The organism is Pseudoalteromonas sp. R3 (assembly GCF_004014715.1).
GTDB lineage: Bacteria > Pseudomonadota > Gammaproteobacteria > Enterobacterales > Alteromonadaceae > Pseudoalteromonas.
Map to the genome: position 1 here is coordinate 865,073 of NZ_CP034834.1, position 57,671 is coordinate 922,743.

23 protein-coding genes (2 of these 23 running past the window's edge) are annotated in these 57,671 nt (G+C 51.4%); 19 read left to right on the forward strand and 4 right to left on the reverse strand.

The window, feature by feature from the left end:
- The 6 genes from ELR70_RS03190 to ELR70_RS03210 form a co-directional block, all read left to right on the forward strand.
- Nucleotides 1-11,931, forward strand: partial view of a non-ribosomal peptide synthetase gene (locus ELR70_RS03190; protein ID WP_164881422.1) — the 3' portion only. The gene continues 1,077 nt to the left of window position 1, outside the view; only the last 11,931 of its 13,008 coding nucleotides appear in the window; its start codon lies beyond the left edge, outside the window; its stop codon occupies nucleotides 11,929-11,931.
- Entirely contained in the window at nucleotides 11,931-13,757 is a 1,827-nt protein-coding gene (locus ELR70_RS25660) for a condensation domain-containing protein (RefSeq protein ID WP_277749854.1), read from the forward strand. The genes ELR70_RS03190 and ELR70_RS25660 overlap by 1 nt, the downstream gene beginning before the upstream one ends.
- Nucleotides 13,754-15,454 (forward strand): non-ribosomal peptide synthetase, encoded by a 1,701-nt coding sequence (locus tag ELR70_RS25665; RefSeq protein WP_277749855.1) that lies wholly within the window; start codon nucleotides 13,754-13,756, stop codon nucleotides 15,452-15,454. Before ELR70_RS25660 ends, ELR70_RS25665 begins: the two co-directional genes overlap by 4 nt.
- Nucleotides 15,454-25,461: a non-ribosomal peptide synthetase gene (locus tag ELR70_RS03200; protein ID WP_054017714.1), complete on the forward strand. Its 10,008-nt coding sequence runs from the start codon at nucleotides 15,454-15,456 to the stop codon at nucleotides 25,459-25,461. Before ELR70_RS25665 ends, ELR70_RS03200 begins: the two co-directional genes overlap by 1 nt.
- Nucleotides 25,461-35,429 (forward strand): non-ribosomal peptide synthetase, encoded by a 9,969-nt coding sequence (locus ELR70_RS03205; protein WP_128064458.1) that lies wholly within the window; start codon nucleotides 25,461-25,463, stop codon nucleotides 35,427-35,429. The genes ELR70_RS03200 and ELR70_RS03205 overlap by 1 nt, the downstream gene beginning before the upstream one ends.
- A gap of 457 nt (nucleotides 35,430-35,886) precedes the next feature.
- A complete protein-coding gene (locus tag ELR70_RS03210; RefSeq protein WP_054013698.1) occupies nucleotides 35,887-36,558 on the forward strand; it encodes a hypothetical protein in 672 nt (223 codons plus the stop codon).
- A gap of 60 nt (nucleotides 36,559-36,618) precedes the next feature.
- Here the strand turns inward: ELR70_RS03210 and ELR70_RS03215 are convergent, their stop codons facing one another.
- Both ELR70_RS03215 and ELR70_RS03220 read right to left on the reverse strand, forming a co-directional pair.
- Nucleotides 36,619-37,074: a DoxX family protein gene (locus tag ELR70_RS03215; RefSeq protein ID WP_054013697.1), complete on the reverse strand. Its 456-nt coding sequence runs from the start codon at nucleotides 37,072-37,074 to the stop codon at nucleotides 36,619-36,621.
- Between the two features lie 149 nt (nucleotides 37,075-37,223).
- Nucleotides 37,224-38,123, reverse strand: coding sequence for a LysR family transcriptional regulator (locus ELR70_RS03220; protein WP_054013696.1), 900 nt, complete (start codon nucleotides 38,121-38,123; stop codon nucleotides 37,224-37,226).
- A gap of 99 nt (nucleotides 38,124-38,222) precedes the next feature.
- On the opposite strand from ELR70_RS03220, the gene ELR70_RS03225 reads away from it, so the two are divergent.
- Nucleotides 38,223-39,077, forward strand: coding sequence for an SDR family oxidoreductase (locus tag ELR70_RS03225; RefSeq protein ID WP_054013722.1), 855 nt, complete (start codon nucleotides 38,223-38,225; stop codon nucleotides 39,075-39,077).
- A gap of 8 nt (nucleotides 39,078-39,085) precedes the next feature.
- On the opposite strand, the gene ELR70_RS03230 is transcribed toward ELR70_RS03225, so the two are convergent.
- Complete coding sequence (locus ELR70_RS03230) at nucleotides 39,086-40,279, reverse strand: GGDEF domain-containing protein (protein WP_054013695.1); 1,194 nt, start codon at nucleotides 40,277-40,279, stop codon at nucleotides 39,086-39,088.
- A 332-nt stretch (nucleotides 40,280-40,611) separates the two neighbouring features.
- Between ELR70_RS03230 and ELR70_RS03235 the strand changes: the two genes are divergently transcribed.
- From ELR70_RS03235 to ELR70_RS03285, 12 genes are all read left to right on the forward strand, one after another.
- Complete coding sequence (locus ELR70_RS03235; RefSeq protein WP_128064459.1) at nucleotides 40,612-41,343, forward strand: hypothetical protein; 732 nt, start codon at nucleotides 40,612-40,614, stop codon at nucleotides 41,341-41,343.
- Nucleotides 41,344-41,453: 110 nt separating this feature from the next.
- The gene (locus ELR70_RS03240) at nucleotides 41,454-42,446 is read left to right on the forward strand and encodes a phosphatidylinositol transfer protein (protein ID WP_054013693.1); all 993 of its coding nucleotides are present in this window, start codon (nucleotides 41,454-41,456) and stop codon (nucleotides 42,444-42,446) included.
- A 206-nt stretch (nucleotides 42,447-42,652) separates the two neighbouring features.
- Nucleotides 42,653-43,354, forward strand: a complete 702-nt coding sequence (locus ELR70_RS03245; RefSeq protein WP_128064460.1) for a hypothetical protein — start codon at nucleotides 42,653-42,655, stop codon at nucleotides 43,352-43,354.
- Between the two features lie 202 nt (nucleotides 43,355-43,556).
- Entirely contained in the window at nucleotides 43,557-44,237 is a 681-nt protein-coding gene (locus ELR70_RS03250; protein WP_054013691.1) for a hypothetical protein, read from the forward strand.
- A 200-nt stretch (nucleotides 44,238-44,437) separates the two neighbouring features.
- Entirely contained in the window at nucleotides 44,438-45,115 is a 678-nt protein-coding gene (locus ELR70_RS03255; protein ID WP_054013690.1) for a porin, read from the forward strand.
- A 145-nt stretch (nucleotides 45,116-45,260) separates the two neighbouring features.
- Nucleotides 45,261-45,515 (forward strand): hypothetical protein, encoded by a 255-nt coding sequence (locus ELR70_RS03260; RefSeq protein ID WP_054013689.1) that lies wholly within the window; start codon nucleotides 45,261-45,263, stop codon nucleotides 45,513-45,515.
- A gap of 9 nt (nucleotides 45,516-45,524) precedes the next feature.
- Nucleotides 45,525-45,701, forward strand: coding sequence for a hypothetical protein (locus tag ELR70_RS24745; protein WP_164881423.1), 177 nt, complete (start codon nucleotides 45,525-45,527; stop codon nucleotides 45,699-45,701).
- An 8-nt stretch (nucleotides 45,702-45,709) separates the two neighbouring features.
- Entirely contained in the window at nucleotides 45,710-46,030 is a 321-nt protein-coding gene (locus tag ELR70_RS03265) for a hypothetical protein (protein ID WP_128064461.1), read from the forward strand.
- Nucleotides 46,031-46,548: 518 nt separating this feature from the next.
- Nucleotides 46,549-48,609: a M13 family metallopeptidase gene (locus tag ELR70_RS03270; RefSeq protein ID WP_054013687.1), complete on the forward strand. Its 2,061-nt coding sequence runs from the start codon at nucleotides 46,549-46,551 to the stop codon at nucleotides 48,607-48,609.
- A gap of 220 nt (nucleotides 48,610-48,829) precedes the next feature.
- Nucleotides 48,830-49,846: a pentapeptide repeat-containing protein gene (locus tag ELR70_RS03275; RefSeq protein ID WP_128064462.1), complete on the forward strand. Its 1,017-nt coding sequence runs from the start codon at nucleotides 48,830-48,832 to the stop codon at nucleotides 49,844-49,846.
- 608 nt (nucleotides 49,847-50,454) lie between these two features.
- Nucleotides 50,455-52,515, forward strand: coding sequence for a M13 family metallopeptidase (locus tag ELR70_RS03280; protein ID WP_054013684.1), 2,061 nt, complete (start codon nucleotides 50,455-50,457; stop codon nucleotides 52,513-52,515).
- A 227-nt stretch (nucleotides 52,516-52,742) separates the two neighbouring features.
- A complete protein-coding gene (locus ELR70_RS03285) occupies nucleotides 52,743-54,176 on the forward strand; it encodes a hypothetical protein (RefSeq protein ID WP_054013683.1) in 1,434 nt (477 codons plus the stop codon).
- A gap of 81 nt (nucleotides 54,177-54,257) precedes the next feature.
- On the opposite strand, the gene ELR70_RS03290 is transcribed toward ELR70_RS03285, so the two are convergent.
- Nucleotides 54,258-57,671 carry the final stretch of a non-ribosomal peptide synthetase gene (locus tag ELR70_RS03290; protein ID WP_054013682.1) on the reverse strand. Its footprint extends 11,901 nt past the window's final position, so the window shows 3,414 of its 15,315 coding nt (coding positions 11,902-15,315); its start codon lies beyond the right edge, outside the window; its stop codon occupies nucleotides 54,258-54,260.

A 57,671-nucleotide genomic window follows, 5' to 3' on the forward strand; every position in this document is an offset into this window, starting at 1 on the left:
ACCCAGTTTGGCGAAGTGTCTAGTTACAAGGCGGTGCTGAACAGTGGCTTTAGCTCATACCCTTTGTCTATTTATGTGCGCAGCCATGATAATATTAATAATGTCCATGTTGAATTTAACTTTGACCGAAACTTCTTCAACGAGGATGAGATAGATGGCCATGTCAGCCGTCTGACGACCATGATTGCCGATGTGGTAACCAACCCAACCATGCTGATTGGCGATTACACGTTAGCCACTGAGCAGGAAATCGAGCAGCAGCTGTTCGACTGGAACGGTAACCAGGTTGACTATGCGTCTCAGTTAACGATACAGCAAGTGTTTGAACAGCAAGTTGCTGCCACGCCCAATCACTGCGCTCTGGTGTTTGGTGAGACGTCTCTGAGCTACCAGGCACTGAATGAACGGGCCAATCAGCTGGCTCACTATTTAGCGCAACAAGGGGTTATGCCGGGCAGCTATGTGGGCGTGTGTATCAACCGCTCCATCGAAATGATGATAGCCATCCTGGCGACCCTCAAAGCGGGTGGTGTTTACGTGCCCCTGGATCCCAATTACCCGGCGGAGCGCCTTGCTTACATGATGGAAGACTCCGCAGTCAGTGTGATCCTGACCAATGAGCGGTGTCGTGAGTCGCTGGCATTTGCCGCTGACAAAGTGATTTCGCTGGACACCCAGGCAGGACAATGGGCTCAGTGTGGCCTGGACAACCTCAGCACAGAGATACAGCAACACAGCGATGAGCTGGCTTATCTGATTTATACGTCGGGGTCGACGGGCAAACCTAAGGGCGTGATGTGTACCCACCGTGGTATTGTCAATCTGGCGCAGAATCAGCAAGCCCGGTTTGCCATCACGCCACAAAGCCGGGTATTACATTACGCGTCAATCAGCTTTGATGCAGGCACCTGGGACTGGGTGATGGCGCTGCTGAACGGCGCAACTCTAGTGATCAGCAGCGATGAAGCACGTCTTGAACCGGCCAAAGTGGCCGATTTATTTGTCCAGCAGCAGATCACTCATGTGACCTTGCCTCCGGCGTTTTTGGCGACCATGGAATATCGCGAAGACTATGCATTGCAATGTCTGATTGTGGCGGGTGAGGCCTGCGAGCAAGAACTGATGGACTTATGGTCCTCACGTTATGGTTTTTTTAATGCCTACGGTCCGTCTGAGGCATCGGTGTGTGCCACTGTATGTCAATTGATGCCGGGTAATGCGGTTCGCATCGGTAAGGCGCTCGATAATGTGTCTTTGTTTGTCCTGGATGAATATCAAAAAATGCTGCCGGTTGGCTCTATTGGTGAGTTGTATATCGGTGGTGCCGGATTGGCGCAAGGCTATCTGAATCGCCCTGAGTTAAGCGAAGAGAAGTTTGTCGCTAATCCCTTTTATCAGCAAAACCCGCAAACCGGAGCGCGTCTGTATCGCAGTGGCGACCTGGTTCGTTATTTGCCGGATGGTGAGCTGGAGTTTGTCGGGCGAGCTGACGATCAGGTTAAAGTGCGCGGGTTTCGCGTCGAGCTGGGTGAGATTGAGCACGGCCTGAATAAACTCTCGGCCGTGCATTCATGTGTGGTACTGGCAAAGCGCCAGGGTGGCACCAATCAGTTACTGGCCTGCGTGATCCCGGAGCAGCCGGTGACAGAGTCGGAGCAGGCTGAGTTTGTCTTTGCGCTGCAACGAGAGCTTGAGCAGGAGTTGCCTGCACATATGGTGCCTGGGCATTTCACTTTGCTGACTCAGTGGCCACTGACCCCGAACGGTAAAATTGATAAGAAAGCCCTGCTGGCGTGCACAACCATTGCATTGCAGGGAGAATATCTTGCACCACAAACGGATACCGAAATGACATTGGCGGCCTTATGGTCTGAGTTACTCAAAGTCGATGATGTGAGCGCGACCGCCAACTTCTTCCAGCTGGGTGGTCATTCCCTGTTGCTGATGCAACTGGCCAGTCAGCTGCAAAACCTGGGCTGGCAAGCGCGGGTTCACGATCTGTTTGCTACCGCGTCGTTGCGGGAAATGGCAGAACTGCTGGACAGGCAGGGTAAAGATGGCAGCACGTTTGAAGTGCCTAAAAATGGCATCCCGGCTGACTGTCACTATGTGACGCCCGAGATGCTGGATCTGGTTGAGTTGAGCCAGCATGAAATTGATGAAATTGCCGCAAAAATACCGGGGGCGCACCGTAATATTGCCGATATATACCCACTGGCACCCCTTCAGGAAGGTGTGTTATTCGTGCATACCTTAAATACTCAGGCTGACCCTTATGTCACCACGGCGGCGTTCGAGTTTACCAGCCCGGCACAGCTGGCTAATTTCCAGCAGGCGCTACAGCGTATGCTGACAACCCACGATGTGCTGCGCACAGCTGTGATGTGGCGCGAGCGCGAAACCGCGGTACAGGTGGTGATGCGTGAAGCAAAACTAAGCGTATCGCATCTGGTGTTTGATACTGAGCAACCGATCAAAGCTGCATTTGAAGCCTATGTGGCTGAGCATCAGCACACTCTGGACCTTGAACAAGCACCGCTTATCAAGCTGGCTGTTACAGAAGCCTGTGACGAGGGTAAATGCTATGCATTATTGACTTTCCATCACCTCACGACGGATCACGTTTCACTGGATATCCTGGTATCCCAGTTACAACAGCTATGTGATGACCCTGATTGCGCATTGCCCACGCCATTACCTTATCGTGCCTTTATCGCGCATACGCTTGAACACAATCGAGGGCTTGACGTAGCCGGATTCTTCTCGGCGCAATTGGGTGATATAGAAACCCCCACACTGCCTTTTGGTCTGAGTGAGGTGACAGGCAGTGGTGAGACTATCGTTGATCACCATGACATATTACCGATTGAGTTGAGTGACGCAATCCGCACCCTGGCACGGCGTGAAAGACTGAGTCCGGCAGCCCTGTTTCATCTGGCCTGGGCGCAGGTGATAGCCGCCTGTTGTGGGTCGCAGGAGGTGGTATTTGGCAGTGTGATGTCTGGCCGGATGAATGGCATGGCGGGCATTGAGACCATGATGGGAATGATGATCAACACCCTGCCATTGCGTGTTTCACTGGATGAGGCTCCTGTGCTGACTCAGCTTAAGCGGGTCGATCAGAGCCTCAAAGCCTTGTTGCCCTACGAGCAGGTATCGCTGGCCGAAGCACAAAAATACAGTGGCCTGGCCAGCGGCGCCACCCTGTTCAGCGCCATGCTGAACTATCGTCACTCTGCTGCGCATGACGATATAACTGCGCTGCACGACAGCAATGCTGCCTGGACTTTACTGAGTGCCAAAGAGCGCACCAATTATCCGTTTGGCCTGTCGGTAAATGATTTAGGACAAGGCTTCTCGCTGGAGTATCAGATTGACCAACAGGTTGATGTAAAGCAGGTAGCGGCTTATCTGACCAATGCGCTGGCAAACCTGGTGACAGCATTAAATGAGACACCGGAGCAACCTGTTTCTTACAGTATACTACCTGATCAGGCACAGCAGCATCAGTTGGTGCAGTGGCAGGCGGATGCGCCCTGGTATCGCAGTGACCTGCAGATCCAACAGGTGTTTGAAGCACAAGCCGCAAAGACGCCAGACGCCATTGCACTGCAACTTAATGAGCAGACACTCAGTTATGGCGAGCTCAACGCGCAGGCTAACCAGTTGGCGCATTACTTACGTGAGCAACATAGCGTGACTGATGGTACTTTGGTAGGTTTATGCATTGGCCGCTCCATTCAGATGGTGGTAGCCACATTGGCGATTGTGAAAGCCGGCGGTGCCTACTTGCCATTAGAGCCCAATTATCCGCAGTCCCGCCTGGAGTATATGCTGGCTGACAGCGGTGCGCAGGTGATATTGACTGAACAAGCGCTTTGCGAGCGGCTCTCGTTCAGTGGTGCAGAGTTAGTGTCCGTGGATAGCCACAACAGCCGGTTTGCTAAGTACGGTACGGATAATCCGCTGTGCAATGACGCGCAGTCACCGCAGTCTCTGGCGTATGTGATTTATACTTCGGGCTCAACCGGAAACCCTAAAGGGGTCATGACGCCGCATCGTGCGGTGGTACGTCTGGTAGATAGTCCTGACTTTATTGAGCTGGGGAGTGACACGGCGTTTTTGCAATGTGCCAATATCGCCTTTGATGCAGCAACCATAGAGATCTGGGGACCTTTGCTCAATGGCGGTCGTTGTGTGCTGTTCCCCGATGAATATATGACGGTAACACGTCTGGACGAGGTGATCCGCGAACAGCAGATCACAGCCATGTTCCTGACGACCGGCCTCTTTGATGAGTGGAGCCGCACCGGGGTAACTCAGAATTCATTGCGTTGCGTGTTGTCCGGTGGTGAATCCGCGCGTCTGAACAGCTGGGAAAAAGCGCTGGCCAGTAACCCAAACTGTCAGTTTGTTCATGTATATGGACCCACAGAGAATACTACCTTTTCCACCTGGTATGTGGTCAATACTGACGATATTGCCCGTGGCGTGCTGCCGATTGGCACCGGGATTTGCGGTGATCGTTGCTATATTTTGTCTGCACAGCAGCAGTTGTTGCCGGTGGGCGCTGTCGGTGAGCTTTATCTGGGGGGAGCCGGATTAGCTCTGGGATACCTGAATCGCCCTGAACTTAATGCTGAGCGTTTTATTGATAATCCCTTTGTGAATTTACCCGGACAGTCTCAGTATCTTTATCGTTCTGGCGATCTGGTGCGCTACGACGAGCAAGGCCAGATTGTGTATGTTGGTCGGGTAGACGACCAGATTAAGATCCGGGGTTTTCGCGTCGAGTTAGGTGAGATTGAGCACAAACTCAATGCGCTGGAGCAGGTTGAGCAGGCCTTAGTCGTGGCTCGTAAAGACCTCAGTAATAACGCCATGATAGTGGCCTATGTGGAACCTGCGGTTCAGCTGCCTGAGGACCAGACACTGGGTCACTGGTTAAGTGAGGCACTGGGCGATAGTTTACCGACCTACATGGTGCCAGGTGCGTTTGTAGCAATGACGCAGTGGCCACTCAATGCCAATGGCAAAATTGATAAACGCGCGCTGCCAGAACCCGATATGGCAGCAGGGCAGGGGCATTATGAAGCGCCCGAAACGGATACGGAAATTCTGCTCAGTGACATCTGGTCACAATTACTCGGGATTGAAGCAAGCAATATTAGCCGCACGGCGAACTTCTTTGAACTGGGCGGACACTCACTGCTGGTGATGAAGATCCATGCCCGGCTTAAGCAAGCCGGGTTTACGGCAGAAGCGGCGGCTATTTTTAAGGCCCAGACCCTGGCTGAGATGGCCACCACTGTGACTAAGCTGGACGAAGAAGCGCTGAGCTGGCAAGTGCCCGCGAATGGGATAACGGCTGATGCTACTGTTATCACGCCACAAATGCTGCCATTGATTGCGCTGACCCAAAATGAAATCGATTCAGTCTGTGCGCAGATCCCCGGTGGTGTGCAGAACATTCAGGATATTTATCCGCTGGCGCCACTGCAAGAAGGCATTTTATTTGCGCACTCTCTACAGCAGGAATTCGACCCCTATGTGATTTCTGCGGCACTGACCTTTGCTGATGACGATAAGTTTGGACGCTTCGTTACTGCATTGGAGCAGGTTGTCGCGCGCCATGATATCTTGCGTAGCGTGATCCTCTGGCGCGGCCGGGACAAAGCGATTCAGGTGGTGCAAAGAGAGGTAGGCAGTCTGGTTGAGTGGCTGGACTTTGGTGCTGAGCAAGATGTACTGGCCGCATTTAATGACTTTGTTGAACACGGCAATCATAAAATTGATGTCGAGCAGGCCCCGCTGGTACGCATGCAGGTTGTTCGGGACGAGGCCAGTGGCAAAGTCCATGCTTTGTTTAAGCATCATCACCTGATCACCGACCATGTGTCGGTTGAATTGATCCTGGAAGAACTCGCCATGTGTGTGGCGGGTGAGCAGGAAAGCTTGCCACCTCAGGTGCCTTATCGCGAGTTTGTTGCCAAATCACAGCACATTGCCAAAACCCTCGACAGCGCAGCATTTTTCTCAGCCCGTCTGGGGGAAGTCGATACGCCAACTCTACCTTTTGGCCTGGCAGATACGCTGGGTGACGGGTCGAATTCGCAGGAGCTTAGCTATGCACTGGCACCTGAGCTGGGTGAGCGTATTCGTCAGTTGTCGCGGCAGTTACAAATGGGTCCGGCGGTGCTGTTCCATGCCGCCTGGGCACAGGTGCTGAGCCACTGCTGTAATATGCAGGATGTGGTGTTTGGTACTGTCCTCTCCGGACGCATGAGTGCTGAGGCTGGTGTAGATCGTATGCTGGGTATGCTGATCAATACCCTGCCGGTGCGTGTCCAGCTGGCCAATGTGGATGCCAGAACCTTGCTGACTCAGGTGCACGAGCAGCTGCAAGGTTTGATCCCTTACGAGCAGGTGGCACTGGCCGAGGCCCAGCGTCATTCGCAGGTGGATCCCAGTTCGCCATTGTTTAGTACCACGCTGAACTTCCGTCACTCTGAAAACCTTGATGAGCAACAAAGCAGCCTGTACGACATTGCAGCAGTGCGTGAGCGCAGTAACTATCCATTGGACCTGTCAGTCAATGATTTTGGTGATGCGTTCACCCTCGACTTTCAGGCTGATGCGCGTGTGCCGCTGGCGCTGGTGGCAGATCTGATGAATACCGCCATCGACAACTTGTTACATCATGCCATGCGCGATTCCGAGGAATCACCGGCTCAGTGGACAGCCTATTCTGCCGAGCAGCGTCAGGCATTACTGAGTGCGCAGCAGGGGCCGGTTGTGGCCTTAGCGCAAGCCTCGGTACATCAGTTGTTTGAGCAGCAGGCCGTTAAAACGATGGACAGAGTGGCCGTCAGCTATGGCGATGACATCCTGACCTACCACTTACTCAACGAGCGCGCCAACCAGCTGGCGCATTATTTACGTGCTGAACATCAGGTGGGCCCGAATACCTTGGTCGGCCTGTGTGTCGGTCGCTCGCTGGAAATGATGGTGGCGGTGCTGGCCATCCTCAAAGCCGGTGGTGCCTATGTGCCGCTGGATCCGGATTACCCGCAGGAACGTCTGGCGTATATGGTCGAGGACACCGGTCTGTCTGTGGTGCTGACCCAGCAAAAAGTGGCTGCCATGCTGAGCGATTTTAACGTCACACCAGTGCTGCTGGATGATGCCAGCCAGTTCGCAGGCTACCCAATCAGTAACCCGGATGTGGCGCTAAGCCCTGAGAGCCTGGCCTATGTGATGTACACCTCGGGCTCAACCGGTAACCCCAAGGGCGTGATGATAAGCCATCACAACCTTATCAATTTTGCCGCGAACTGTGAGCAGCGCTACGAAATCACCGAAGCCGACAACGTGTTGCAGTTCTCGACCATGAACTTCGATATTTTCGTCGAAGAATGGCTGGCGACGCTGACTCAGGGCGCCACTTTGGTGCTGCGCGATGAAGAGGTGTCGCTGAGCCGCGAGGCCTTCATCGCCTTCTGTGACAGCCATGCTATCAGTGTGGCCAGCTTACCAACGGCATTCTGGCATATGCTGGCGCTGAGCGACGCGGAGCTTGAGTCTCTGGCGCTGCGACTGGTGATTGTCGGCGGTGAGGCGCTGGATAAACAGTCGGTGGCCGCGCTTAAACCGGGTTTTGTGCTACTGAATACCTATGGTCCGACCGAGACTACCGTCACGGCATCGGGCTATGCCATCAGCGGCGGGTACGATGCGCCCCGCGCTGTGCCCATAGGTCGTGCCAACGTGAATACCGCGACCCTGGTGCTCAGCGAGCAGCTGACCTTATGCCCGCCGAGTGTGGTGGGAGAGTTGTATATCAGTGGTCAGTGTCTGGCCAGTGGCTACTTACATCAAAGCGAACTCACCGCCGAGCGCTTTATTGACAATCCTTACTTTGACCCGGCCAACCCTGCGCTGAGCGCCCGTTTATACAAAACCGGCGACCTGGTACGCATGGGCGCAGACGGCGAAATCGAGTTTGTCGGACGCAGCGATGATCAGGTCAAGATCCGTGGTTTCCGGGTCGAGCTGGGGGAGATAGAAAGCCAGCTGATGAGCCATGAGCTGGTGGAGTCGGCGGTGGTACTGGCCGAATCTGGCGCTCTTGATGGTACGAACAGGGGCGGCAAGGTGCTGCGTGCTTTCATTCAAAGTGCGCAAGACAGCAGCCTGATTGATGCACTGCAACAGCACCTGAGCGGTAATCTGCCGGATTACATGGTGCCCTCGGCCTACAGCTTTGTGGACCAGTGGCCGCTGACCGCCAATGGCAAGCTGGACAAGCGCGCATTGCTGGCCCTGCCGACTAAAACAGTAGAGCAGCCTTATCTGGCACCACACACCGACGCCGAAAAAATGGTGGTCGAGATTGTCGCCTCCCTGTTGTCGCTCGACGCCGATAAGGTGGGTGTCCACGCTAATTTCTTCGCGCTCGGCGGCCACTCCTTGCTGATTATGCAGCTGGTCAGTCAGCTGCGCGCACGTCAGTATCAGGCTGATGTGCAGGCCCTGTTCAGGGCACACACGCTACAGGACATGGCACGCCAGGTTCGGGCACTTGGGAATGAGGAATCAAGCTGTGTGCCCGCCAATTTAATTCCGGCGGACTGTAGCAAAATCACCCCGGAGATGGTGACGCTCACTGAGCTGGATGAACAACAGTTGGCCGATATTGCGGCAACCATCTCCGGTGGCATGGCCAATATTCAGGACATCTACCCGCTGGCACCGCTGCAAGAAGGCGTGCTGTTTGTGCACACCATGAGTGAAGGGCAGGACCCGTATGTTACCAGCACCACCTTTGAATTCGACAGCCACGAGTCGCTCGAACGCTTTAAGTGGGCACTCAATGCCCTCATTGCCCGCCACGATGTACTGCGCACCGCCATTTTATGGCGCAACCGCACTACCGCACTTCAGGTGGTACAGCGCGAGGTAACGTTGCCTGTAACTGAGCTGGACTTCAGTGAGGCAAACGATGTCTGGAGCGCGTTCAGTGCTTATGTGGCCGGGCAGCCGCTGTGGATTGAGCTTGAAAACGCGCCGCTTTTACAACTGAGCGTGTGTGAAGACGCCGCGCAGGGCAAGCACTATGCGCTGCTGTGCGAGCATCACCTGATCTCAGATCACGTGTCACTGGAAATTCTGGTCCATGAATTAACGGCGCTGCTGAATGGCAATGAAACCAGCCTGGGTGAGCCGGTACCTTATCGTGAATTTGTCGGTCGCACCCTGGCACGTACCGCGAGCCTGGACACCGAAGCCTTCTTCACGAAGATGCTGGGGGATGTCAGCGAACCCACCTTGCCTTATGGTCTGACCGATGTGCTCAATGACGGCTCAGGCATTGAAACCGTGCATGTCACCCTGGATGAGGCACAGGCGCAGCGTATTCGCCGCCTGACCCGCCAGTATCACAGCAGTCCGGCGGCGTTGTTCCATCTGGTGTGGGCCAAAGTGCTGGGCGTATGCAGCGGCCAGTCGGAGGTGGTATTTGGTACTGTGTTATCGGGCCGAATGAGCGACGATGGCCTGAGCAGCCAGCTGATGGGGATGATGATCAATACCCTGCCGCTGCGCGTGTCGCTGAGCGGGCAGGATGCGATGAGCCTGCTGGCGCAAATCAATGATGACCTGCGTGCCCTGATGCCGTACGAGCAGGTGTCACTGGCCGAGGCGCAGCGCTGTAGCGGCGTGAGTGGCCAGCTGCCCCTGTTCAGCGCGATGCTAAACTACCGTCACTCTGCAACGGAGGAGTCGCTGCTGGAACAGGAGGCCGGATTCAAGGTGATTGCCAGTGAAGAGCGCACCAACTATCCGTTTAATCTGTCGGTGGATGATTTCGGCGATGGCTTTGGGTTTGAGCTGCAGGTAGATAAACGTGCCCCGGCGGCGCGCATAGCACAGTACCTGCAAGTGACCCTGACTCAGGTGCTGGATTTACTGGACAGCCAGAGCCATACAGCGGTGCAAAGCCTGTGTGTACTGGACGAGGCGGAGCGCCAGCAACAATTGCATAGCTGGAATGACACAGCGCTGGATTATCCGCGTGAGCTGTGTATCCACGAGCTGTTTGAGCACCAGGCGGCGGCCACGCCGGAGCAGATTGCGCTGCGCTTTGGTGAGCAGACCCTGAGTTATGGCGAACTCAATGCCAGAGCCAACCAATTGGCCCATTATCTGCGCGCAGAGCACAAGGTCGGGCCGGATTCGTTAGTGGGCTTATGTGTTGAGCGCTCGCTGGACATGGTGATCGGCATTTGGGGTATTCTCAAAGCCGGTGGCGCTTATGTGCCGCTGGATCCCAACTACCCACAATCGCGCCTGGCCTACCTGATTGAGGATGCCAGTCTAAATGTTGTATTAAGTCAACAGAATGTTGCAGAAGAGGTAACGCTGGGGTATGCTAACGTCGTTTTACTGGACGCACCAGAGTCTCATAATCACGACATATTTTCTGCTTATCCTGCACACGATTTGACGCGAGCAGAAACGGGTGTGTGTGCCCAGAGCTTGGCTTATCTGATCTACACCTCAGGGTCGACGGGTAAACCAAAAGGCGTGATGATTGAGCATTGCAATACTGTGGCTATGTTGCAGTGGGCGAAACAAGCCTACAGCGATGCTGAGCTGGATAAAGTGCTGGCATCGACGTCACTGAACTTTGATTTGTCGATTTATGAGCTGTTCTTGCCGCTGTGCTTTGGTTATCAAAGCGTGATAGTAAACAATGCCATGGCACTGGCCGAGCAGCAGCTTGATATCAGCATGATCAATACCGTGCCGTCGGCAATGAAAGCCTTACTGGAAGTGGGTGCGGTGCCGCAAGGGGTTAAAGTGATTAACCTGGCGGGTGAGCCACTGACAGCGCAACAGGTGAATCAGATATTAGAAGCGTGTCCGGGGGTTGCCGTATGCAACCTCTATGGTCCGTCGGAAGATACTACTTATTCGACGGCGGCGCGTTTTACGTCTGCCTTGAGCCAGGTGCCGGATATTGGTCGGGTGATTGCAAACAGTCAGGCGTATGTGCTTGGCAGCGCACAAGAGCTGTTACCGACGGGCAGTGTGGGTGAGCTTTATCTGGGTGGTGCCGGTGTCGCGCGGGGGTATTTGAACCGTCCTGAATTGACGGCCGAGCGCTTTATCGACAACCCTTACTATGAAGCGGCGGGAGTTAATAACAGCAGGCGTTTGTATCGCACCGGCGATTTGGTCCGTTATTGCGAAGATGGCCGTATAGAATTCATTGGCCGGATAGATGATCAGGTCAAGATCCGGGGCTTCCGGATTGAGTTGGGTGAAATTGAACACCGACTTAATAACCATCCTGACGTGGTGACGTCTTTAGTGATGGCCCGGGAGCACACAGGTGGCGGACAATATTTGGTCGCGTATCTGCAACCTTGTATCACGCGTGATACAAAAGAGGAAACACAGCAACAAGCCTGGTTGAGTGATGTTAAGCATGCGCTGGAAGGTGAATTACCGGCACATATGATCCCGGGCCAGTTCGTGTTGATAGACGAATGGCCTCTGACGCCAAACGGAAAAATAGATAAAAAAGCCCTGCCGGCGCCGCAAGGTATGTTGGCAGGACAAGAGTACATTGCACCACAAAACGATACAGAACATGCCCTGGTGGCAATTTGGAGTGAGTTGCTTGGACTGGAATCTGAGCAGATCAGTACCTGCGCTAACTTCTTCGAGTTGGGCGGCCATTCCCTGTATCTAATCAAGCTGGCCGGTGCGATTAAAACCCAGTTCGAAATCGAGCTGACATTACGGGAAATTTACGACGCTGCAGAATTAGCGGTCCTTTCACAGGTAATTGAGAGCAAGCAGGCCCAAAAATATCTCGAAGACAAAAAAGCCAATGAATCGGTAATGATGAGTGGAACACTATAATGATTGCACAATTAGTTAAATCGGCAGCAGACCAAGGCGTTTATCTGTATGCCAAAGAGGGCGCGTTACATTTTGACCTGACGGTGGCCGAATTTCCGGCCACGCTGAAGCAGGACATCATAGCAAACAAGGCCGAAATCATCGCATTTCTGTCTCATGCACAAAGCGCAGACAGCGAGTCGCAAAGGCCGCAACCCGGACACTATCCGGATGGCTGCGTCCTCTCTTATACTCAGCAGCGCTTCTGGCTGCTGGAGCAAATGCAATCAGGTCAAAGTCAATACAATATGCCTGTTGCGCTGAATGTTGAAGGCGCACTGGAACTGACTTTGGTTGAAAAGGTGCTCAGCACTATCGTGGCACGCCATCAGATCCTGCGCACCGTTTATCGTGAGCAGGATGATGAAGTGCGTCAGCATGTTTTGCAAAACAGTGATGTTACTCTGAGCTTTGTCGATCTCAGTGACTGTGAAGGTGAGCAACAGCAGGCGCAGCTGTCTCAGTGTCTGCTTGAAGAGGCGCAGCGTCCATTTGATTTGACCCAACAACTTTCGATCCGCGGTCAGTATCTCAAGCTTCAGGGAACCGGCCATACTCAGCAAGGCGTGTTGTTGCTGACGCTGCACCACATTGCTTCTGACGGCTGGTCTATGGATGTATTGATCAATGAGTTTGTGACTCTGTATCGGGCCTATTCAGCTGAGCAGGTAAACCCGTTACCTGAACTGGCACTGCAATACGCCGACTTTGCCGTGTGGCAAAGAGACAAAATGCAGGGCGGCGAATTTGAGAAGCAACTGACATACTGGCAGCAGGCGCTGGAAGATGCACCGCTGGCACACAGCCTGCCGACCCAGCATCATCGCCCGGAAGTAAAACAAACACAGGGGGCACATGTCACTGCCACCTTGCCTGCGTATGTAGCACAGCAACTGGGCGAGGTAGCCAGACAGGCTCATCTGAGCCCGTTTATGTTGATGCACGCTGTTTTGGGTGTGGTACTTAGCCGTCACAGCAACCAGTCAGATATTGTCATTGGCACGCCGGTAGCAAACCGCGCCGATGAGGCTCTGAGCCCGTTGATTGGTTGTTTTGTCAATACCCTGGCACTGCGCCTGAACACCTGTCACAGCACTCTGGCCGAGTACTTTGCTCATGTTCGTCAGGTGCATATGAACGCCCAGGTCAATCAGGACGTGCCTTTTGAGCAGCTCATTGATGCCTTGAATCTGCCACGTACTTCGTCTTATACGCCTTTGGTGCAGATCATGCTGACCACCAATGACAAGTTTACCGACGGCGCCGATGAATCATCTTTACTGAATCTGCCAGACTTGAGCCTGTCTCCGCTTCAGGGCAGTCATCCGGCCATCAAATTCGATATGGAAATTGCGCTGAATATCAGCGATAAGCAGATTGAGACCATCTGGAACTACGACGTGGCCTTGTTCGACGCTGAATTTGTAGAGCAGCTAAGTGAACACTTTAACAATGCCCTGATAGCTCTGGCAGATATGTCTGCTCAGACACGTAGCACCTTGCCTTTGAATCGTCTGTCTATTCTGGGTGACAAGCTCGAATCCTATCTGATCGATGGTCTGAATAACAATGCTGCTGATTATCCTCTCGAGCAGTGTATTCATGAGATATTTGAGCAGCAGGCGATGCAGACGCCTGATCAGATTGCCGTTAAGTTTGGCAGTAAACAGCTGACCTATCGTGAGCTTAATGAGCGTGCCAACCAGCTCGCCCATTTCCTGACTCGTGAATATCAGGTTACCCGGATACCTTTATTGGCTTGTGTGTTGAGCGCTCGCTGGAAATGATCATAGGTACTCTGGCTATCCTCAAAGCCGGTGCGGCATACGTACCACTGGATCCGGCCTATCCGCGTCAGCGTGTCACCTATATGATGGAAAATTCCGGTGTTAAAATCATCCTTTCAACGCACTTTATTATCGAACAACTGGATTTAACCGATTACCACAGCATTTGTATTGACGGACTTGGTAATGCACAAGTGGTTCAGACCTTTGTTGATTACCCCACCTATAATCCAAGTGAGTTGGTAAAGGGGCTGACGTCGTCAAATCTGGCCTATGCCATTTACACCTCGGGCTCGACGGGTAAGCCGAAGGGCGTGCTGCTTGAGCATAAGGGGATAGTGAATATTGCGTTTAACCACCGTCACTACCTGAAAGTAGATGAGCAAAGCAAGGTCTTACATTTTGCTTCTATGAGCTTTGATGCAGGGACCTGGGAATATGTGATGGCGTTGTTGAGTGGCGCCACTTTGGTCATTGCTGACAGTGTTCAGCGTTTGTCTCCGGAGAGTATTACTCAGTTACTTCACAGCGAAGCCATTACCCATGTGCTGTTGCCTCCGGCATTTCTGGCCATGATGGAGTTTCGTGATGACTTAGCACTTAAAGCGCTGGCTGTGGGTGGAGAAGCCTGTGATCAGGAAGTGGTTGAGCAGTGGGGGGGCTCCTACCGGATGGTCAATGCCTACGGCCCGACTGAGATCTCTATCTGTGCAACCTGGGCTGAATTGCGTCCCGGGCAGAAAGTCACCATAGGTAAGCCCCTGAAAAATACCAGTGCCTTTGTGCTGGACAGTAATCAGGCCTTGTTGTCACCGGGGGTAGTCGGTGAGCTGTACATCAGTGGTGTTGGTCTGGCGCGGGGTTATCACCAGTTACCTGAGCAAACCGCTGAGCGATTTGTGCCGAATCCTTATTTCGATGGCCACAATAAATGTGTAACCGAAACCTTGTATAAAACAGGGGACCTGGTCCGATATTTACCCGATGGCGAGCTGGAATATCTGGGGCGTATCGACCAGCAGGTCAAGATCCGGGGCTTCAGAATCGAAATCAGTGAAATAGAAGGTTTACTGAGTGAGTGTCTTGATGTGGATGCCGCGGTGGTCACTGTTGTGACCAGTGCAACGGGAGCCAAACACTTAGTGGCCTATGTGCAGCTTAGCAACCAAATCGCTGTTAATACGGCCTCTGGCCATGAAAATATTAATGACAGTCAGGCTGCAATCCAGCGGATCAAAACAGAACTGGCAGACAGACTCCCTGATTACATGGTACCCGGGATGTTTGTGCCAGTATCACAGTGGCCTTTGACCAGTAATGGCAAGATTGATAAGCGCGCACTGCCTGAGCCGGACATGACCGCGATTGAAGGGGAGTACATAGCGCCCGAAACCAGCAGCGAAAAGCGTTTGGTGGTTATCTGGGCGCAGTTACTGCATTTGCAGGAAAGTGAAATCAGTACCTCAGCCAATTTCTTTGCGCTGGGTGGTCACTCCCTGCTGGTTAGTAAGCTGGTCAGAGCTATCACGTCGGACCCGGAATTACAGCTACAACAGATAGACATGCAGGACATTTTTACGGCGCAGTCGCTGGCCCAGCTGGCCCAGCACATTGACTTGCTGCGAATGCAACAGCTCAATGCGCAGGCGGCAGACAGTATCTGCGATCAGGATTTAGTTGAGGATGGTGAGATTTAATGAATGTACATCAGGCTTTCGAGTTAGCGATATCACAGGGCGTTCATCTGTATGTCGAGCAGGGCAAACTCAAGTTTAAAGCAGCAAAAGGCAGTATGACTGATGAGCTGAGAAGCGCACTCAAGGAAAACAAAACTCAGCTTATTGAGCTGTTGAGCCAGCAGGCAGAAAAAGCAACTGTGTTAACTCAGTCTACAGGCAATATTCCTGCTCTGGGGCTAACACACAGCGTGTTGTCTTTTTCACAGCAGCGCCTGTGGTTCTTAGAGCAACTACGAGGGCCTTCAGCCGAGTATAATATCCCCCTTGCACTGGATGTGCAGGGTCGAGTGGATTTAGCGGCTGTGGAAGATGCATTCAACGACATAATGGCGCGCCACACTATTTTGCGCTCCGGTTACTATGACTCTGAAGATGGACCAAGACAGACGATACGCGAGGATGTGGCGCTTAATATCCACCAAATTGATTTGAGTAATAGCGACGAGCAGGCGACAGAGCTGGCTGCACACATAGAGCGCGATACCCTCAAGCCGTTTGATTTGACTAAAGATGTGCTGTTCAGAGTGACCTACCTGTGTACTCACCAGTACAATGATGGCACCCAGCAGGGCGTGTTACTGCTCAATATGCATCATATTGTATCGGATGGCTGGTCGATGGAAATTCTGACCGGTGAGTTCATTCAGGCGTATCAGGCCAGAGTCAGCGGACAGCTTCCCAGCTGGACGCCATTGCCGCTGCAATATGCGGATTACGCACACTGGCAGCGTGAGACCCTGACCCAGCAAGCGCTTGCTGAGCAGCTGTCATACTGGCAGCAAAGTTTAGCCGACGCACCTGCGGTACACGGGATCATACCGGACTTTGAACGACCTGCCACTAAGCAACTGCACGGTGATCTGGTGCGTAGTGAGCTGGGAGCCACTGAAGCACAAGCGCTGCAAAACTTAGCCCGACAGCACCAGTTAACGCCCTTTATGCTCATCCACAGTGCACTGGCCTATGTATTATCACGGCACAGCAACAGCAATGATATTGTCATCGGCACCCCGATCGCCAACCGGGGACACGCAGAGTTAGAGGGCTTGATTGGTTACTTTGCTAATACCCTGGTGCTGCGAGTCAATACCGGGCAGTCCAGTATTGGCGATTATTTTGCTCATGTTAAATCGGTGCATCTGGGCGCTCAGGCCAATCAGGATGTGCCTTTTGAGCAGCTGGTCGAAAAGCTTAACGTTCCTCGCAGCGGCGCCCATGCGCCGCTGTTTCAGATCATGCTGACCACCAATTCTGATTATGGTGTCAGAGATCAGCAATTGGCACTGGATGGTTTACAAATCGCGCAGCGCCCTGCCAGCAGTGTGACGACTAAGTTTGATTTGGAAATTGAAGTCTCGCTAAACGAGCAGGGCGTGGCGATAGAAATCACCTATGATACAGCCTTGTATCGTGCACACCGTGTGGCCGCCATCGCCCAGCACCTGAGTACGGTGTTGACACAGCTGGCCAGGCTGACACCAGCTGACGTGTCTGGAAAGCTAAGCGCATTATCATTGCTGTCTGACGCCGAACGTAAGCAGCAACTTGCTGACTGGAATGATACACAGCGTGCCTACCCTCGCCAGTTGTGTGTCCATGAATTATTTGAACAGCAAGCCAAAGCCACGCCGGATGCTATCGCCTTGCGTTTTGACGGACTTACCATGAGCTATGAGTCACTCAATACCAAAGCGAATCAGCTGGCGCATTATCTGCGTACTGAGCATAACATCGGCCCTGATACTCTGGTTGGCTTGTGCACCGAGCGCTCATTTGAGATGGTGATTGGCATCTGGGGCATTCTCAAGGCTGGCGGTGCGTATGTGCCACTGGACCCTGAATTGCCATCTGGTCGGCTGAATTATTTGATTGAAGATGCCAGCGCTAATGTGGTGTTAAGTACACAAGAGGTGATTGAGCGGGTATCGCTCGGCGATGCGACGGTCATTGCACTGGACGGCTTCGACTTTGCTGCATACTCGGGTTCGAATATTGCGGTGAGCGACATCGGCCTGACAGCCAATCATCTTGCCTATGCCATTTATACCTCGGGCTCCACCGGTCAACCCAAGGGCGTGTTGCTGGAACATCAGGCGCTGCATAACCGCATCGACTGGATGGACAATGAATACGGGTGTGAGCCACAGGATAAAATCTTACAAAAAACGCCCTACAGTTTTGATGTTTCGGTATGGGAATTCGTCTGGCCTATGCTCAAAGGGGCCGAGCTGGTTATCGCTAAACCGGGCGGACACAAAGACCCCGCTTATCTGAGCGAGCTGATTGAGAAAACGGGTGTAACTAAATTGCACTTTGTTCCCTCTATGCTGGGTGTGATGCTGGAGCATGGCGACCTGGCCAGGTGCAGTACTATCAGGCAGGTGTTCTGTAGTGGAGAGGCCCTGCAGGTAAGCCATGTAGAGCAGTTTAAAGTCCGGCTGCCTGAGGCGCAGCTGCACAACCTCTATGGTCCGACGGAAGCAGCCATCGATGTCAGCTACTGGGATTGTGCTTTGCCCCACGGCAGCAGCATTCCTATCGGTAAGCCCATCCAGAATATTCAGCTATACATACTGGACGATGGGCTTAATCTATTGCCACAAGGCGCCTGCGGCGAGTTACACATTGGTGGTGATGGCCTGGCAAGGGGCTATCATAACCGCCCTGAGTTGACCGAAGAGCGCTTTATCGCCAATCCATTTTATCCGCAAAGCCCCGGTAAACGTCTGTATAAAACCGGCGACCTGGTGCGTTTTCGTGAAGACGGCAACATTGAATATATGGGGCGGCTGGACCATCAGGTCAAGATCCGGGGTCAGCGCATTGAGCTGGGTGAAATCGAATACCACATTGGTGAGCACGCACAGGTCGATTCAGCCCTGGTCCTGGCAATGAAGGATGATAAAGGTAATCAGAGACTGGTTGCCTACGTTAAGCCGTCTGCTGAATTGACTGAAGAGACACAGCAGGCGCTGATTGCCTCTGTACAGGAACAGCTGGGTGAGTCGCTGGCCGATTATATGATCCCGGCAAATTTCGTATTGTTAAACGAGTGGCCACAAACGCCCAACGGTAAAATTGATCGTAAAGCGCTGCCAGTGCCGCAAAGTCTCGGCTATGAAGTGGCATATGTGGCCCCAATCACCGAGCAGGAAAAGGTGTTGGCCGAGTTATGTGCTGAGCTGTTAACCCTTGAGCTTGACGAAGTCAGCATGGCCGCCAACTTCTTTGAGTTAGGCGGGCATTCACTGATGGTGATGGAGTTGGTCAGCCGGTTGAAAAAGCAAGGCTGGAGCACCTCGGTACAGGCGCTGTTTAATGCCCGGGTGTTGGGCGAAATGGCCAAAACCATCACTGATGGCTCACCGCAGAGCGCCCCTGAACTGCCGCAAAATGGCATCCCGGCGCAATGTACACGGATCACCCCGGACATGGTAACGCTGGCCTCGATGACTCAGAGCGAGCTGGATTCGCTGGCACAGCGCATTCCCGGCGGGGCTGCAAACATCGCGGATATCTATCCGCTGGCTCCTTTGCAGGAGAGTATTTTCCTGGTTCATAGTGCAACGGAAAAAACCGACCCTTATGTGACTACCATCACACTGGAGTTTGGCTGCAAAGATGAAATTGACCGGTTTGTCACACGTTTCAATCAGATCATTGCACGCTATGATGTGCTGCGTACATTGGTCGCGTGGCGCGAGCGTCAAGCCCCTTTACAGCTGGTGTTGCGCCATTGTGAATTGCTGCCAACCTGGTTGTCTTTCTCTGGTCAGCAAGATGCCAGACAAAAACTAGACGCTTACGTGGCACAAGGCATACATCGTATGGATCTGGAGCTGGCGCCTTTGGTGCAACTGGAGCTGGCCCACGACCCCGTCACAGATAAATACTGTGGCGTGCTTAAAGAGCACCACATTTTGCTCGATCATATCTCAGTTGAAATGATTATGACTGAGCTGGCAATGGATGAGCAAGCCTTCCGGCAATTGCCAGAACCTCTGGCGTATCGACAATTTATTGCTCAAACACTGCACAATGCCGAGCACCTGAATACCCGTGACTATTTTACCGAGCAACTGGGTGATATCGACACGCCCTGCCATCCGTTTGGGCTGGACAGCACCCAAGCCGATGAGCTGCATTGTAACGATTTGCATGTTGAGCTGACTCTGGAGCAATCGCAACAGATCCGCACCCAGATGCAACAGCGAGGCATGAGCCCGGCGGCATTTTTCCACCTGGCCTGGGCCATGGTAGTGTCGGCCTGTAGTCAGAGCCGGGATGTGGTATTTGGTACTGTGTTGTCGGGCAGAATGAGTGGCCAGCAGGGTATTGAGCAGATGATGGGGATGATGATCAATACCCTGCCTCTGCGTGTTAATCTGGCTGATAAACCGGCAGCAGTGCTGTTAGAGCAGGTCGACAAGTCTCTGCTCGGGTTAATGCCTTACGAGCAGGCATCGCTGACTGAAGCGCAGGCATGCAGTGGTGTCAGCACACAAACACCGTTATTCAGCGCCATTTTCAATTATCGTCACTCCCGTCTGGCTGAAGCGTCAGCGCAAGACGGCGCACAGGCCACAGCCGCCAGAGAGCGCACTAACTATCCATTTAACTTATGTGTAGATGACTGGGGTGAGGGTTTTTCTTTCAACCTGCAGGTTGAGCGCTCTGTTGATATTAACGCGGTGTGTGACTATGTTGCTTGCGCCATCGAACAGTTACTGAGTGCACTGAATAAAGAGTCAGACACACCTGTGGCACAGCTGGCGGTACTGACTGAGGCACAGCAGGATGCCCTGATGCTGGCGAATGTCGGCGAAGTGGTAAGCATAGATAGCGTGAGCAGTATTCAGGCCCGATTCGAGCGTCAGGTGGCCAGAGTTGGCGAGCGCACTGCACTGGTGTACCAACAAGAGTCGCTGACCTATCATGAACTGAACGCGCGGGCGAACGCACTGGCACACTACCTGATTGACGCACACGATATCCGCTCGGATACTCTGGTAGGCCTGTGTGTGGGTCGCGGCGTTAATATGATTGTGGGCATACTGGCAATACTTAAAGCCGGTGGTGCTTATGTGCCGCTTGATCCAAATTACCCGCAAGAGCGTCTCGATTTTATCTGTCAGGATGCTGGTGTGGTACTGGTGCTGAGTGAAGATCAGGTAGCTGATGCGTTAGCGATACAAGACACGCCTGTTATCGACCTTAATCAGCTGCCACTAACCGGCTACAGCACCGATAATGTGCAGCTGGCAGCGCATACATCAGACAACCTGGCTTATGTCATTTACACCTCAGGCTCCACGGGCAAACCAAAAGGGGTGCTGCAAACCCACCGTAATGTGGGCCGTTTGTTTGATGTGACTCAGCCCGATTTTAACTTCAGTGAAGACGATTGCTGGTGTGTGTTCCACTCCTTTGCCTTCGATTTCAGTGTCTGGGAGATCTGGGGCGCCTTGTTGTTTGGCGGCAAACTGCTGATGCCGAGCCTGGATGAAGTCAAAGACAGTCAGTTGTTTGTAGAACTGTGTCAGCGCAACGCACTGACCATTCTTAACCAGACGCCGAGTGCCTTTAAACAGCTCACCGAATATCTGGTTGCGACCCGGCAGGCGCTGCCCTCATTGCGTAGCATCGTATTTGGTGGGGAAGGGCTTACGCCAAGTCACGTTACCCAATGGTGGACGCACTTTGCGAGTCAGCCAACTGAGCTGATTAATATGTACGGGATCACAGAAACCACAGTACATGTGACCTATAAACGCATTGAGCCGGGTGCGCAAATCAATATCGGCAGACCGCTGCGCGACCAGCATATTGTATTGCTGGACGACGCGTTAAAGCTGGTACCTAAAGGGTGTGCGGGCGAAATCTATGTCGGCGGGGCTGGCCTGGCACTGGGCTACCTGAACCGCGAAGCACTCAGTGCTGAACGTTTTATTGACAACCCATTCGACAGGGGACGCTATCCCTGGCTGGGTGAACGCTTGTATCGTGCTGGTGATTTAGCGCGTTATGACGAGCAGGGCGAGCTGCATTATCTGGGCCGTCAGGATGACCAGGTGAAAATTCGCGGTCACCGCATTGAACTGGGCGAAGTTGAAAACCGTATCGCCGAGCTGACCATGGTTGACTCAGCCCTGGTACTGGCTGTACCTGCTGTGGATGGCACACTGCAACTGGTTGCCTATGTCAAAAGTGCGCAGGACAGTGCTGATGAGCACTGGCTAAGCCATTTAAAAGAGGCGCTTGGTGAGCAGTTACCGGCATACATGCTACCAGGCGCTATCGTCACTGTGCAGCAATGGCCGCTGACAGCCAATGGCAAGGTCGACAGGCGCGCCTTGCCTGCGCCAGATAGCGGACTTGCTCAGCAAGCGTATGTTGCCCCGCGTAATGATACCGAGTACACCCTGGTTGGGATCTGGGCCGAGTTGCTTAAGCTTGAGCACAGTCAGGTTAGCGTCGAGGCGAATTTCTTCGAGCTTGGCGGGCATTCTTTACTCCTTATGAAGCTGCTTGCGGGGATCCGCGAGCAACTCAACTGTGAGCTGAGCGTGAAGGATATCTTTGCGGCCACCACCATTGCACAGCAAGCGCTGCGGGTCGCGCAGCAGGCTAATACTGTGGTGCAGCCACCCATTGTTGCGCAACCTCGTGAGGCAAATGCCCACCTGCCATTATCGTTTGCTCAGCAGCGTCTGTGGTTTATCGATAAACTCAATGGCAGCAGTGCCGAGTACAATATGCCGGTGGCATTTGATGTTGATGGCGAGTTAGACCTGGATGCGGCACAAGCCGCGTTAAATTGCCTGATTGCCCGGCATGAAGCGTTACGTACAGTATATCTGGAACAGGATGCGGAGCCTGTCCAACTGATCCGCAGTAAGGTGCAGCTGACGCTGACTCTGCATGACCTAAGCGACCTGAATGAGCACACCAAAGCAGACCGGCTCAGTCAGTTGCTCAAAGAAGATGCGTTAACGCCATTTAAGCTGGATAGCGACCTGATGCTGCGTGCTCAGTATATCCTGCTGAATTATGCCGCTCAGGGTGAGGCGCAGCGTGGTGTGCTGGCGTTCAATATGCACCATATTGCCTCGGATGGCTGGTCAGTTGAGCTGATGTCGAACGAGTTTATGGCGCTGTACCAAGCTGCCACTCAGGGCACCGAGGCTTCCTTGTTGCCTTTAGCTATCCAGTATGCCGATTATGCCTTGTGGCAACGCGACTGGCTGAGTCAGGAGCAAGGAGGGGCAAAAGCGCTGGAAACACAGCTCAATTACTGGCGTGAAACATTGGCTGATGCGCCGGCGGTGCATAGTCTGCAACTGGATAAAGCCCGTCCGGAAGAAAAAGCATTCAATGCCAATGGCTTCACCAGTCTATTGCCAGGCTCGCTGAGTCAGGGTCTCAAAGCGTTTGCCGAAGCGGCGCGGATCACGCCATTTATGCTGGTACACAGTGCGCTGGCCTATGTTTTGTCGCGGCACAGTAATCAGCAGGATATTGTGATTGGCACGCCGGTGGCGAATCGTGCCCAGCCAGAAGTGGCTGGTCTTATCGGATACTTTGCCAATACTCTGGTACTGCGTGTGAACACCCATCATTCTAGTCTGGGTGACTATCTTGCTCATGTGAAAGACGCTCATATTGGTGCACAATCGCATCAGGATGTGCCGTTTGAACAGCTGGTTGATGCGTTACAGATCCCGCGTTCAACGGCTTACAGTCCGGTGTTCCAGATAATGCTGACAACCAACTCAGAATTTGCCCTGGCAGAGCAACCAGAGCAGGGACTGGCAGGACTGACGTTTACCCCAAGACTGCCACAGGCCTGTTCGACCAAGTTTGATATTGAAATTAATATCGACCTGGATGAGGCCGGACTGACCGTCAACTGGTTGTATGATTGTGCTCTGTTCACGGAGCAACACATCGCAGCGCTGGATAAACATCTGCAAGGCGTACTCAGATATCTGGCGCGACTGACTCAGGCTCAGCTAGCCAACCCGATGGATACACTCCCGCTGCTATCTGAACAGGAACGTTATGAACAGTTACACCAATGGAATGATACGGTGCGGGAATATGATCAAGCGCTGTGTGTCCACGAATTGTTTGAGCAGCAGGTTGTAAAATCGCCCAATCAGACAGCTTTACGTTTTGGCGCTCAGACCATGAGCTATCGTGAACTTAATACCAGAGCGAACCAGCTTGCAGATTATCTGCGCAATGAACACGGCGTTGGACCAGACACTTTAGTGGGGCTGTGTGTAGAACGCTCATTTGAAATGGTCATTGGGATCTGGGGGATTTTGAAAGCCGGCGGAGCTTATGTGCCGCTGGATCCTGAGTTACCCAGCGCCAGGCTGAACTATCTGGTTGCCGATGCCAGTGCCCGGGTCGTGCTCAGCACGCAAGAGGTCGCTGCGCGTGTTATGCTGGGCGAGGCCTGTGTTATTGAGCTTGATGGCTTTAATTATCACGCCTACAGCGATGCCGATATTGCACCGAGCGACATTGGCCTGAGCGCCCGCAACCTGGCCTATACCATTTACACCTCAGGCTCTACGGGTATGCCCAAAGGCGTGCTGCTTGAGCACCAGGCGCTGCATAACCGCATCGACTGGATGGACAATGAATATCATTGCGGACCCGACGACAAGATACTACAGAAAACGCCTTACAGCTTTGATGTGTCGGTGTGGGAGTTTGTCTGGCCGATGCTCAAAGGTGCAGAGCTGGTGATTGCTAAGCCGGGCGGCCACAAAGACCCGGGCTACCTGAGCGACCTGATTGTTGAGACAGGCATCACCAAATTGCACTTTGTGCCGTCTATGCTGGGCGTCATGCTGGAGCATGGTGACTTGAGCCGTTGTACGTCAATCCAGCAGGTCTTCTGTAGTGGTGAAGCCTTGCAGATCAGCCATGTTGAGCAGTTCCAAACCATGCTGCCAGCGGCGCAGCTTCATAACCTCTATGGCCCGACCGAAGCGGCCATTGACGTCAGCTATTGGGACTGCGCGCAGCCTCATGGCAGCAGCGTGCCTATTGGTCGGCCAATCCAGAATATCCAGCTATACATCCTTGATGAGGCGCTGAACTTGTTGCCAAAAGGCGCCTGTGGCGAGTTACACATAGGCGGTGATGGTCTGGCACGTGGATATCACAATCGCGCAGACCTGACAGAGGAGCGCTTTATCGCCAACCCGTTTTACGATGACAGCCAGCCAGGCAGCAGTCAGCGCCTGTATAAAACCGGCGATCTGGTTCGTTACCGTGCTGATGGCATTATTGAATACATGGGGCGTATTGACCATCAGGTGAAGATCCGCGGGTTGCGCATTGAGCTTGGCGAGATTGAGTATCACATCGGTGAGCATTGCGAAGTCGACTCCGCACTGGTGATGGCACTGGGTGACCAACAGGGTAATCAGCACCTGGTCGGCTATGTTAAACCGCACTCGCTGGGTACAGACGATACCCGGCAAGCACTTATTGATTCTATCAAAGCACAACTGGGTGAGTCTCTTGCTGAGTATATGATCCCGGCCAGTTTTGTGCTGCTGGAAGAATGGCCACAAACGCCCAACGGCAAAATTGACCGTAAAGCCCTGCCTGCTCCGGAGCACGCCGGGCTCGGTGGTGAATACGTTGCGCCTGACAGCGACACCGAGCGGACTCTGGTGACTATCTGGTCGCAGGTACTTGGCCTGGATGAAGCGCATATCAGCACGCAGGCGAGTTTCTTCTCACTGGGTGGTCAGTCTTTGCTGGTCGTCAAACTGATGAAAGAAATAGAGGCCAAGTTTGACTGCGCGCTGACCATCAAACAGTTATTTAAGTACACCTCGGTGGCTGAACAAGCCTTGCAGTTAGACGAGCTGCACGCTGCTCAGGCTCTGAAAGACAAGTTAGAACAATCAGATAATGTAGAAAGGATTGTGTTTTAATGAAACCGCAACAGTTAGTCAGTCTGCTTCAGGAAAAGTTGATTTTGGTGAGTGTCTCTGACGGGTCACTTGTAGTCGAAGCTGAAAAGGGCGCAGTCACAGCAGAGATTGCGCAACTGATCAGAGAGAATAAAACACAATTACTAGATTATTTAAGCGACAGCGAAACACAGCCCAAGCGCCAGGCTATTACGCCGCGTACTGAGCAGTACCAGACGTTTGCACCACTGTCTTTTTCACAGCGCCGGTTGTGGTTTATCGACCAGCTGCAACAGGGAGCAGCCCAGTATAATATGCCCGCTTTGCTGACGGTTACGGGTAAGCTGGATCTGGCGGTGGCCGAGCGCGCCTGTCAGGCCATCATCCGTCGCCATGAAATACTGCGCACTGTGATAGTGGAAGGTGAAAACGGTGCACGGCAGCACATTCGTGATGATGTGGCGTTTGCGATTTCACAGAGCGATTTGAGCGCATTGGAAGCAAGCGCCCGTTCGACGCAGCTTGAAACCCTGATTGATGGAGAGCTCAGTACCCCGTTTGATCTGACCCGGGATGTGATGATGCGGGCGCGCTATATTCTGCTGGCCGACCCAGGCACTGCGCAACAAGCAGGGGTGTTGCTGTTCAATATGCATCATATTGCCTCCGATGGCTGGTCAATTGAATTGCTCAGTCAGGAGTTTCTGACTTTATATCGGGCGTTTGCACAGAATGCTGCCAATCCATTACCTGAGCTGACTATCCAGTACGCAGACTATGCGCTGTGGCAGCAAACCTGGTTACAGGAAAATGTACTGGAAACTCAGCTGGCATATTGGCAGGAAACCCTGGCCGATGCTCCTTCTGTCCACAGTCTGCCCTTAAAACAGCCTCGCCCGGAAGAAAAGCAAAGTGCTGCCGGGTGCCAGAGCTTTAACCTTGACAGTGCACTCAGTCCGCAGCTGAGCACAGTGGCACAGCGCCACCAGATGTCGCCATTTATGCTGGTACACAGTGCGCTGAGCTGGGTACTGGCCCAGCACAGCAACCAGCAGGATATTCTGATTGGTACGCCGGTTGCCAATCGATTGCAAAGTGAGCTGGAGCCGCTGATCGGTTTTTTTGTCAATAACCTGGTGCTCAGAACTCAGACCAGGCATGCCACGCTGGGAGACTATTTCGCGCATGTGCGCGATGTGCATCGCAATGCGCAGGCCAATCAGGATGTGCCGTTTGAGCAACTGGTTGAGCGTCTTAATGTGGAGCGCAGCCTGTCGCACGATCCGCTGTTTCAGATCATGCTGTCTATGGACAGTGAGTTTGGTGTCAGCGATCAGGCCGATGCTGGACTGGACGGACTGCACTTTGCTCAATATGAGCGCGAGATAGTGTCGCTGAAGTACGACATAGATATCGATATTACCCCACAGGATGAAGGCTACACACTGCGCTGGACCTACGATCTGGCGCTGTTTGAGCCAAATTATATAGAGACGTTAAATCGCCATTTGAATCGGGCACTACAACTGTTCTGTGACAGTGCCGCCAGCACCGCACTTGCTCAGTTGACCCTGATGGATAAGCAGGAGCAACAGGCGCACCTTACACAACTGTGTGGACCGGGCGTGTCCTTGCCGTCTACTCCGGTACATCAGCTGATTGAAGCGCGAGTGGCCCGAAGCGAATTCCGCACAGCGGTGACGTGTCGGGATGGTGCGCTCAGTTATCAGCAGTTGAACGAACGCGCCAACCAGCTGGCGCATTATTTACGTGCTGAACATCAGGTGGGCCCGAATACCTTGGTTGGCCTGTGTGTTGGTCGCTCGCTGGAAATGATGGTGGCGGTGCTGGCCATCCTCAAAGCAGGCGGGGCCTATGTGCCGCTGGACCCGGATTATCCGCAGGAGCGTCTGGCCTATATGGTCGAAGACACCGGCCTGTCTGTGGTGCTGACCCAGCAAAAAGTGGCTGCCATGCTGAGCGATTTTAACGTCACATCAGTGCTGCTGGATGATGCCAGCCAGTTTGCAGGCTACCCAATCTGCAACCCGGATGTGGCGCTAAGCCCTGAGAGCCTGGCCTATGTGATGTACACCTCGGGCTCAACCGGTAACCCCAAGGGCGTGATGATAAGCCATCACAACCTTATCAACTTTGCCGCGAACTGTGAGCAGCGCTACGAAATCACCGAAGCCGACAACGTATTGCAGTTCTCTACCATGAACTTCGATATTTTTGTTGAAGAATGGCTGGCGACGCTGACTCAGGGCGCCACTTTGGTGCTGCGCAACGACGATGTGTCGCTGAGCCGCGAGGCCTTTATCACTTTTTGTGACAGCCATGCCATCAGCGTGGCCAGCTTACCCACGGCGTTCTGGCATATGCTGGCGCTGAGCGAAGCGGAGCTTGAGTCTCTGGCATTGCGACAGGTGATTGTCGGCGGTGAAGCGCTGGATAAACAGTCGGTGGCGTCGCTTAAACCAGGCTTTGTGTTGCTTAATACCTATGGTCCGACCGAGACCACGGTCACCGCTTCCGGCTATGCCATCAGTGGCGGGTACGATGCGCCGCGCGCGGTGCCCATTGGCCGCGCCAACGTCAATACTGCGACTCTGGTACTCAGCGAGCAGCTGACGTTATGCCCGCCGGGTGTGGTCGGTGAGCTGTACATCAGTGGTCAGTGTCTGGCCAGTGGTTACTTACATCAAAGCGAACTCACCGCCGAGCGTTTTATTGATAACCCGTATTGTGACCCGGCCAACCCGGCGCTGAGCGCCCGTTTATACAAAACCGGCGACCTGGTGCGCATGGCCGCAGATGGCGAAATTGAGTTTGTCGGACGCAGTGATGATCAGGTCAAGATCCGTGGTTTCCGCGTCGAACTGGGTGAGATTGAAACTCAGTTGATGAGCCATGAGCAGGTAGAGTCGGCGGTGGTGTTGGCCGAAGCTGGTAGGCAAGGCGGCAAGGTACTTAGGGCTTTCATTCTTGCTGAGCAAGACATCAGCTTAATTGACGCACTGCAACAGCACCTGAGCGGCAATCTGCCGGATTACATGGTGCCGTCGGCTTACAGTTTCGTTGATCAGTGGCCGCTGACCGCCAATGGCAAGCTGGACAAACGGGCACTGCTGGCCCTGCCTGTGAAAACGGTGGAGCAGCCTTATCAGGCACCTCAAACCGACGCCGAGAAAATGGTGGTCGAGATTGTCGCTTCGCTGTTGTCGCTCGACGCTACTAAGGTGGGTGTCCACGCTAATTTCTTTGCGCTGGGCGGCCACTCCTTGCTGATTATGCAGCTGGTCAGTCAGCTGCGCGCACGTCAGTATCAGGCTGATGTGCAGGCCCTGTTCAGGGCACACACGCTACAGGACATGGCACGCCAGGTTCGGGCACTTGGGAATGAGGAACTAAGTTGTGTGCCCGCCAATTTAATTCCGGCAGATTGCACTCAAATCACCCCGGAGATGGTGACGCTCACTGAGCTGGATGAACAACAACTCGACGATATTGCGGCGGCTATCCCCGGTGGCATGGCCAATATTCAGGACATCTACCCGCTGGCACCTTTGCAAGAAGGCGTGCTGTTTGTACACACCATGAGTGAAGGGCAGGACCCATATGTTACCAGCACCACCTTTGAATTCGACAGTCGCGAGTCTCTTGAGCGCTTTAAGTGGGCACTGAATACGCTGATTGCCCGCCACGATGTGCTGCGCACCGCCATCCTGTGGCGCAACCGCACCACTGCACTTCAGGTGGTACAGCGTGAGGTAACGCTGCCCGTAACTGAGCTGGACTTCAGCGAGGAAGCGGATGTCTGGAGCGCGTTCAGTGCTTATGTGGCCGGGCAGCCGCTGTGGATTGAGCTTGAAAACGCGCCGCTTTTACAACTGAGCGTGTGTGAAGACGCCGCGCAGGGCAAGCATTATGCGCTGCTGTGTGAGCATCACCTGATCTCAGATCACGTGTCACTGGAAATTCTGGTCCATGAATTAACGGCGCTGCTGAATGGCAATGAAGCCAGTCTGGGTGAGCCGGTGCCCTATCGGGAATTTGTCGGCCGCACCCTGGCACGCACCGCGAGCCTGGACACCGAAGCCTTCTTCACGAAGATGCTGGGGGATGTCGGCGAACCCACCTTGCCTTATGGTCTGACGGACGTACTCAATGACGGCTCGGGCATTGAAACCGTGCATGTCACCCTGGATGAGGCACAGGCGCAGCGCATTCGCCGCCTGACCCGCCAGTATCACAGCAGTCCGGCGGCGTTGTTCCATCTGGTGTGGGCCAAAGTGCTGGGCGTATGCAGCGGTCAGTCGGAAGTGGTGTTCGGTACTGTATTATCGGGCCGAATGAGCGACGATGGCCTGAGCAGCCAGCTGATGGGGATGATGATCAACACGCTGCCGCTGCGCGTGTCGCTGAGCGGGCAGGATGCGATGAGCCTGCTGGCACAAATTAACGACGACCTGCGTGCCTTAATGCCGTATGAGCAGGTGTCGCTGGCCGAGGCGCAGCGCTGTAGCGGCGTGAGCGCTCAGCTGCCCCTGTTCAGCGCGATGCTGAACTACCGCCACTCGGCGGTGGAAGAACCGCAGCTGGAGCAGGATGCCGGATTCAAGGTGATTGCCAGTGAAGAGCGCACCAACTATCCGTTTAACCTCTCGGTGGATGATTTCGGCGATGGCTTTGGGTTTGAGCTGCAGGTAGATAAACGTGCCCCGGCGGCGCGCATAGCACAGTACCTGCAAGTGACCCTGACTCAGGTGCTGGATTTACTGGACAGCCAGAGCCATACAGCGGTGCAAAGCCTGTGTGTACTGGACGAGGCGGAGCGCCAGCAACAATTGCATAGCTGGAATGACACAGCGCTGGATTATCCGCGTGAGCTGTGTATCCACGAGCTGTTTGAGCAGCAGGCGGCGGCCACGCCGGAGCAGATTGCGCTGCGCTTTGGTGAGCAGACCCTGAGCTATGGTGAGCTCAATAGCAGAGCCAACCAATTGGCCCATTATCTGCGCGCGGAGCACAATATCGGACCGGATTCGTTAGTGGGCTTGTGTGTTGAGCGCTCGCTGGACATGGTGATCGGCATTTGGGGTATTCTCAAAGCCGGTGGCGCTTATGTGCCATTGGATCCCGAGTTGCCTCCGGCGCGTCTGAACCACCTGGTGGAGGATGCCAATACCGCAGTGGTACTGAGCACCGCTGTGGTTGCCGAGCGAGTGAGCCTTGGCGAAGCCTGCATTACCCGACTGGATGAGTTTGATTTTAGCGCTTATCCGGATACCAATATTGCGGTGAGCGATATCGGTCTTAACGCCCGAAACCTGGCCTATACCATTTACACTTCGGGCTCCACCGGGTTACCAAAAGGCGTACTGGTTGAGCATCAGGCGCTGCATAACCGCATCGACTGGATGGACAACGAATACGGCTGCGGGCCGGACGACCGAATTTTGCAGAAGACCCCTTACAGTTTTGATGTCTCCGTGTGGGAATTCGTCTGGCCCATGCTCAAAGGCGCGGAGCTGGTGATTGCAAAACCGGGTGGTCATAAAGAGCCGGAATACCTCAGTGAGCTGATTGTCACTACCGGGATCACCAAATTGCATTTTGTCCCCTCTATGCTGGGTGTGATGCTGGAGCATGGCGACCTGGCTCGTTGCACGTCCATCAACCAGGTTTTCTGTAGTGGTGAAGCGCTGCAAATAAGTCATGTTGAACAATTCAGAGCTAGTTTGCCAAAAGCACAACTGCACAACTTATATGGGCCGACGGAAGCGGCCATCGATGTCAGTTACTGGGATTGCACTCAGCCATACGGCAGCAGCGTGCCGATTGGTAAACCGATTCAGAACATTCAGCTAGTGATCTTGGACGAAGCGCTCAACTTGCTGCCACAAGGAGCCTGCGGTGAGCTGCACATTGGCGGCGAAGGTCTGGCGCGAGGCTACCATAATCGCCCTGAGCTGACGGCCGAGCGCTTTATCCACAACCCGTTTAAAGATGAGTTGCCAAGTGCACGACTTTATAAAACCGGCGATCTGGTGCGTTTTCGTGACGATGGCAGCATAGAATATATGGGCCGGATGGATCATCAGGTGAAAATTCGCGGCCTGCGTATCGAGTTGGGTGAGATTGAATATCATATTGGTGAGCACACTGAAGTGGATTCGGCACTGGTAATGGCCTTGTCTGATCCGCAGGGCAACCAACGCCTGGTGGCCTACGTTAAGCCGCTTACCGAACAACCGGATACGACAAAGCAGGCATTGGCTGACTCGATTGTTACCGAACTGAGCCAGTCACTGGCCGAGTATATGATACCGACTAGTTTTGTCGTGATTGATGAATGGCCACAGACACCCAATGGCAAAATTGACCGCAAGGCGCTGCCTGCACCGGCGCAGGCCGATTTAAACGGCGACTATGCGCCGCCGCAGAGCGACACAGAGCGCACGTTGGCGGCAATTTGGGCCGACGTACTCACTCTTCCTGTTGAACAAATCAGTCGCGATGCGAATTTCTTCGCACTGGGCGGCCACTCTTTGTTGGTGATGCAGCTGCTGACCCGGGTGAAACAGCTAGGCTATCAATGCCAGGCACAGGCCCTGTTTAAAGCCAGCAGTCTGAGTGCGATGGCCGCGCATCTCGACACACAACCACAGGCTCAGTTTGAGTTCAGTGTGCCGCAAAACCGTATTCCAGCGCAGGCAGGCACTATCTCGCCTGAGATGCTGCCCCTGATTGAGCTAACACAAGACAGCATTGATGCCATCATTACCCTGGTGCCTGGTGGTGCAGCTAATGTGCAGGATATGTACCCGCTGGCGCCACTGCAAGAAGGGGTGCTGTTTGTTCATACCATGAACCAGCAACATGACCCGTATGTCAGTACTATGGCGTTTGAGCTCGATGGCGAACAACAGCTGGCTCAGCTCATCGAAGAACTGAATTTTGTGATTAAGCGCCATGATGTGCTGCGTACCGCCATCTTCTGGCGCGGCCGCGAGCAGGCTGTGCAGGTGGTATTGCGTGAAGCCGAGTTGCCTGTGACGCTGCTGTCATTTGAGCCAGCAAGGGTGAAAGTACAATTTGAAGAGTATGTGGCAAATGCATCTCATGGCTTTGACCTCGAGTCTGCGCCGCTGATCCAGTTAATGGTTGCATCGCAGGATGAACAGGACAAAGTCTACGCATTGCTGAAGTTTCACCACCTGATCACTGACCATGTGTCACTGGAAATACTGTTGGCAGAGCTCAGTGCCGAGAACAAGGCTGATTTGCCCGCTCCTTTGCCTTATCGTGAGTTTATTGCCCGCTCCATGGCGCAAAGCGCTAAGCTGAACACTGCGGAGTTTTTCTCTGCGCAGCTTGGTGATATCGATACGCCAACCCTGCCATTTGGCCTGGCTCAGGTGACCGGCAATGGAAACGCGGTGGTAGAGTACGCTACGGAGCTAAGCCCGGCGTTGTCACAACAGATCCGCGCTTTGTCCAGACGTCTGCAATGCAGTCCGGCAGCGTTGTTCCACCTGGCCTGGGCACAGGTGTTGAGCGCCAGTACGGGCCGCGATGAGGTGGTATTTGGTACTGTGATGTCGGGGCGGATGAACGGTATGCCGGGCATTGAGCGTATGATGGGTATGCTGATCAATACCTTACCGCTAAAAGTTAAGCTGGGACAGCAATCGGCACAGGTGGCGCTCCATGAAGTCAACGAGGCGCTCCAGTCGTTACTGCCTTACGAACAAGTCTCGCTGGCCGAAGCGCAAAGTCATAGTGCCATCAGTGGTAACACGCCTTTATTCAGTGCCATTCTCAATTATCGCCATACTGAGCAGTCCCAGCCGTCTCCAGAGGGAGGCGCCAACCTGTTGAGTACCCGTGAGAGAACCAACTATCCGTTTGACTTGTCTGTCAATGATCTGGGCGAGCAGGCCAGTTTTACGCTGGATTTGCAGATTGACCAAAGTATTGAAGCAACCCGAATTGCGGCATTAATGGATACAGCGCTGAAGGCGCTGGTCGAGGCATTAGAAAGCGATAGTACACAGCCTGTTGCCACGCTGGCCGTGTTACCGGCAACTGAGCAAGCGCTGCAAAATGCATGGCAAAGTAACGCAGCAAACTATCCGCGAGCGGCGTGTATCCATGAGTTGTTTGAACAACAAGCCGCGGAAAATCCACAGCAGATTGCCGTGCAACTCAACGAGCAGGTCCTCAGCTATGGTGAGTTAAACGCGCAAGCCAACCAGCTGGCCGGATATCTGCGTGACCAATACCAGATAGGTACCGGTTCCTTAGTTGGGTTGTGTCTGGGTCGCTCTCTCGATTTACTGGTGGCAACCCTGGCTATTTTAAAAGCGGGTGGGGCATACGTACCGCTGGACCCGAGTTATCCTGAATCACGTCTGGCATATATGCTTGAAGATACCCAGCTGCCAGTTGTGCTGACAGGCAAAGCTGAGCGCGACGTGCTGGCGTTTAGCCCGGTTGCTAAAGTTACTCTGGATGAGAGCCGTGCGCTCTGGTCTGCTCTGAGCCCCCAAAATCTGACTCGCCCTGCAGGGTTAACGGCACAGTCACTGGCCTATGTTATTTATACGTCGGGCTCCACCGGTACGCCCAAAGGGGTTATGACCCCGCACCGGGCAGTCAATCGCCTGGTGTGTGACCCGAACTTTATGACGCTCAATTCAGAGACGGTCTTTTTGCAAAGCGCCAATATTGCCTTTGATGCGGCAACTCTGGAAATTTGGGGGCCATTGCTCAACGGCGGACGCTGTGTGCTCTATCCGGAAGCTTATCTCTCACTGGCTGGGATCAACACAGTGTTGGCAACGCAGGGAATTACGGCTATGTGGTTAACCTCGGGGTTGTTCACCGAATGGAGCAAGGCTTGTATTGAACTCAATACCGAGCCGCTGGCGCTACAGAATGTGCTGGCCGGGGGCGATGTGCTTAACCCGCAGGCAGTGATGGCTGTGCAGGCGGCACTACCGAATGTGACTGTGATCAATGGCTACGGCCCGACCGAAAACACCACCTTTACTTGCTGCTATCCGGTGCCTGCAAAGCAAGATATCAGTGCAGGTGTGCCTATCGGGCGCGGCGTTCAGGGAGATCAGATTTTGATCCTGAGTCCGCAGGGGCGCAAAGTGTCAAACACTGTCGTCGGTGAGTTATGTGTTGGCGGCGATGGTCTGGCGCTGGGCTACCTCAATCAGCCTGAGCTGAGCAAAGCGCGGTTTATCGATAACCCGTATGCGGCAGAACCGGGTCAGCCTGCACACTTATATCTGACTGGCGATTTGGTGCGCTTTAACACAGAAGGGCTGATTGAATATGTCGGGCGGGTTGATGATCAAATTAAGATCCGTGGTTTTCGGGTGGAGCTGGGCGAAATCGAAAACGCCCTGAATGCAGATGAGCGGGTCGCGCAATCTCTGGTGACTGTTAACAAAGAAAAAGGCGTTATTGTGGCCTATGTTGAGCCTGTTTCTGAGGCGCATCAAGACACGTTAACTGCGCAATTAATGGCAAGCTTATCTGCAACTCTGCCTCCATACATGGTGCCCTCAGCCTGGAAACTGGTAGACACCTGGCCACTTACCGCGAACGGCAAAATTGACAGAAAGGCATTACCAGAAGTTGAGCTGACAGCTCTGGCCGCTGAGTACGTTGCACCGCAAAACGAGCTTGAGCAACAGCTGGTCGAAATAGTGGCACGTTTGCTGGGCGTAGACGCGGGTGATATCAGTATGTCAGCCAACTTCTTTGACCTTGGGGGACATTCCTTACTGATGATGCGACTGTTGAGTGAGGTGAACACACACTGGCAGATTGAGCTGAGCGTGGGGGATGTCTTTGAATGTCAGTATCTTGGTCAGGTTGCAGAGCTTATTCAGAGCGAAGTCGCCTTACTATCGGCCTTTGACGATAGTGATATTGACGAGGATGAAGAAGTCCTTGAGATCTGAGCCCATAAAAGCAACTCGATAGCACAGTTTCGGGTTGCTTTTATTTTTACATTGTTGTGAATTTTTTGTTTTTTAAGCTGCGGTTAACTTGCCAGTCATATCCTGATGCAGGTGTTTATAAGGTGCCTGTGTCACGCGCTTGTCATATTTTGGTTCTATCTTTCTGAAAAAGTTTTAATATTTGATTAGAAAGGTTTTTTGTGAGGTTTCTATGAGCCGGATGAAGTGTGTGACAGGGCTGTCATTCAGCTTACAAAATTAAACAATTGTGCACATTTGCCAACCTTGGCGAAGGTAATGAGTATGTTAATATTTGCGCGTAAACAACATAGTTAAACACAGATAAGCAACACCGTCGGGTACCGCCGCAGGTTAGGGCCATGACACTTATGATTTGTTTCAGGCCCAATGACGCCTGACAGAGTGACTTTTATTGTATGGATTTATGGAGATGATTATGAACTATGGTAACAAGGGATTAGGGTTTGCGTTAGTGCTGGGTTTATCAGCGGCCCTGACAGGATGTGGTGAAAGTAGTGAAGAGCTAAAAGAGCAATTGAACCACGACGCGAAGATGTCTTTTATTAATTCACTGGACTACATGGCGGATTTTCATGCTAAAAAGCGCTCTATCAGCTCTGGGTACAGTGGCCTGTTTGATAGCAGTAGTGTGGTGTCGGCAGATGTACCCGCAAAAGAAGTCGGCCAGACATATAGCTACAGCTATAAAGCCATCAACAATATGATCAACCTGGGTGTTAAGGACAGCAACAGCGGCGAGAAACAGGACCGCATGAACACCACGTTAAAAGACGGTGCCAGTCTTTGGGTGATTGCCTGGGAAGCGAACGGGGAGCGTGCTTTATCTGTGGTAGGCAAAAAGCCAGACAATAAAGCAGATGTTTTTAACGTACGTTTGTTTGCCAACGGCAGTTACGATGTAATGGTAGATGGCAGCAAAGTAGCCACAACCGAAAAAGGCAAAGTAACCGACTACTACGCGGTAGGTAGCTGTGCTGAAGGTCTGCAGGTTGCAGGCAATGCGATTGACCTGTGCAATGGTGATTTTGGTAAGTCTTATTTGCTGGTCGTGGATGCCAATGGTAAGCGTGTTATGGCGGCAGAATAATACTTAAAACGCGCAGTGACCAAAGTCATTGCGCGTTCTTAATAAGGGTAAATCGGCGGCTTATGCCAGTTTACCTTTTACCAACGGCTGAGACGCCAGCACCTTATGGTCGATACTGAATTTCCCTGCACCGTACGCAGCCAAAGCCAGGAAGCCACCCGCCATTGCCACGTTTTTAAAGAACATAATAAACTGCATCTGATCCGCCAGGTCGAAGTGGAACAATAGCGCGCTTACCAGGCTAAACCCAGCAAATGCAATGGCCGTCAGGCGAGTCAACAGACCACTGAGTATCATCAGGCCACCAATGAGTTCAAATGCGATGACCAGAGGGAGTAACTCACCCGGCAAACCACTTGATGCCATATACTGGGCATTGCCTTCAAAGTACTGAATTTTGTTCAGTGCAGCCAGAATAAAAATGGCTGACAGGCCAACACGCGCTAGCAGCGCTGCGAGATGTGATAAAGATGTGTTTTGGTCAAATGGTTGAACGAGTTGAATTAGTTTAGACATTACCGTTTCCTCAAGTTTGTAAAATCAAAGCCTGGGCTTGTGGGAAACGCCCTTAGTTGTTTTCCCCTCAGCCGATATGAAACAGTATAAATTCGTTTTTGTATTTTAAAATTTCTAAAAATCGTACTATTCGTTCTTTAAAAAAGAATTTAACTCATAAACAAAGATTCCGAAAGTAGAAAGTCAATCACGGCACGAGTGCGCTGAGGTACCTGTTTTCTTGAGGGGTACACTAAAGAGAAGACCAGAGGCTCACTTTGCAGTTGCTCAAAAATGCGTACCAGTGTGCCCTGTTCAACTTCCTGTCGTACGGTTGAAGGCAGTAAAGTAGCCACGCCAAGCCCGCAGGCGACCATTTGCTGTAACAGGTAGGGTGAGTTACAGCTGTGGTGTCGCTGTGGGTGGAGGAGCACTGGTTCATCATTGCAATACAGTATCTGCGCTCCTTGTTCAGCCGTTTGCTTTAGTTCTAGCCAGGGGATGGCCTCTAATTCTTTGAGGTTGTCGGGCATACCGTGCTGCGCCAGTAGCGCTGGACTTGCGAACAAAGCAAAACGCTCCTGATGTAAAATACGGGCAACCAGAGATTCATCCCGGACAAAGCCAATACGAATGGCCAGGTCAATCTGCTGTTCAATCAAATCGAGCGGATCATCATCGACAATGAGATCCAGGCTTATTTGCGGATAGCGCTGCGCCAGTTTATCCAGCTTGGGCAAGATGAATTTATGGGCAATGTCATGATTCATGGTAAGCCTAACCCGCCCGCTGGGTTCGGGATCTGTCAGCTGGGCTTCAATATGTTGCAAAATGCCGGTGAGCTGTCGGGCATGTTGCAGTACTTTTTCACCTTCCTGCGTTAGTTTTAACTGCCGGGTACTGCGTTGTAACAGGCGCACATTTAATTGCGCTTCTAACTGCGAAACCTGCTCACTGATGCGGGAGCGACTGGAGTGCAGGCGCCTTGCGGCCGCCGCAAAACTACCACTGTCTATTACGGTGGCGAAGATAGCTAAAAGTTTCAGAGAGTTATGATTTATTGTAATCATTTATAGAACGCTCTATTTTGAAATGACCGCCTTATGATAACAGTGATTATGCCAGACAATAAGCCCATCGACAGTAATCACACTAAGTGGAGATATAATATGATTGCAGTAACAGGAGCCAATGGGCAGTTAGGTCGTCTGGTAATCGACGCATTATTAAAGCGTGTCGCGGCTTCGCAGATTGTTGCCTTAGTGCGCACACCAGAGCAGGCGGATGAACTGGAACAGTTGGGGGTTGAACTCAGACATGCTGACTATGATAAACCAGAAACCATAAAGAGTGCGCTTGAAGGGGTAAGTAAGCTATTACTTATATCGGGTAATATGATTGGTGAGCGGGTACGACAGCATAAAGCCGTTATCACCGCTGCACGACAAGCAGGTGTCACCTTGTTGGCTTATACCAGTATTTTACATGCAGATAAGTCGCCTTTGCAGCTCAGTGAAGAGCATAAAGCCACCGAACAGCTAATCACACAGTCGGGTTTGCCCTATGTGCTGCTGCGCAACGGTTGGTACAACGAAAACTACAGCAGTGGGATTACCGGTAGCCTTGCCGCCGGAGCCATCACTGGTGCCATGCATGAGGGGCGCATTGCCAGTGCAGCCCGCGCAGATTATGCAGAAGCGGCAGCTGTGGTTCTGACTGAGTCCGGTCATGTGGGTAAGATATATGAATTGGCGGGTGATCAGAGCTTTTCGTTACAGACGCTGGCCGAGCAGGTGACAGAAATCAGTGGCAAAACCCTGCTAACCAACTATGTCTCTGAACTGCAGTATGCAGAGTTTCTGACTCAGGTAGGTGTACCAGCCGGTTTCGCTGCACTGCTCGCTGATGCAGAAATCCAGGCCAATGGCGGCTGGCTGAACGACCAAAGTGGCACACTGAGCACCTTAATTGGCCGGCCAACCACGCCTATGCGCGATAGCCTGACACAGCAGCTCACTGCCTGATAAGCTTGTTAAGGATGCTCTTCTAATAAACTGAGCGACATGCTGGCGACTTTAACGCAGTTTCGTCCAGCATGTTTAGCATCGTACAGAGCACTGTCGGCCTGGTTTTGGGTGGTTTCGAACCCTTGCTGACTGATCTCCCGGCTACAGGCTATACCAACACTGATGGTTAATGGCGTGTCGCCTAGCTCAAGAGTCAGGCTTTGCTGCGCAAATGCGAGCTGCAACTTATTGGCACAAGCGACAGCCATGTCTGGTTGCATATCAAACAGTACCAGGCAAAACTCTTCGCCACCCCAGCGAGCTAACAGATCGGCGCTGCGAAACTGCTTTTTAAGTACCTCGGCAATACAGCTAATGGCACGGTCGCCACTGTGATGACCGTACAGATCATTGACGCGTTTAAAATGGTCCAGATCTATCATCATGACGGTGAGGGAGTCGCACTTTCTTTTACTCAGTGGTAATAGTTCATTTAATTGCCTGGCTAGTCCACGACGATTCAGCAGGCCTGTCAGTAGGTCGTGATTGGCTGCAAACTCCAGTTGCTTTACGAAGCGTCCGGCACTGAGTAACAGCAAAATAGGGGCACCTGCCAGGATCCCCAGCAGTGCTGCAACCCAAGTGTATCCGGCTACCCAGTTAAAAGCCTCGCCAATCTGTGGCAGGTTGCCCAGTGCACCTTGTAGCGTGTATAACACAGTAAATGATACTTCCAGCAATACCACACCTGCGGTGATTTGAGCTGCCAGAAACTCGTTTTTGTCTTGCCGCGCATGTTTGTAAAGTACCCAGGCGTAATGACACCGTACAGCTATCAGCCAGACCCCAATGAGCGTAATGCGCAGTTCTCGCTCGGGGTAAACGGTGGCTGTCAGCCAGGAGGCGAGCAAAACAGGCAAGACAAGCGCAGCAATTTTTCGCTTTGACGGGGTGCGCTGAACAAATTGCCAGGTGCCTATCAGCCAGGCGGAATGACCTAAAATGAGAAAACTATTGAAGGTTAAAACTCGCCACTGGACGTCGAGGTTTTGCATACTCAGCTGAGCCAAATAAGCGCATGAAAGTAGCAACATGGCCAGTGACCAGAGCCGGGTTCCGGATATGGTCTGAGTCATTTTAGAAATTACAAACAACACGGTTGCACCAGCAAGCGATGCAATCCATAGCGACAACATCAATGTAAGATCATGAACCTGCATTAAATCGACCTATTATTCTTCTACTAGCTGCCCGTGCCTTTGCGGTTAGGTTGGTAGCCCGAGCTGGGGATCTTTAAGCTTCAAGCATAGCATTGTCATACTCAGATGAGCAGGTATTGTGCGTATTTCAGCCTTTTATCAATATATTGAGGCTATCTTCACACTGGGTAATGTAAACAAAGGTAAATAGTGTTTCTCTTTTAACATATTGATATTAGATTATTTATATCTTGGGTGAGTGCAGATGGATAGTGTCTCAATTAATCTCACTTGATAAAAACCGGCGGAGCAATTAATGTTCCCATAAGTACTTCATTTGTTAATTTATTGATATGTTGAAAGTGTTCACTTACATATTGATGGGCGTCTTTACGTGGTCGTCACTCGCTTTATTGCTGTTTTATGGCAATGTAAGTGCGTATTTCAGTGCGCAAGAGGCATCTGGCGAGCAGGTGAGTGCCTCTTTTAATGTATCTGAGTTGCAGCACGCTATGACTCATGAACCGGAGTTAATGGTTTCGGGTCCGCAAAATAGCCCCGTCAGGCTGCCACAGCATGAATTACAAAGTACCTATTACACTATCAACAAGGAGTCTCAAAACGCCAGGGCCTTCTTTCAATCTGGTACTACGGTGCCTTATGAGTTACACAACGAAGCTTACCTTGAGTTAGATGTAAAAAGTATTCGTCAGTTAGGTATGGGCGATAGTTTTGAGTTTCTGATCCCGCAGACACAGGAAAAAGTGTGTGCTGAAATCGTTGAGATCACACTAACCGAGCGAGAAAAGCGTCTGATCGGGCAGATTAGTAAGCAGCCGGACGACCACTATCAGGTGCATCTGACCCTGACCGATGACGTTATCTATGGCCAGATCCAGCTGCCCAGTGGCAATTATGTTTTTGAATCGTATGAGAAGTATGCCTGGGTGGCCGCAAAACGAAATATTCACTCGACGCCGGCTCGGGTAAAAGGGTACGCAGCCCAAAGCCAGACTCCCGAAATAAGTGGTACTGACAACATTTCGAAACCACTAAAGCCGAAAACTATTCCTACCAGTTTATGATCCGGATTACACCTTGTTGCTAAAATGTTTATTAACATGAAAAGTTTGCGTTAATAAAAATGTAATCTAGAGTATGTATTCTTGCCTCGAATTTAACGACGGGAGTATGTATGAAGTTATCAAGGTTGACTCATATCACAGCTAAAGCGGTTGCAGTTGCAGCCATTGCATGGTCTGTTGGTGCACAGGCGTTGCCACAATGTCCAGATCCAAGCTGGATTGAGCAAAATTATGCTAAACCTGAGGTACCCAGTGCCGGGTATCGCAATGGTCTTAATCGATTCATTACCTGGCTGCCAAGCTTTCATATGGTCCACGACGAGGTTGTGGCAGAGGGCAATAGTGTAAAAGTGACAGCAAAGTTTGACTACGGTGCGATTGCACACAAAGATCTGGAATTTGAAACTGTGCGTTTTTACCTGCGCGGACAACAAGACAGTGACTGGCATTATCTGGGTGATGCCGTGACCAACAGCGATGGCAAAGCCAGTGTCACTTTACCGGCTATGAATGCAGGTCAGTACCGTATCTATGCTGCGGTGCCCGCGGATGGAACCGGCGCAGAAGGGTTCGTGACCGTGATTCAGCCAAACACACCCGCTGTACTGTTTGATATTGACGGCACCTTGACCGAATCAGACGCGGAGCAAATAGGCGACTACACCGGCATTGATCGTGCTGATCAAAAAGAAGGTGCTTACAGCCTGGTACGTCGTTATCTGGATCTGGGATATCAGCCTGTCTATCTGACTGCTCGTGTATACTGGTATGCCAAAGGAACACGCGACTGGCTAAATTGGATGGGCCTGCCACGAGGTTTCCTGCGTACCTCTTTGAGCAATGAAACCAGCCTGTTCAGAACGGCAGAGTACAAAATTGAGCAGATCCAGCAGCTGCAATCGCAGGGCCTGAATATTGTGCGTGCTTATGGTAATGCAAAAACCGACGCCGAAGCCTTTATCCGTGCCGGACTGGGTGCCCAAAATAGCTTCACCATAGGCCCGGATGCCGGACATTACGGCACCACGGCGATTACCAACAATAGTTACTTTGAGCATATTACCGATCAGGTAGATACCTACCCGGCGGCGCAGTGTGAGTAACATATAAGTTGTGGGGGCTTATGTGAGGATAAGCCCTCAACACTTTATAATTGAGTTATATCATTCCCAGTCAGACTGCTTTTTATACATCTATTGCTATGTTTCTGTACTTCTTAAATCAAATATCTATAATGCGCGCATCTATATTGGGGTCAATATGGACTCTGTAGTCAATATTTGTTTGAGATAGAAGTATAAGGAAGACAATGAAGCAGTTATCTCTTGTGGCTGGAATAGTCACACTTCTGGCAGGTGCACCTGCCGCCGCTCACACCATTAACTTTGACAAAGTAGAAGTTGGTTACAAACGTTTTGAAGTTGATGACAAAGATCTAGAGCCATTCGGTGATTTGACCGGTATCAATCTGGCATTGAGCAAGCGCTTTGACAACCTGTATATAGAAGGCCGCTACTACAATGTGAGTGATGATCTTCACATAAGCGAAAACAACCCATTAACGCTGGCTGCAAATCAAAAGTTCCTTACTTTGGATACAGAATTTGAAATTCAGCAATATACAGTGGGTGCGGGTTATATCCACACACTGGACGAGACTTCTATTTTTGATGTGAGCCTGCATATTGGTCGAGTTGACTTGTCAGTGGATAGTACGCTGACATTTGGTTATCAGGACGGGAGCGTGTCGGTCAAGCCATCGGGCGCATCTGGTGAGGACGATGCCACTATCTACCGTTTACGTGGTCAATATCAGACACGCGTACTGGAAAATATTGAATTAAAAGCAGGACTTGGCTACGAAAAAACCAGTGGTGAAGACGGCGATAGTGACCCGCTTTTCTTTGTTGGTGCAGGCTACCACTTTAACAACATGTTCTCGGTAAATACAGAATACCGCAAAGTTGACGACTACAACACGCTGGACATCAACTTTAGATACAGCTTCTAATCGCGTATTGAGTATAAGCAAAAGGCCGGTCATTTGACTGGCCTCACAGCAACCTATTTCGACTGTCCCCAACAATTTCCCCAATCTGTATACATTGCCAGATGACACGTCTATAATCCCGCGCGATTTTGCGCGCTAACAGGTAACCATGATCATCTGATGGCGCGACTAATTTTTAAGGTACATATTTAAAAGGATAAATATGAAGCAGTTACCTTTTATGGCGAGTGCGCTCTGTGTACTTCTTGGCGCGCCGACCATGGCTCAAACTATCAACTTTGATAAGCTGGAAGTAGGTTATAAGCGCTTAAGCAATAAGACTGGTTATCATGACACGCTTACAGGTGTTGAGCTGGCAGCTAGTAAGCGTTTTGACAATTACTATGTTGAAGGGCGTTACTACAGCGCAAAAGATTCACATAGTAAGCCAGTTAGCTTTACTGACGATGCTGATAATCTTTACACTTATATCGAAAGTAGAGAGCTAGATGTTAACCAGTTTACACTTGGTGCAGGTTACATTCATGAATTGGATGAGACTTCATTGTTTGATGTGAGTGTGCATATTGGACGCTTTGATCAGAAAAGCAAACACGACCTCACGCTTACCGTGCCTATACCAGCCACTATGCATAATCGCTCCAGTTCTTATGATGAAGACATCTATCGCTTGCGTGGTCAATATCAGACTCGCGTGCTGGAAGATATTGAATTAAAAGCAGGACTTGGCTACGAAAAAACCAGTGGTGAAGACGGCGATAGTGACCCGTTTTTCTTTGTTGGTGCAGGCTACCACTTTAACAACATGTTCTCGGTAAATACTGAATACCGCAAAGTTGACGACTACAACACGCTGGACATCAACTTTAGATACAGCTTCTAATCGCGTATTGAGTATAAGCAGAAGGCCGGTCATTTGACTGGCCTCACAGCAACTTATTTCAACTTCTCAGTCATTTCCCCAATCTGTATACATTGCCAGATAACACGTTTATAATCCCGCCGCTTTTGCGCACTCATAGATTGTGATGATCATCTGATGGCGCGACTAATTTTTAAGGTACATATTTAAAAAGGATAAATATGAAGCAGTTACCTATTGTGGCAGGTATGATCTCTGCGCTTGTAGGCGCACCAGCCATGGCACACAGCATCAATTTCGATAAAGTTGAAGTGGGTTATAAACGCTTTAGCATCGACGGTAGTGCTGCGGAAAGTTATGATACATTTACCGGTGTAAATCTGGCAGCAAGTAAACGCTTTGAGAACTATTATGTTGAGGGGCGTTACTACAGTGTAAGTGAATCAGATAACTACAGTCGTCAATACGGGGACTATCGCTCTGTTAAATCTAGCTTCGAGCTGGATATTAGCCAGTTTACATTTGGCCTGGGTTACGTCCACGAATTGGACGAGGTCTCATTGGTTGATGTGAGCTTTCACCTTGGCCAGGTGGATCTGAAAAGTAAGCTCCACGTCACGGATTCATACCGAACAAGCGAATATCAGCACAGTAGCTCTGATTCTGATGATGTCACCATTTATCGCTTGCGTGGTCAGTATCAGACACGTGTGCTGGAAAATATTGAATTAAAAGCAGGACTTGGCTACGAAAAAACCGACGAAGAAGGCAGTGATAGTGAGCCGCTTTTCTTTGTTGGTGCAGGCTACCACTTTAGCGACATGTTCTCGGTAAATGCAGAATACCGCGATGTTGATGACTACAATACGCTGGACATTAACTTTAGATACAGTTTCTAAGCGCGTATTAAAGTATAAGCAGAAGGCCGGTCATTTGACTGGCCTTTTTTGATCCTCATAATAAAACGCTGAGCCTTGTTTTAATTGCACCCGCTAACTTATTCCACTAATATTGGAAGAAATCCGGAAACTTTTTGGAATAATTATGGCAGACAGTAAAAAAACTGAAGTACGCTTTTCCGTCGATGCAGACTATTTAGCTCAGCTACAGCAGCGTTTAGGGTTAAAAAAATCCAGCGATCTGACAAAAGTTGCCCTGACTTTATTAGACTGGGCCTCGGATGAGGTGGTTCATGACAGAGCCATTTTATCTGCAGATAAGCAAGGAAAAGATGTACATAGGTTAGTGATGCCTGAACTCAATAACATCAGCAAATCAAAACCGAGCGCACAACATTAGGTAAACAGGATGACCGGTAACGCACAGGACAGCGACCAAAACAACACTCAGGCACCATGGCAAAACCTGGACTTAAGCACAGCCCGGGACTCATCGCCTATGGAAGCCCCGGTATCCGATCCAGAACCACTCACAGGCAAAGAAAAAGCCGGTGTAAACCTTACCTGGGGATCATCGCAGTCTTAATTGGTTTTTTGCTCATCATTCTTAGCATTTTTGTCTGGGGCGAAATCCGCTTTTTTAACGCCATCACAGCTAACCCAAACAACACATTAACCGCCGAACAAATGCAGGCCAAACTTGAGCTGCTCACCAACCAGCGCGCCACCTTCCGCGCCTTCTGGTTCGACACTCTCCAGTTGATCATTCTCAACGTACTCTTCCCAACCCTTACCGCATTACTGGGGTACGTATTCGGCACCAGCAGGAACAATGGGGGTAAGGAACGGTCCGAATCCTTGGTTAATATGTCTACCAATATCTATCTTTTATTGCTAAAAAACCTGAGAAAGTGAAATGGAGCGCTAGCCCTTAGTTCTCATAAAAACCCTGGGAGGTTAGCGCTCTTATATGTTCTTTAAAAATAAGGATATTTTTACAGCTGCTTAGTTTAGTGGTGGTTTGGTATGCCATTTCCACAGAGGTTAGCGCAAAACCTGCACTTTTGTTAAGCTGGATGCGCCTTAGCGATAAGGCTGTCGCGTCCTGCACGGACGCGTGGATTGAAACGCATCAACTGAACTAGCGCGGGGCAATTCATCCATGAAGCATCGCTCCTTCGGTCATCCATGACCTCACCTCAGCAAGCTGCGAAACGGTGCTTCGGTCTTGCTTCGCCCTTCACGGGTCCGTGGTTTGGTTTAACAGCAGGCTCAACGGTGTTGCTGTTCATATAACTAATGCATTGATAGGCATGAAGTATTTTTTGTTAAATCGTTCTGCGACAGAGGAGGGATCTGGCTTGCAATGTGATTTGCGATACGACATAGTGCGGCCCGGAAAGATGAATAATAACAATATTAAGGATAGTAGAATGAAAAAGAGTGCGTTGGTATTGGCTGTGTCGGCGGCGTTGGTGGTGTTGGGTGGTTGTGCTCATTACGTGAGCTCAAGTGGTAACAGTGAGTACTCTCAGGTGCAGCACAGCCTTAAGTCCGGGGTTGAGTTACAAAACTTTAATATGAGCGTCAGGCCACAGGACGACTTTTATCAGCACGTTAATGGTAAGTGGTTAAACACGACAGAAATTCCGGCAGAGCGCTCGTCTTGGGGCAGTTTTGACAGGCTGCGTTACGAGTCGGATGAAGCAGTTAAAGCTTTGATCCAGCAAGCGCAGCAACATCCGGGTGAACACGGCAGTAGTGAGCAAAAAATTGGTGACTTTTATGCCAGTTTTATGGATACACAACGCGTGCAACAGCTCGGGCTTAAACCACTCAGTCCCCTGTTGGCCGAAATAGATGCTGCGCAGAGCTATGATCAGTTAAGCACGTTAATTGGCAAGCTGACAATGCTTAGGGTAACAACACCACTGCGGCCGTTTGCAGTCCCGGATGCCAAAAACTCGTCTCAGACTGTGTTGTATCTTATGCAAAATGGCACCGGCATGCCCGCCATAGAATATTATCTTGATGGGGATGAAAAAACGGCTCAGACGCGCCATCAGTATCTGCAATTTGTCGCAGAGCTGTTGCATCTCAGTGGTGAGCCTAAGCCATATGCACGTGCTCAGGCACTACTTGAGCTAGAGACCAAACTGGCCGAGGTGATGTTAAGTCGTTCTCAGTCGCGTCAGCTCAGTCTTGTTTACAATCCGCGTTCGCTTGATCAGTTACGCACTACTTTTGGAAAATTTAACTGGGAAAATGCAGCCCAGGCAATGGCGTTACCAGAAATGGATAAAGTGATCCTGATGCAACCCGATTTCTTCACTGGGCTGGGAGCGTTGTTTGGCAAGGTGTCGGTGCAGGATTGGCAGACTTACCTCAGGTTTCACACGCTAAATCACTTTGCAGCACAACTGAGCGAGCCATTTGTCGCAGCACACTTCAATTTTTACAAGCACACGTTGCGCGGTGTTAAAAAGATGGAGCCTCGCTGGCAGCGAGGGGTAGCTCTGATCAGCGAAACTTTGGGTGAAGAGGTGGGCAAGCTGTATGTCGACGCACATTTTTCGCCCCAGGCGAAAGCAAAAATGGAGGAGATGGTCCGTAACCTCATAGCTGCCTATAGTGACAGCATTAATGAATTGAGCTGGATGAGTGACGAAACTAAAGCCGCTGCACAGGAAAAGCTGGCCAAAATTCGTTATAAAATCGGTTATCCTGATGTCTGGCGCAGTTACAACTTTGAGATCCGCCGGGATGATCTGATTGGTAACGTTATGCGGGCTAATCAGCACAATTTTAAATACGAAATGGCTCAAATCAATCAGCCGGTTGACGAACATAAATGGGAAATGACACCGCAAACGGTCAATGCCTACTACCATCCGCTGAAAAATGAGATTGTTTTCCCTGCCGCAAGGTTACAGCCACCGTCGTTCGATTTATCGGCCGATGATGCTGTGAATTATGGGGCAATTGGCGCGGTTATTGGTCATGAGTTGAGTCATGGGTTTGATGATCAGGGGGCGCAGTTTGATGGTGACGGGAACATTCGCAACTGGTGGGCGGAGCCCGACCTGGCGGAGTTCAAAGCCCGTGGCGATGCGCTGGTTGCACAGTTCAATCGTTATCGCCCTTTTGAGGATGTGGCTATTGATGGTCGTTTGACGCTGGGCGAAAACATTGGAGACTTGGGGGGCGTCACATTGGCATATAAGGCTTATATGCTGTCTCTGGCGGGCAAAGAAAAAACCGTGCTGGATGGATATACGCCTGAGCAACGCTTTTTTATTGGCTTTGCGCAAAACTGGCGTACTAAAAAACACGAAGCGGCGTTGCGTCAGCGCTTAGTCACAGATGTACATGCCCCGGAAGCGTTCCGTGCCAATGGCCCATTGTCTAACTTTACGCCTTTCTATGAGGCGTTTTCTGTGAAAGAGGGCGATAAGCTTTATCGGCCACCCAGTGAGCGCGTTAAGATCTGGTAACACAGCACTCTACAGCATCAATCGACACAACAACCGCAGGCTGTTCTGCGGTTGTTGCTTCAAGGAACCTGGCATCACATGAGGTGTGCATAGCCCAGGAATATACCCTGTACTTACCTTATGCCAAGATAACAGTAAATTCAGTCATACCCAGAACCGACTATTCCATACATTACTTAAATCAGTAATATGGTTTTTATAAGCACTACGAGGTACGTATATGGAAAAGGAATTAGAGCGAAAGCTAACAGGGCTGCCAGATAAAGTCACAAAGCTTGAGGGTGACGATGCAATCTTGTTGTGGCTAAAAGGCAAAGACGCCTGGAATAAATGGATGGAAGAACACCCAGGTTCTAGCATTACGTTTACAGATATAGATTTTAGCCCTGAGTTTATTAAGGCGCGATTAGCCAGTTACAATCAGTTGCCAGAGTTACTTGAATGGTCCAAGAGCAAGCAATTAATTTCATTTGAGGAGTATCAGTTCCATGGAAATGTATACTTCGACAATGTCAAATTTTACAGTGATGTAAGCTTTGAGGGGGCAATTTTTCGAGATGAGTTAATATTTTTTGACTCGAAATTCTACTCTGATGTCGACTTCTCAAGAGCTGTATTCTGTGGGTCGCATACTTTGTTTCATAATGTAGAGTTTCTCAAAGATGCCAAATTTGTATTCTCGCGTTTTGAGAGCTTGACTGATTTTTTGAATGTAAAATTTAGTACAGCAAGTTTTTTTAGTGCTACTTTCGAAGGGAATTCTGCATTTCAAGAAATTGAAATTAAAGGAAAAGCTGTATTTACAGATGCTTTTTTCGAGAGAAAGGTTGATTTTAGATTGAGGAGTTTTCTTGGAGAGCTTTTATTCAACAATGCAACTTTTGAAGGTGCTTGTTCTATTTCCTCAAGTTGTGATAATAAGGCTCTTCTTACAAGCACAAGAAGATTGACCTTTCAAGGTGCCGATTTTAGAAGGTGGCTGAAAATTGATGGTTATTTCACCTGCATTCCTGATATGAGGGCAACAAAAACTGGCCACCATGTGGATTTGAGCGGGTTGAGGGTAATGTTAAGGCGAGGTTTTGTTCAAGAAGGTTGGGGGGTTGAAAAAGCAATTGATCCTGCCGATTCAGAGCGATTGTGTCGGCTGAAAGAGCTTGCTGAGTCAAATAAGGATCATAAACGAGCATTGGAGTTCCATGCTGCTGAAAGTACTGCTCGGAGGTGGGGGATCTAAGTCCATTACAGTCAATGCTGGATATTGTTTATTCACTCACAAGTAATTATGGACAGAGTATCGCGAGACCTTTCTCTTACTTACTATTATCAATAGTACTATTTGCTATATTTAGCATCAAACAACCTGAATGTATCCATAAAGACGAAGGTGCATTCATAACTGCACTAACAGTTTCTATCGCTACTGTCACGCCATTCATCTCAATATCTAAAACAGAGCGCGAAGCAGGTATCAAAAAGCTATATGGTGATAAGACTCCGGAAGATTATGGCCTCTACAGCTATGCTCACGCAGGAGGATCATTTATCTTCATATTCTTAACCGGCCTTGGCCTGAGAAACCGATTCAGAATTTAACTTACATTCTGAAACTAAACAAACCTCGCAACAGCGGGGTTTTTTTATGTCTAAGCAAAGGAGGCCAGTTCGCTTTCCCTTTCTTTTTTGTAACATTTTTTCTGTCTGATTTTTTCAAATCATTGATATTAAATAAAAAAGATATTGGAGAGTATGCGTGTGTACATGCCGAAACATCTTTGGCTTGTGTATTTTGCGCTGCTGGGTGATATTTTTGCCCGCTAACACACAATAATAAGAGGGAAACGCATGAAAAAAACAGCATTAGTGATTGCTTTGACAGCTGCACTGGCAGCTCTGGGTGGGTGTTCATCACAAGGTGAACGCGGTACTCAGGTCGTCGCCCCGCAGAAGGCGCAGGCGCTTAAATCGGGTATTGAGCAAAGCCATTTTGATACGAGTGTCAGGCCGCAGGATGACTTTTTCCAGTATGTAAATGGTAGCTGGCTTGCGAATACAGATATTCCGGCGGATAAGGCGTCCTGGGGTAGTTTCGACCGTTTGCGGTTTGAGTCGGATGAAGCGGTAAAAACGCTGATCCACGAAGCGCAGCAACAGTCGGGCAAAGCAGGCAGTAGCGAGCAGAAAATCGGTGATTTGTACGCCAGCTTTATGAATGAGCAGGCGCTTGAGCAACTTGGGCATAAACCGTTGCAGCCGCTGCTGGCAGACATTGCCGCGATTGACTCATACGATCAGCTGAGTACGCTGATGGGCAAACTGCAAAGGCATCAGGTTACTACGCCTTTAGGTGTATTTGTGGTACCAGATGGCAAAGATGCACGCTTCAATGCCTTGTATGCGGCGCAAGATGGCATAGGTATGCCAGACAAAGACTATTACAGTAAAGACGATGATAAATCTGTGCAGCTGAGGGCCGACTATCAGAACATGGTGGTGACCATGTTGCGTTTGATTGGGGAGCCAAACCCCGAAGCACAGGCCAGGGCGGTGCTTGCGGTTGAAACTAAGCTGGCTGATATTATGTGGAGCCGCACCAAAAGCCGCGAAATCAGCCTGATCTACAACCCCCATGGTACTGCTGAGTTTGAGGCAAAACTGGGTAAACTTAACTGGGATAACGTATCAGCCGGGCTGGGCCTGCCGGCGCAAGACAAAATCATTGTTATGCAGCCAAGCTACTTCGAAGAGTTGGGCACATTATTCGATCAAATCTCCCTAGCGGATTGGCAAACCTATCTGAAGTTTCACACAGTCAACAGCTTTGCAGAGTTGCTGAGCTCGCCCTTTGCTGATGCCCGGTTTGCTTTTTATAGTAAATCATTGCGAGGGGTGACTGAGCAGCAGCCAAGATGGCAACGTGGTGTGGTTATGACCAATGCAATGTTGGGCGAAGAAGTCGGCAAGCTGTATGTGGCCAGACACTTTTCGCCTGCGGCAAAGGCCCGCATGGAGACTCTGGTACAGAACCTGATTGCAGCGTACCGAATGAGTATCGATAACCTGGACTGGATGACTGACGAAACCAAAGCTGCGGCGCAGGATAAGCTCACCAAAGTCAGTTATAAAATAGGGTATCCCGATCACTGGCGTTCCTACGATTTTGAGATCAAAGCCGACGATCTGGTTGGCAATGTGATCCGCGCCAGAGGACATGAGACAGACTTCCAACTGGGTCAGGTTGGTCAGCCGGTTGATCAGACTAAGTGGGAAATGACACCGCAAACAGTGAATGCCTACTATCACCCGCTGAAGAACGAAATTGTGTTTCCTGCCGCGATATTGCAGCCGCCGTTTTTTGATATGAGCGTGGATGATGCCGTCAATTACGGCGCCATAGGTGCCGTGATAGGGCATGAACTGGGACACGGGTTTGATGATCAGGGGGCGCAGTTTGATGGTGATGGTAATATACGTAACTGGTGGCAGGACGCCGATCTGGACCAGTTTAAACAACGTACCGATGCACTGGTTGCACAGTACGATAGCTATAAACCGTTTGCAGATGCCGCAGTAAATGGTCGCATGACACTGGGCGAGAACATTGGTGATTTAGGTGGCCTGACTGTGGCTTACAAAGCTTACTTGCTGTCACTATCGGGTAAGGACAAAGAAATCATTGACGGCTATACGCCAGAGCAACGCTTTTTTATTGGCTTTGCGCAAAGCTGGAGAACCAAAAAGCGTGAAGCGGCGGCGCGTCAGCGTTTGATCACGGATGTACACTCTCCGGCGCAGTATCGGGCAAATGGTCCTTTATCTAACTTTACGCCTTTCTACGAGGCATTTGCTGTGAAAGAAGGCGATAAGCTTTTCCGACCACAAAGCGAACGCGTTAAGATCTGGTAGTCTCTAGTCTGGCTTAGACTATTTCCTCAGGCGGCACAGTCGTGTTCGCCTGAGTGATACCGCCTCCTTCACACTTGTACAAATTCTTCACTGCCTTGGTCGGGCACAAAGCACGACGAGCAACCCGGCATAATAAAATCAGCAAAATAAGTTATTTAATTGAAAGCTTTTTGTTACTGTGTTTTTATGCTCATTGTGGGTAAAACATCAATCAGGGTAGGGAAATAATGCATAATAAAAAAAGGTTTTTAGTTTTGGCTGTCGCCGCTGGCGTGCTGAGCGCTTGCTCTTTTAATCAAAACCCCGAAGGGTCTTATTCTGGGGATGATAGGGTTAATTTAGGGGGCGCTTCCCAGCTGTTGCCAGCAGGCGGTTTCGTTGCGGTTGATTTACCAGCATTAATTGCAGACAAAACACGTAGCGAGTTAACCGCAGAGCTATATGAAAAGTTAGAAAAAAACACAATAGCCAAAGATGGTGAAACAAAACAGTTGAATTCCGAAATGCTCGGTTATCTCGAAGCCAATGATTACTGTAGTGCAGACACAGATGCAGATGAAGACGCCTGTATTGCTGAACGCGAAATGCTCAGCTTTGCTGTGCAGCAATATGCCTCTTATGGAACGGATAAACAACTGGCGATCAGAAATCGGGTACAGGATAGAATTTTATCTGCCTCTACCCAGCGTTGTAACTTATACAAGGTCTATCTGAAGCGTATTGAATCCCGAAACAACTTCTGGCTGGGAACGGTGACTACGGTGTTTGGCGGTGCGGGGGCTGTGTTTACCAGTGAAAGCGCTTCCAGGATCCTGGCCGGACTGGCGGGTGTAACGAGCGGGGTGAGGGCTGAATTCAATCAAGCCTACCTGGCCAATCAGGCGACGGAACTGATTGCCAAAGGGATCGACCTGAAAAGGCGTGGTATTAAGGCTGAAATTACACTGAGGCAGCAAGAGACAGATGTCCAGAAATACTCTTTATTTGGCGCAGTCAGCGATGCACTTGAATACCATGGCGCGTGTAATATTCTGACCGGGCTTGAAGTTGCCAGCAAAGCCGTTGATAACCTGGAAGACCCTGATTTCAGTGTGCTCACCAAAAACCTCTATCGTAGTAAACATCTTGAAGAAGTGATGGATGGTACATTACCGGCAAACTTCAGATATGCTGAGCTGGCGAATGAAACACTGGCGGCGGTGCCAGAGAAAACCCCCAGTGATGAATTCAAACGGTTATTCCACTCGGTGCTGATACCAGACACAGACACGCCGATCACAACACAAGTAAACGGTGTGCTTGGTAAGTTAGTCACAGATAGCAAGATAAATGCGGCACGGCAGGCAAGTATCATGGCATTAACAGACGCCGGCGGTCAGCCCTGGCTGCCTCAGCTGGATACGCGCTTAACCCAGTATAGGGCTGCTCAATTAGACCGCTTTATGGCGCTGGAACGCAGCTTACTCTTACCCGATGATGGCAAGCTGCACAGTGCTCAGATGCTGAATAAAGAAATTAAGCAAATGGTGCAAGAAGTGCAGCTGATGAATGAGAAGCTGCAAGCAGGCTTAACACTGCTGGGAGATGCACAATTTGATATTAACGACAATAACAAGATTGCTGAGGTTTATCAGTGGATAAACGACGCTATCCCTGACTAATCGTTTAAGCAGCATAAACAAAAACAGGGCGCTACTTCACGGGCGCCCTGTTTTTTATCTCGCGTATTGCTGATGCAGGGTTTACGTCAGTTCAGCTTCTGCCAACTGACATAGCTCATGCAGTACTTTGACATAAGCGTGTGCCAGCCCTTCAATGGTCTCCCGACGGTGAATGGCATGACTGAAAGACCAGTGGAAGCTGATCTGTCCCTGGTTCACAAAACAGTCGATCCCCAGCAAGGCAGAGCGATGGGCTTTCGGGCTGTGTAGCGGCCCGATGGCGTCATCGCTTATCACCATCTTAGGCGATGCATTGCCCTGACTGACAAACTGGCCAAGATAGTTAAACTCTATCTGTGGCTTAGGCAAGTGCTGCAGCTGCTCAGCCTGATCACTGGCATAATTCAGTACCCCGTAGCCCATCCCTTTGTTCGGCACTGCGTCCAGCTGCGACTGAATGCTTTGCAGGCCGCTCACCAGATCCGCATGCTGGTCAAGCTGCAATACCACTGGGTAGATTTTAGTAAACCAACCCAGAGTGCGGCTGATGTCGACACTGTCCACGCCGGGCAGTTCATCCCGTCCGTGACCTTCAAGGCTCACGGCAAGGTGGTCGGCGCCATGCCACTGGGCTATTACCCGATGCAAAGCAGTCAGTAACAGTGCATTGATCTGGGTTGAAAACGCCTGTGGAATGGTCCGCAATAACGTATCGGTGCGGGTTTCATCCAGCGCAACTGAGACCACTTCGGCACACGCTTCGGTGTTGTCCTGCACCGCAAAATCCTGAGGCAGGGCCGGCACTTTGTCGAAGGGCAGGCTGCGCCAGTAATTCAGCTCATCTCGGTACACACCGGCATGTTCTGCCAGGTGATGACCCCACTCAATGTACGATAAGGTCGTGGGCAGCAATGTCTCGGCTTGTGGCTCGGCACTTTCAATCAGCTGATACAGGTCCTCAAAAATGGCGCGCCAGCCCATCATATCAATCGCCAGGTGGTGCATAATAAACACCAGCTTTTGAGGTCGGTGCTGTCCACAATCGAATAATAAGACCTTGCTGATCGGCCCCAGTTGCAGATCCAGGCTGGCCTGAGCATCTCCGGCTATGAGCTGAAGCTGCTCTGCCATCAGGCTGTCGTCATGCTGGCTTAAATCATGATACTCAAGCATCAGACCTGCGTCTGTCTGGTCTATCCTTTGTTGCCATTGTCCTTCCTGACGCTCAAAGCGCAGGCGGAAGATCTCATGATGCTTGTCCAGCTGTGTGACTACCTCAGCAATAAAGTCTGGCGACTGAGGCTGTAACAAAGTGAAGGCAAAAGCCTGATTCCAGTGGTGTTGCTCGGCAAATCCTTGCTCGAAGAAACGTGCCTGAATAGGCACCAGCGGGCCAGACAGGCGGGCTTCAACCGGCGCCTGTTCACAGCCGGTGAGTGCCGTACAGCAGGCCGCCACCTGGCTCAGGGTTTGCTGTGCCAGCAGATCCTTCACCTGCAGACGCCAGCCGTCGCGTTTCAGACGAGCACCAAGCTGAATGGCAATCAGTGAATCGCCACCCAAAGAGAAGTAGTTATCGGCAAGCGAAATTTGCGTTGTTTCCAGGCTCAGTAACTCGGCCAATGCCACTACCAGTGCGTGTTCTGCGTCACTTTGCGGTGCGACGCGCTGTGCTTCACCTGTTTTTATCAGGTTGAGCTCGGGCAGCTTCTTACGGTCTACCTTAAGACTTGGCAGGCGCGGCAGCGCCGTGAGTTGCTGATATACGCCAGGTCTGTGGGTTTGCGGTAAATGGGCCTCTGCATGGGCTCTGAGTGCGCTTTGCAGATCATCGTCTGTGTCTTCGCGCGCCACCCAGTAGGCGACCAGCACTGGCTTGTTGTTTTGTGTGGCCAAGGGTTTGACTGCCACACACAGCTCTTTTACGCCAGCCAGAGTTGCCAGTTGGTTTTCAATCTCTTCTGGCTCCAGACGCACCCCGTTCAGTTTCACCTGATGGTCGCGGCGTCCTGCATAAAGGTATTCACCCTGTTGATCCCGCCAGACCAAATCACCACTGCGATAGTAGCGCTGGCCGTTCAGGGTAACAAAGGCGCGGCGGGTTAACTCGCTGTCGTTGCAGTAGCCCTGTGCCAGTTTGAGCCCGCTGAGCAGCAGTTCGCCAGTGACGCCATCGGGAACCGGATTGAGGTTGTGATCGACCACCACGGCGGCGATTGGTCCGGCCGGGTTGCCTATTTTGACTGCTTGTTCAGGGTCAAAGGTTCGCGGCGCGCGCCAAAACAGACTGTCGACACAACATTCGGTCGGGCCATACAGGTTAATTAGCTCGCTGCCGGGCAGGGCCTGATAAAATGCCGTGACGGTTGACGCCTTGAGGGCTTCACCGCCGGCTTTGACATATCTCAGGCTATCCAGGGTGGCAAACTCGGGCTGTTGCAACAAAATGTCCAGCATACTGGGGACCAGGTGCAACTGACTGATATGGTTATCTCTGAGCAGGGCTATCAGTCGGTCCGGTTCATTGTGCACGTCGGCCGGGGCCAGATACAAACTGCTGCCACAGGCCATAAAGGGCAACAAGGCATTGATTGAGGCGTCGAACACCACTGGTGTGATCAACAAACAGCTATCCTGAGGCTGCAAGTCAAATTCACTGACATGCCAGCGAATATGCTCAGCCAGCGCCTGGTGGCTGATCTCAACCCCTTTAGGCTGACCCGTTGACCCCGAAGTAAAGAGTATATAGGCCAACGCACTGGGCCCGGGTAACTCGCACGCCGGGTGAATTGTGCTGGCAAGGGCCGTAGGCGTGTCGATGTGGCATTGTGGCACGGTGAGTGCCTGGCAGCTGTCCAGTAAGGATTCCTCACAGATCAGGATTTTAGCCTTGACCTTATTGGCGATGTACTCGATACGTTCTGCCGGGAAGCCCGGGTCTGCAGGCACATAGACACCACCTGCATACCAGATGGCCAACAGTGCGCGTATTAAGTCCACCGAACGAGGCAGCGCCAGAACTACGGCATCGCCCGGACAACAACCCTGTGCAATCAGGCCGTGTGCCAGCGCTTTTGCATTGGCTTCCAGCTCAGCAAAGCTGACGTCCTGTGTACCATCGGTCAGGGCCGTTGCCTGTGCTCTGAGTGCAACCTGCTGGCTGAACTCATCCAGCAAGGTGGTGTTTTGCGCGGCGTTCACAGGTGCTGCGCAGACCAATGCCGTTTCAGACAGTTGCAGCGGCTGGTGTGCGTCTTCAACCAGTCGGTTCAGATTGGCGCACAGGCTGTCGAGCAATGTCTGGATCCCTGCACGGTTGTACCTGGCTGTTTTATAGCCCAGGTTAAGGCTGAACGTGTCGCCCGGGCAAACGCTCAGGGTCAGGCCAAAGGCGGTATTTTCTCTCGCGTGTAAATCACAGATAGCCAGACCGTCACCGCGCATCATGTCTTCGTCAACCGGGTAGTTTTCAAACACCAGTATGCTCTCGTACAG

Excerpts from the sequence above, each read along its gene's own strand:
- ELR70_RS03275 (WP_128064462.1), top strand. The coding sequence starts at position 48,830 with ATGGAAAAGGAATTAGAGCGAAAGCTAACAGGGCTGCCAGATAAAGTC.
- ELR70_RS03250 (WP_054013691.1), top strand. The coding sequence starts at position 43,557 with ATGAAGCAGTTACCTTTTATGGCGAGTGCGCTCTGTGTACTTCTTGGC.
- ELR70_RS03255 (WP_054013690.1), top strand. The coding sequence starts at position 44,438 with ATGAAGCAGTTACCTATTGTGGCAGGTATGATCTCTGCGCTTGTAGGC.
- ELR70_RS25665 (WP_277749855.1), top strand. The coding sequence starts at position 13,754 with ATGATCATAGGTACTCTGGCTATCCTCAAAGCCGGTGCGGCATACGTA.
- ELR70_RS03230 (WP_054013695.1), bottom strand. The coding sequence starts at position 40,279 with ATGCAGGTTCATGATCTTACATTGATGTTGTCGCTATGGATTGCATCG.
- ELR70_RS03270 (WP_054013687.1), top strand. The coding sequence starts at position 46,549 with ATGAAAAAGAGTGCGTTGGTATTGGCTGTGTCGGCGGCGTTGGTGGTG.
- ELR70_RS03200 (WP_054017714.1), top strand. The coding sequence starts at position 15,454 with ATGAATGTACATCAGGCTTTCGAGTTAGCGATATCACAGGGCGTTCAT.
- ELR70_RS03260 (WP_054013689.1), top strand. The coding sequence starts at position 45,261 with ATGGCAGACAGTAAAAAAACTGAAGTACGCTTTTCCGTCGATGCAGAC.
- ELR70_RS03240 (WP_054013693.1), top strand. The coding sequence starts at position 41,454 with ATGAAGTTATCAAGGTTGACTCATATCACAGCTAAAGCGGTTGCAGTT.
- ELR70_RS25660 (WP_277749854.1), top strand. The coding sequence starts at position 11,931 with ATGATTGCACAATTAGTTAAATCGGCAGCAGACCAAGGCGTTTATCTG.
- ELR70_RS03220 (WP_054013696.1), bottom strand. The coding sequence starts at position 38,123 with ATGATTACAATAAATCATAACTCTCTGAAACTTTTAGCTATCTTCGCC.
- ELR70_RS03205 (WP_128064458.1), top strand. The coding sequence starts at position 25,461 with ATGAAACCGCAACAGTTAGTCAGTCTGCTTCAGGAAAAGTTGATTTTG.
- ELR70_RS03215 (WP_054013697.1), bottom strand. The coding sequence starts at position 37,074 with ATGTCTAAACTAATTCAACTCGTTCAACCATTTGACCAAAACACATCT.
- ELR70_RS03245 (WP_128064460.1), top strand. The coding sequence starts at position 42,653 with ATGAAGCAGTTATCTCTTGTGGCTGGAATAGTCACACTTCTGGCAGGT.
- ELR70_RS03285 (WP_054013683.1), top strand. The coding sequence starts at position 52,743 with ATGCATAATAAAAAAAGGTTTTTAGTTTTGGCTGTCGCCGCTGGCGTG.
- ELR70_RS03225 (WP_054013722.1), top strand. The coding sequence starts at position 38,223 with ATGATTGCAGTAACAGGAGCCAATGGGCAGTTAGGTCGTCTGGTAATC.
- ELR70_RS03210 (WP_054013698.1), top strand. The coding sequence starts at position 35,887 with ATGAACTATGGTAACAAGGGATTAGGGTTTGCGTTAGTGCTGGGTTTA.
- ELR70_RS03280 (WP_054013684.1), top strand. The coding sequence starts at position 50,455 with ATGAAAAAAACAGCATTAGTGATTGCTTTGACAGCTGCACTGGCAGCT.
- ELR70_RS03235 (WP_128064459.1), top strand. The coding sequence starts at position 40,612 with ATGTTGAAAGTGTTCACTTACATATTGATGGGCGTCTTTACGTGGTCG.
- ELR70_RS24745 (WP_164881423.1), top strand. The coding sequence starts at position 45,525 with ATGACCGGTAACGCACAGGACAGCGACCAAAACAACACTCAGGCACCA.